A 57,671-nucleotide genomic window follows, 5' to 3' on the forward strand; every position below is an offset into this window, starting at 1 on the left:
CAATTAAGTTCAAGTTTGTTTTCGATACCGACAGGTGTCGGCGGAAGAAAACGTTTATGCTTCCGGCACCGAAGTGCGTTCCGCTTGTTAGTTGACGTTTTGCTGTTCAGTTTTCAAGGTTCATTTGGTGTCGCGTGTTTTGGCGACTTATCTAATTTAGCATCGTGAAGTGTGAGAGTCAAGCACTTTTTTAATCTATTTTTAAATCTTTTTTCAAACTCACTTGCTTAGCGACGTTTACTATTATAAACAGTATATCCTCATTTCGTCAAGAAAAAAATAAGACACTTTGTAAAGTGTCTTATTCGCTGCGCCCCTCTTGATCCATTGGTTCAACTTTATAATATCGATGGAAGATATTATTGCTCTTTGTTTCTACTCGTTCTATATGAATATATCCTTTATCAACAAGGAATTCGATAAAGACTTCTAAGTCAACCGAGTAGTTACGAAGCTCTTCTTGTTCATGTAATTCCTGAATCGTCCAATGTTCTTTTTTACTCATTACTTCTAGTATATGACGGGAACCATCCTTCGTTCTTGAATGGATCATAAATTCACTTGCTAAAAACAGAAGTTCTAATCTTTTATCAATGGATTCATCACTCGAAAGAAGTTCTTCGTAAAGTTTGTAGATAGCAGGTTCCATAATTTTCACTTGCGACCAAACCGTTACTTCTGGATGTAATCCATTTTCAAAAACAGCTAAACGCGCAAGGTGATGTAGTGAATCCACTATATGATTGTAAGCATCCATATAATTTTTTTGTTCAAAGAATACTTTTCCTTCTAAATAACGTCGAATGAGTTTTGCGAACTCTATCCCCATTTTTATTTTACGACCGTAAAATGGAAAATCTTTCAGTTCTGTTTTTAATTCGTGAACAAATTCGTTTCGATCGAACATGACACGTCCATAAAAAATCCAATCAACGATTTTTCGATTTGTCCCTAGAAGTAACCATTTTCGCAATTGTTTCTCCGTAACAATATGCATCGCTGCCTTTTTATCGTTAAACGTATAATGTTTTGTGAAAACAGGTTGATCAGCGTCTTTTGCTAATATTAATAATATGGTATCGAATGTATCTGTGATTTGACTAACTTTTTCTCTCTTCTCGATTAAAATTACACCGAGTGTGTTTGGTTGGCTCGCTCTCTCCTGATAAATAGGACGTAGAATTTGTTCCAACGAAAGTTCCCCCTCTAAAATAATCAAAATGGTATATGTACTTTTTTCGACAAAGATTGTTAGATTCCTTCAAACGATTTACACTACCAATTATGGTATAGTAAACATGATTAAGGAGGAACACAATATGAAACCTTATAAAAATAAAATAAATCGAATTCGTTCGTTTGCTTTATCATTAATTTTCATCGGATTTGTCATTATGTATATCGGTATATTCTTCCGAGACCATGAAATCATTATGACATTATTTATGTTCTTAGGGCTACTTGCAATTTTAGGTAGCACAGGTGTGTATGCATGGATTGGGATGTTGTCTACTAAGGCTGTTCAAGTCGTTTGCCCAAACTGTGGTAAGCATACGAAAGTATTAGGTCGCGTTGATATGTGTATGTATTGCCGAGAACCGCTTACACTTGATCCTACTTTAGAAGGTCAAGAATTTGATGAAAAATTAAATAGAAAAAATTCATAATGGTTAAGGCTAACATTCAATATAGAATGTTAGCTATTTTTTTGCAAAAAAAAAAGAGCATGTTTATGCTCTTTTATATTATTGAACTTTGCTAGCTTGTGAAATACATGTTGGGCAGGTACCGTAAATTTCCATACGATGCGAGTTAACTTGAAAACCAGTTACATGAGAAGCCAAATGTTCAACTTCGTCAAGTCCTGGATAATGAAAATCAACTATCTTGCCGCATGAATCACAAATAATATGGTAATGATCATTTGTCACAAAATCAAAACGACTTGAAGAATCACCGTATGTCAATTCTTTAACTAATCCCGATTCTCTAAAGACTCGAAGATTGTTATAGACAGTCGCAACACTCATATTAGGAAATTTAGCTTCAAGCGCTTTATATATATCGTCTGCTGTTGGATGGATCATGGATTGAATGAGAAATTCTAAAATCGCATGACGCTGTGGTGTAATTCGAACTCCAGTAGATTTCAGAGTTTCCAATGCGTCGCGTAAATGCATTTCAGTCATCGCCATTCACCTCACTTCATAAATATTCTTATTTTGTAATCGTTATAATTAGTATAAGGATGAAGTAAGGTGAAAGTCAACAATAACCCTTTGTAGCAAGGATTATTAAGCATGCAACCCTTTTTCTTTTTGTCCTAGTCGTAAATTAATAAATCGAGCAGCAACAAATAAGAAATCCGATAAACGATTCAAATAGGCTAACACGAGTGGAGAAACACCTTCACCAATACTTACAGCTGAACGTTCGCCACGTCGAACAATTGTACGTGCAACATGAAGAGCTGCACCAGCAGGATGACCACTCGGTAGTATGAAGTTAGTCAATTGAGGTAACTGTGCATCCCATTGATCAATCCACGATTCCAACTTCGTGATTTCACTTTCTTCTAACTTCCACTTCACTTCCTTACCTGCTGGTGTTGCAAGTTCTGCTCCAACATGGAAAAGTGTAGTTTGTATTTGATGAAATGCTTGTTGAACTTCTTCTTTTTCTTCGAAAAATTCAGTTTGAATATAACTCATAGCAAGTCCGATCATCGAGTTTGCTTCGTCACACGTCCCATAAGCTTCAACAAGTGCATCATTTTTAGCTACACGTGAGCCATAAATTAATGAAGTTGTTCCTTTGTCGCCGGTCTTTGTATATATCTTCATATTAATACCCCTTTTCCACATCTATAACATTTTGAAAATCTGTTCCTTCTTTCATCCATTCCTGAAGGTTCTGTATGAAAATTTCTATAGCTCGTGGTACATACTCAGAAGAATGACTTGATACATGGGGTGAAACGATAACTCCATTCATGTCCCAAAAAGGATGATTTTCTTCTAGTGGTTCATTTTCAAATACATCCAATACGCAAAATGCAATTTGATGCTCGGCCATTGCTTTTATTAACTGCTCTTCTTTTATTAAATCCCCACGTCCAAAATTCATGAAAATAGCATCCTCTTTCATTAAGACGAAATGCTCATATGTAAGAAGTCCACGTGTTTCTGGTGTACTCGGTAATACAGATATAACGATATTCACTTGGGGTAACGTGTCATTTAATTGTTCAAAAGCAATCATATCATCCATGTGTGGAGCTTGTTTTCCCGAACGATTGCAACCAATTGTTTTGACACCAAAAGCTTGCAGTAAACGTCCAATTTCACTGCCAATTGCACCAGGACCTATGATTAGAGCTGTACTTCCAAAAAGCTCACTTGATCCAGAGCGTTTACTCCATTCATTCTTACGTTGTTGAGAATAAATCCATGGCACTGCCCGCTTTATTGCTAATAAATGCGCCATGACCGACTCTGTCATGGGTGTTTTATGAATTCCTTTGACATTTGTAATTAAAATATTTCGTTCACCAATTTCACGTAATGGCATTTTTTCTAAACCTGCTGAAGCAACCATTAGCCATTTCAATGCTAGGGCTTGGCCTAGTGTTTCTTTATTGACATCTTCTCCATAAGTCAAAATAACTTCTGCTGTTTCTAGTGCATTTTGGTCTTTAATTGTAGAAATAGTGAAATCCACTTGAGGAAATTCACTTCGTAGTCGTTGCATTAATTCTTCTTTAACAGTGAAAGTAATTAAAACATTTGTCATTTGGCCATCAACTCACGTAATAACCCAAGTGCCTCTTCAACGTGTCCTTTTACTTTTACTTTTCTCCACTCTTTTACCACTGTTCCGGTCGGATCAATTAAAAATGTTGACCGTTCAATCCCCATATATTCTTTACCATACATTTTCTTGAGCAACCAAACTCCATAAGCTTCGGAAACTGCATGGTCTTCATCTATTAATAATGAAAATGGTAGTCCATGTTTTTCTATGAACTTCGTATGCGCTTTTTCTCCATCTGGGCTAACGCCTAATATAACAGCATTTAAATCACTGAAGGATTCATGAGCGTCTCTAAAGTCGCAAGCCTCCGTTGTACATCCTGGTGTTGCATCTTTCGGATAAAAATAAAGCAGTACATATTGTTTTCCTGCGAAACTATGTAGCGATACATCCTCACCTTTTTCGTTTTTCAAAGTGAAATTAGGTGCTTGCAAACCTTCAAGTGTTGTCATGTTTTATCCCTCCACTTTACTATTTGTTTAATCGTACCGAATAATGGTCACAGTTTCAATTTTCTTGGCGTTCTCCATCCTTTTTGTCTATTATTAAGAATGGTAGAAAACGAACGGAGGATTTATATATGAAAAGAACAAATTCTGAAGCTTTACATCAAGAAGCTTTAAAACATATCGTTGGTGGGGTTAATAGCCCATCACGTTCATACAAAGCAGTAGGTGGCGGTTCACCAACTGTCATGGAAAGAGCACAAGGCGCATACTTTTGGGATGTAGATGGTAACAAATATATTGATTTCCTGGCAGCTTATGGGCCGATTATTACTGGTCACGCACATCCACATATCACAAAGGCTATAACAAAAGCTGCTGAAAATGGTTTATTATACGGAACTCCTACTCCACATGAAGTTAAATTCGCAAAAATGTTGAAAGAAGCAATGCCAGGAATGGATAAAGTACGTTTTGTAAATTCAGGAACTGAGGCTGTCATGACGACGATTCGTGTATCCCGTGCTTACACAGGTCGCACGAAAATCATGAAATTCGCAGGATGTTATCATGGCCACTCTGATTTAGTACTCGTTGCTGCTGGTTCTGGTCCTGCAACTCTGGGTATTCCTGATTCAGCAGGTGTTCCTAAATCAATCGCTAAAGAAGTGATTACAATTCCATTCAATGATCCACAGGCTTTCCAAGAAGCAATGGAGCAATGGGGAGAAGAGATTGCATGTATTTTAGTTGAACCAATTGTTGGGAACTTCGGAATTGTTGAGCCGAATGAAGGCTTCTTGCCTCTTGTTCATGATATCGCGAAACAAAAAGGAGCTCTTATTGTCTATGACGAAGTCATTACAGCATTCCGTTTCCACTATGGTGGTGCTCAAGATATGCTAGGGTTAACTCCTGACTTAACAGCACTTGGGAAAATCATTGGTGGCGGATTACCAATCGGAGCATATGGTGGACGTAAGGAAATAATGGAACAAGTAGCTCCACTTGGCCCTGCCTATCAAGCTGGAACAATGGCAGGAAATCCTGCGTCTATATTATCTGGAATTGCTTGTTTAGAAGTATTAAAACAACCGGGTATTTATGAGGAGTTGGATCGCTTAGGTGCTATTTTAGAAGAAGGTATTTTAAAAGCAGCAGCTAAACATAACGTGACCATTACAATAAATCGTCTAATGGGTGCTTTAACGATTTACTTTACAGATGTGAAGGTTGAAAATTACAATCAAGCTGAAGCAACGGATGGCGAGATTTTTGGTCGATTCTTTAAACTCATGCTAGAACAAGGTATCAATTTAGCTCCTTCCAAGTACGAAGCTTGGTTCTTAACAACTGCTCACACTGAAGAAGATGTTATGCAATCGCTGGTCGCTGTTGACCACGCCTTTTCCAAACTTAAGTAATTTCAGGTTGACCGACTAGCATTGCTACTGTAAGTTAGTAAAAAGCTTGGTAACGAGAAAGGAAATACAACTTTTATGAAACTTGGTGCACGAATCGTTAAAACGGGTGTCGCAATCGTATTTGCGCTGTTCTTGGCTGATTTACTGCATTTACCGTCTCCTGTCTTTGCAGGAATTGCGGCTATATTTGCTCTTCAACCTTCTATTTACCGCTCTTATCTATCGGTAATTGAGCAAATTCAATCAAATCTAATTGGCGCTGGAATTGCCATTCTTTTCGCCCTTATATTTGGTCATCATTTTGTTGCAGTTGGCTTAGCAGCTGTGATCACAATTGCCATTATGTTGAAATTGAAATTAGAAAAATCGATTTCACTGGCCCTAGTTACCATCATTGCCATTATGGAAGTGCAAAGTGATGATTTTATTACGTTTGCACTCATACGGTTTACTACCATTGTGGTCGGTGTCCTCGCGGCATTTATCGTTAATCTAGTATTTATGCCACCTAAATATGAAACGAAGTTATTTCATTCCATTCATATGACAACGGATGAATTAATTCGCTGGACGAGATTAGCTAAACGTCAAGCTTCTGAACATACTGCAACAAAACAAGCGCTTGAAAAAATACGAGAACGATTAATTAAAATCGATCAGTTTTATTTGTTCTATAAAGAAGACCGTAGCTACTTCCGTAACGAAAAACGTGCAAAAGCCCGTAAACTTGTCGTCTATCGCCAAATGATTTCCGTAGCAAATAAGAGTTGGGAAGTTTTAAAACGCCTTCATTTATATGAAAATGAATTAGCAAATTTACCAGATCATTTCCGTTTGATGATTCAAGAAAGACTAGACTTTTTATTGACGTATCATGAACAACTTCATTTGAAATATACTGGGAAGTTAAAGCCCGAGCATTCCCTATGGACGGAAAATGAAGCAATACTTAAACGACATGAAGTTATGGAGATTTTCGCGAGAGAAATCGCACTTTCAAAGGAAGAAGAAATATTCTCTTCTTACCATTTACTACATGTATTATCCGCCGTTCTAGATTATGAAGAACATTTGGAGCATTTAGATACGCTCATTATTTCTCATCAAAATTATCACGGTGAAGAAATTAATGTTGAACTAGAAGACGGATTCTAAACAAAAAGCAGTCATCTCTTTATTGGGATGACTGCTTTTTTGCGTTCGGTTATTTACCATCTTTTACCTTTTCCAACTTAGATGACTATTTTTCCAACTTGGACTCTATTTTTTCCAACTTGGGTCGCTAATTTTCCAACTTGGCGGCCATATTTTCCAACTGAGCCAATGCTCACCAATGTAACAACGGTATAGTTAACAAAACCGTCTATAAAAAGAAGCTATCCATTAAAACGGATAACTTCTTCTTATTAACTCTTCATTCTTGGATCCAATGCATCACGCATACCGTCACCCATTAAGTTAAACCCTAATACAGTTAACATAATAGCTAGACCAGGGAAAAACATCGTCCATGGGGCATTGATGAAATTCACGCGTGCATCTGCCAACATTTTGCCCCATTCTGGTGTTGGTGCTTGAGCTCCTAGACCAAGGAACCCTAGTGCAGCTGCTTCAATAATAGCAGTAGCAATGGCTAGAGTACCTTGAACAATTACGGGAGCCATTGAATTTGGCAAAATATGCGAGAATAAGATTCTTATATCTTGCATACCGATAGCTTTTGCTGATGTAATATATTCTTCTTCTTTTATACTCAATACTTTCGATCGAATCAAACGTCCAAAGTTAGGGACATTAATTATCGCGATAGCAATTAATGCATTTTGCAAAGATGGTCCTAATACAGAAACGACTGCGATTGCTAATAAAATACTTGGGAAGGCTAGCATAATATCAAAAATACGAGAAATGATCGTGTCAATCCATTTGCCGTAATATCCGGCTACAATCCCCAAAATACTACCAACTACTACAGAACCGATAACTGAGAAGAAACCAACCCATAATGAAATACGTGCTCCGTGAATAATACGAGATAAAATATCTCGACCAAAGTCATCTGTACCTAGCCAAAATTGACTAGAGGGTTTTAGCAGACGATTGGCTAACGCTTGATCATTAATGCCTTGAGGTGCTATAAAAGGGCCAATCAAAGCCACGATGATAAAGAATAGGACAATCCCAGCGCCTACGACGGCAACTTTACTTTTCTTAAAGCTTCGCCACGCTTCGTACCAAGGGCCAGCTACTTTATCTGATTGAGGTGCTACATTAGTTGATTTAGGCTCCATTTTGGCCATGTTGAGATTCCTCCTTCTTAATCATATTTAATTCGTGGATCAATTAAGCTGTATAGTATATCAATGACTAAGTTAATCATGACGAAAATAAATGCTACAACTAAAATACCAGACTGGATTACAGGGTAATCACGGAAATTAATTGCTTCATAAATATAACGACCGACACCTGGCCATCCAAAGATCGTCTCCGTTAATATCGCGCCTCCTAGAAGCATCCCCATTTGAAGACCAATAATGGTTAACACAGGAATAATCGCATTTTTCAAAGCATGTTTGTAGACAACCCAGAACATTTTTTGGCCTTTAGCTCTAGCAGTTCGAACGTAATCAGAACGCATTACTTCAAGCATGCTTGAACGTGTCATACGTGCGATAATCGCCATCGGAATAGTCGCAAGTGCTAGACCAGGTAACACTAAGTGTTTTAAAACTGTGCCTAACTGATCAAACCTACCTTGCATAATGGTGTCTAGCACGTATATGTTGGTCATTGATTCTACAGGATTTCGAACTTCTTCACGACCAGTAGTTGGCAGGATACCTAGTTCAATACCAAAAATGTATTGAAGCATTAACCCTAACCAGAAAATCGGCATTGATACACCTACTAATGCTAAAATCATAGCCGTATAGTCAAACCATGAATTTTGGAACCACGCAGAAATAATACCTGCATTCACTCCGACAATAACAGCTATTACTATAGCAAATAATGATAATTCAAAAGTAGCTGCTAAGTATGTCCAAATTTCATTTGAAACAGGATTCATCGTACGCATAGATTCCCCAAGATCGCCTGTTAAAAGGCCCTTTAAGTAATCAAAGTATTGTATATACCAAGGATTATCTAATCCAAGTTTTGTGCGAAGTGCAAGAATAGCTGATTCTGATGCTTGTTGCCCCAAAATTACTTGCGCTGGATCACCCGGTATTGCCCGAATAATCATAAAAACAACAAACGTCATGCCTAATAGTACGGGGATTAATTGTAAGAGTCTTCGTCCGATATAGTGAAGCATTGTCTTCACCTCTCCATCTAATGCAGTATGTATTACTATGAAAAGCGAAGCGGGACACCTTATGGTGACTCCCGCAAAGCTAGTCACAAATTGTTTATTCATTAAAAAATGGGAAGAAATCACGAAGACTTCTCCCCATCAATCTGTCTTTTACTTGAAGTCTACTTTATTTAATCTATCAGACCCTGTTGGATGTGGTGTAAAGTTTACTAAATCTGCGTTACCTGCAAGAAGTGGTGTAGAATGTGCAAGCGGTACCCACGGTGCGTCTGCAGAAATTAATTCTTGAGCTTCAGCGTAAAGTTCATTTCGCTTGTCTTCATCAACTTCAGATTGCGCATTAATTAAGATATCGTGTACTTTATCACTGCTGTAGTAAGCGTAGTTATTGCTTCCGATATTGTCTTTATCAAGCAAAGTGTAAAGGAAGTTATCAGCATCACCATTATCGCCAGTCCAACCTAACATGAAGGCATCTGCTTCACCATTTTTAGTTTTCTCAAGATATGTTGCCCATTCATAAGAAACGATTTTAGCTTTGATACCAATGTCAGCAAGGTTCTTTTGAATAACCTCAGCTACTTTTGTACCATCAGGCATATAAGGACGTGGAACAGGCATTGCCCATAATTCCATTTCAAATCCATCTTCAAAGCCAGCTTCTTTAAGAAGTGCTTTTGCTTTTTCAGGATCAAATTCATAACCTACAACATCGTCATTGTAACCACTGATTGATGGTGGCATAGGATTTTTAGCAATTTCTGCTCCACCATTAAAGAATGCATCAATGATAGATTGTTTGTCGATTGCATGATTCATCGCTTGACGAACTTTTACGTTATCAAATGGAGGTCGAGTATTAGTTAAACCTAAGTACCCAACATTCATTGATGGACGTTCAAATAATTGTAAGTCAGCATTATCTGTTACTGTTTTAGTATCAGTTGGGTTAATCCCGTCAGCTAAGTCAATTTCATTTGTAGCTAAAGCATTCAAACGAGCTGAGTTATCAGGAATTGCACGGAAAATAACTTTATCTAATTTTGGTAATTCTTTATCCCAATAATCAGCGTTTTTATCAATAGTTATTGAATCATTTTTCTTCCATTCAACAAATGTAAATGGACCTGTACCTACTGGATTATCTCCAAATTTATCGCCAAACTTCTCAAATGCTGTTGGGCTTGCAATTGCGAACGGGCTCATTGCAATGTTTTTCAAGAAAGGAGATTGTGCACGTTTCAATTTGAAAACGACTGTAGTATCCCCTTCTGCAGTTACAGAATCGATTACATGACCTTCGTCACCTTTAAAACCACCAAACATTGAAGCGTAGTATGGGAACTGATCTTCTGTTCCATTCGCCCAACGCTCGAAGTTTTTCACTACGGCTTCTGCATTAAAGTCAGTTCCATCGTGGAATTTCACACCTTCACGAAGTGTAAATGTATAAGTAAGTCCATCTTCTGAAGGCTCCCATTTAGTTGCTAAACCTTCATTAATAGTTGTATCTTGTTCACCAAAGTTTAATAATGTTTCAAAAACGTTTTGTGTTACTTTAAATGATTCACCATCAGTTGCTCTTGCTGGGTCTAGAGATACAGAATCTCCACCACGACCAAATACTAGGATTTTAGGCTCTGAACTTTCTCCGCCTTTGTCTTCCCCTTTATCGCCATCTGATGAATCAGACGAACATGCTGCTAAAATCGTTGAGAGGACTAGCATTAGTAACACAGCAAGCGACCACAGTTTCTTTTTCTTCAAATTGACCCCTCCAAAATTTCTATTTATCATTGTTGCGCGTGTTCACCATATAGGTGACAGGCAACAGAATGACCTGATTCAAGTTCTTCTAACTTTGGTACGATTTTTGTACACACATCCATTTTAAACGGACAGCGCGTGTGGAATGTACATCCAGAAGGCGGATTTGATGGACTAGGAATATCTCCTTTAATTAGGATTTGCTCCCGCACAAAATTCGGATCTGGAACCGGTACAGCAGACAATAGAGCCTGTGTATAGGGGTGAAGAGGCTTATCATAAAGCTTCTCACTTACTGCAACCTCAACCATTTTGCCAAGGTACATAACCCCTACTCGGTCACTTATATGTCGCACAACACCTAAGTCATGCGCAATAAATATGTAAGTTAGGTTTAATTCTTTTTGCAAATCTTGCATTAAGTTCAAAACTTGTGCCTGAATCGAGACATCAAGTGCAGACACAGGTTCGTCTGCAATGATAAGTTTTGGGTTAGTCATTAAAGCTCTAGCAATCCCAATACGTTGGCGTTGTCCTCCACTGAATTGGTGAGGATAACGTTTTGCATGATAACTACTTAGCCCTACAATTTCTAAAAAATCACGGACTTTCTTTTTGCGCTCTTTTGAATCACCAATTCCGTGAACAATTAAAGGCTCTTCTAAAATCTTTTCAATTGTATGTCTTGGATTTAAAGATGCATATGGATCTTGAAACACCATTTGAATTTCGCGACGTGCTTTACGCATATCGTCATTTGAGATGCTCGTTAATTCTTTTCCATCAAAAAACACTTTACCTTCAGAAGGTTCTAGTAATCTCATAAGCATGCGGCCAGTAGTAGATTTTCCACATCCAGATTCACCAACAATTCCTAACGTTTCGCCTTTATTAACGTAAAAGGAAACATCATCAACTGCTTTCACATGTCCAGATACTCGACTAAGTAATCCTTTGCGAATAGGAAAATATTTTTTAAGTCCTTCAACTCTCAATAAGGGTTCTGTCATGAGTCAATACCTCCTGATCTTGATACAAGAAGCATCTTGTCTTATGCGCAGACGAAGTTTGATATAAGTCTGGATTCTCTGTTAAACACTTATCAAAGGCAAATTCGCAACGCGCTGCAAATCTACATCCCTGGCTAATTGAACCTGGTTTTGGAACATTACCTGGAATAGAATATAGTCTTTGCTTTTTGAATCGTATATCTGGAACAGATTGCAATAATCCTTTTGTATAAGGGTGTTGAGGATCTTTAAAAATCACTGGTACTGGACCTTCTTCTACAATTTGACCAGCATACATAACGACTACTCGTTCACATGTTTCAGCAACTACACCGAGATCATGAGTTATCAAGAGCACAGCTGTGTTCAATCGATCATTTAAGTCTTTCATTAATGCTAAAATTTGGGCTTGGATCGTTACATCCAGTGCTGTAGTAGGTTCGTCCGCAATTAAAACTTTCGGATCACATACCAATGCCATCGCAATCATGACACGTTGTCTCATCCCACCAGAGAGTTGATGAGGATAATCTTTCATCAATTCTTCACTTCGTGGTAGGCCAACTAATTGCAACATTTCAATTGCACGTTCTTTTGCTTGTTTTTTCGACCAATCTTTTTTATGAATAAGAATAGCTTCCATTAACTGGTTGCCTATTGTGAATAAAGGGTTTAAGGAAGTCATTGGCTCTTGGAAAATCATTGCCACATCATTACCTCTTACTTTACGCATCTCTTTATCACTTAACTTCGTTAAATCTTTATCTCCAAATAGAATTTCTCCACCCGTAATTTTCCCTGGAGGGCTTGGTACTAGACCCATTATGGATAAGGATGTAACACTTTTCCCACAACCGGATTCACCTACGATCCCAAGCACTTCTCCTTCGTGAACAGAAAAATCAATATTATCTACTGCGGGGATTACACCGTCATCTGTAAAGAAGGAAGTTTGCAGACCTTTTACTTGAAGAATCGCTTTACGTGCACTCATGATGTCCCTCCTTTTACGAAACTAAATATTATTTCAGAACATTCGATATGTTCCTTATTATACAAAGATTAATTATAATTGCAATAGTTTTTTTATAAGTACTACTTATTTTTCCCATTAAAAAAAGGCTCTCCTTTTAAGGAGAACCCATATTAATCCACATCTAATTGTTGAACTTGAAATAAACTGTAGTAAATACCCTTCGATTCCATCAATTCATTATGCGTTCCTTGCTCTTTTAGTTCACCATGATTGATAACGAAAATTTGATCGGCATGCGTAATTGTCGATAAACGATGCGCCACAATAATCGTGGTTCTGTTATGTGCTAAACGTTCTAAAGAGTCTTGAATCAAGGACTCACTCTCTAAATCAAGAGCAGAAGTTGCTTCATCCAGAACTAAAATAGGAGGATTTTTCAAGAATACTCTAGCAATAGCTACTCGTTGTTTTTGTCCACCTGAAAGTTTAACTCCTCGTTCTCCAACTTTGGTATCGTAACCTTCTGGAAGAGAAATAATAAAGTCGTGTGCATTTGCAGCTTTTGCCGCTTCGATTACTTCGTTTTCCGTAGCATCAGGTCTACCCATTAAAATGTTTTCTTTGACTGAGTCACTAAATAGTATGTTATCTTGCAATACTATTCCGATATTCTCACGTAATGATTTGATTTTTACATCTTTAATGTCAATGTCATCAATTTTAACTGAGCCACTCGTTGCATCATAAAAACGCGGAATCATACTAATAATGGTGGACTTACCCCCACCACTCATTCCGACAAAGGCTGCAGTTTGTCCCGGTTCAACCGTGAAATTCATATTATCCAAGACTAAATTGTTTTCTTCTTCGTACCTAAAAGAAACTCCGTCGAATTGAAGCTTCCCTTTAACAGAAGGTATATCTTTCGCATATGCTTCATCTTTAACATCATATTTTTCATCCATTAGTTCAAACACGCGATCCATAGAAGCATATGCTTGAGTTAAAGTAGTCGAAGAATTGACGAGTCGTCTTAACGGATTATAAAGTCTTTCGATATAGGCGATGAATGCAACCATCGTTCCAACAGATAAGTTTCCATTAATGACTTGATACCCCGCATAAGCAATAACTAGGAGCGGTGCAACATCCGTAATTGTGTTAACAACTGCAAAGGCTTTTGCATTCCATTTTGTATGATCAATTGCCTTTTCTAAAAATTCATCATTTGCTTTATCAAAAATTCGTTGTTCGTGTTTTTCTAATGTGAAGCTTTTAATAATACTCATACCTTGAACACGTTCATGTAAATAACTTTGAACACCTGCAAGAGCTTGTGATCGGTCACGTGTTAAGTCTCTTAATCGTCCAAAGAAATATTTAACACTTACTGCATAGAAGGGGAATGCCAGCAGTGTTACAAGTGTTAAAGGTACATCCATTGTCAGCATAATTGCTACAGCAATAATAATTGTGGCTAGGTCTAGCCATAAATTCATTAAACCAATCATTACAAAGTTCTTAGTTTGCTCTACATCGTTAATCACACGAGAAATTACTTCTCCAACTCGTGTATTGGAATAAAAACGTAGGCTCAGACGTTGCAAATGACCATATAATTCTTGTCGGATATCATACAATATTTTGTTACTGACGAGTTGCGCATAGTATTGTCGATAATATTCAATTGGTGGTCTCACAATAAAGAAGACGAGTGCGGTTCCACCTAACCAGTAAAATAGGTGCCGTGTTTTTTCAGCATCAGTCAATGTGTCAACACTTATGATATCGTCTATGACGATTTTTATTAGTAAAGGAATAAATAAAGGGATGGCAAATTTCACAATACCAATGACAACCGTGAAAACAATTTGCCAAGTATAGGGTTTAACAAACTTCATATATCTTTTTGTACTGCTCATGCATTCACCTTCCTATCAAAATGAAAAACCTGTTGGAATTCAACAGGCATCATTTACTCACTTATTTTTAGTTGTTTGTGAAAAAGATAACGACTTGTCCACACCTCGATAAAGTCTGGTGCAAATGGTCCTTTACGTTGTTTAATCCAACTAATAAGTTTTTCCACGTTGCGATGTAAAATTAAATCGATTGCTTCAGGATAATCCATTTGTTTTTTATGATCTTCAAATTCGTCTTCGTCTAAAATCGTATACGTCATATCCGGAAAGACTTTTACATCCAAGTCATAATCAATGTATTTTAAAGATTGATTATCGTAAATAAATGGTGAACTGATATTACAGTAATAGTACACACCATCTTCACGCAACATACAAATGATATTGAACCAATGTTCTGCATGAAAATAACAAATTGATGGTTCGCGAGTTAACCATGTGCGTCCGTCAGACTCGGTAACGACTGTTCGTTCATTCGCACCGATAACAATATTCCTTGTTCCTTTGAGAACCATTGTTTCTTGCCAGACGCGGTGGATTTTGCCGTTATGTTTGTAGCTGTGAATCTGAATCGTTTCTCCTTCTGCTGGTATTGTCATGAATAAGCCACCTTTTCGTCGAAGCACAAAATATTTATATATTGTATTGTGTATTCATTATAACAACCTCTATGTAAAAACTATAGCAAAAAAATCAGCGAAGGCGTAAAGCCCTCGCTGATTGGAAGTGAAATACTTATTATTTAGTTGAATTGTTGTTACGGTATGAAGCTTTTTGTGCAGATTGTTGATTTTGTTTTTTCACTTCAGTTGGATTTGTTTGAGAAGCAAATTCTGCACCAAATTCAGTACGGTTATTTGTACCGCCTTGTGGTTGTGCAGCTTTTTGTGCAGATTGTTGATTTTGGTTTCTTACTTCAGTTGCATTAGTTTTAGGTGCGAATTCTGAAGCGAATTCAGTATTATAAGCGTTAGCTTGTGGTGCTGCAGTTTTTTGTGTAGATTGTTGATTTTGTTTTCTTACTTCAGCTGCGTTAGTTGGTTGGTTGCTGTTATTTTTATTAGCCATGTGTATTTCACCTCCATGCTCATTAATGTGTGCAGGAAATGAAATTTTATGCTTATTTTTTTTACATGACGATTGAACGTCCACCATCAACAATAATTGTTTGACCACGAATCATATCTGAGCTATCAGAAATTAAGAACATTGCTGTTTTCACCATATCGTCTATTTCAACCATTCGACCAGCTGGTGTATTTTTTCTCGCGTCATCTAATAATTCTTCACGATTCGGGAAATGTTTTAATGCCTCTGTATCAAGCGCTCCGCCCGACACAGTATTGACTGCAATGCCTTTAGCAGCAAGTTCTACAGCTAAATAGCGAGTAATTGACTCAATAGCTGCTTTAGATACACCTACCGTCGTGTAGTTTTCTAGATAACGAATTGAACCTAAAGAACTGACACCAACAATTTTTCCGCCTTGATCCATTAATTTAGCTGCTTCTTGCGCTCCAAATAACATGGCTTTGGCATTAATATTCATCGTCCAGTCCCAATGAGATTCTTCAAGCTCCATTACAGGGCGAAGAACTCCCGATGCCGCATTGCTTACAAAAACGTCTAAACGACCAAATTCTTCGCGAATCGTTTCAAACATCGCTTTTAATTTTTCCATGTCTCCTACATTTGCACGAATAAGAAGCGCTTTTTGACCAAGTGCTTCTATTTCTTTTACAGTTTCAAGTGCTGCACTTTTGCTGCGAGCATAGTTTACGACAATATCGTAACCATTTTTCGCTAGTTCGATTGCAATTGCTTTCCCAAGTCCACGGCTGCTTCCTGTAACTAATGCCACTTTGTTTGCTGTCATCTTAATTTCCCCTCTCAATATATGCCTGCCATATTTTCAACATCGACACGGGCATTGGTACTTCTTTTATTTCTTCTATAGTTAACCATTTACATGTATCTAATAGATTTTCTTCGACTGCATGTCCAACAAAACAATTCATTTCCCATGTTAAATGAGAAAAGACATGTTTGAAAGGACCTAAATCAATTTCTTTTGAAAAATATATACCATAACGGTCTTGCAATAAAGGAATAGTATCAGTTTCTTTTAATGCATGTTCAATCATAGGGAATTGATACATATTCGCTAATAGGCCTGTTTCAGGTCTTTTTTCCATAAGAAATTGTTTTTTATCATTTTGGGTAACATAGACATCATAATGCAATGCTTTTGTTTTTTTATTTTTTGTTTTTATTGGTAAATCATTTTGTTCGCCTGCATAAAAAGCAGAACAATTTTCTCGCATGGGACATAATAAACATTTAGGAGATGTTGGTGTACAAATAACAGCGCCTAACTCCATTAATCCTTGATTGAAAGACGAAGGGTCCTGTGCATCAATGATTTCAGTAACTGCTTGTTCGAAAATTTTTCTCGTTTTAGGTTTTGCAATATCTTCTTTTATAAGAAGAACTCGCGATAACACACGCATGACATTGCCATCAACTGCATGCTCAGGTCTACCGTAAGCAATACTTAAAATAGCCCCAGCTGTGTACGGTCCTACACCTTTTAATGTAGAGATTTTATCTCTTGTCTCAGGTACAACACAATTGTAGGTTTCAACTACTTCACGTACACCCGCTTGTAAATTTCGTGCACGTGAATAGTAGCCCAAGCCTTCCCACTGCTTCAAAAGTTTTTCTTCATCAGCATTTGCTAACTCTTCCATCGTGGGGAAAGCTTCTATAAAGCGATTATAATAAGGGATAACTGTATCTACTCTCGTTTGTTGGAGCATGATTTCAGATACCCAGATTTTATAGGGATCGGATGTTTCCCGCCAAGGTAGATTACGCTTTTCTTCCTTGTACCATTCAATTAATGATTTTCGAAATGTGATTTTATTAAATTCACTCATTTTACACCTACATTCTGTTGATTACTTGCCATACATTTCGGGTATACCAAATTGAAGAGAGTAATCAAACTAGGAAGTCTAACCCGTTGTTATTTTAACAAAAATATCTTATGATGAACAAAATTATTCGGGCATTCTCCGTTAGAAGGAGTTGATACAGTTGGATACAGGTACTCATATTGTGATGGGAATTGCTTTAGGTGGACTTGCTATGATTGATCCAGTCGTTGCAAATCATTCCGTGACAGCAACAGCCGTTATAGCAGGAACCATAATTGGTTCACAAGCTCCAGACGTGGACACCGTTTTAAAATTACGAAATAATGCAGTCTATATTCGCCACCATCGTGGCATTACTCATTCCATTCCTGCTGTACTATTATGGCCATTAGCGATTGCAGGTGCCATTCATTTATTCGTACCAGCAGCAGATTTACTGCATTTGTGGTTATGGACATTCTTAGCAGTATTTTTACACGTTTTTGTCGATATTTTTAATTCATATGGCACTCAAGCTTTGCGACCATTTTCTTCTAAGTGGGTTGCACTTGGTGTAATCAATACATTTGACCCGATTATTTTCGGACTACACATTGTAGCTTTGCTTTTCTGGGCTTTTGGATCAAATCCGGTCTACACCATACTCTTAATGTATGGAATCATTTTTATTTATTATTTACTCAGGTTCGCGGTCCAGCATGCAGTTAGACACGCAGTTAGGAATACCATTCCAAGTGCTGAAGAAATCATTATTGCACCAACGATTAAATTTTTCCAGTGGCGGATTGCCGCTATTTCACAAACTCATCATTATGTAGGTCGAGCATACGGACGCTCAATCAATATTTACGATCGATTTGAGCGTAAAGAAATTCCTGATTCACCACTTGTAAAAGCTGCATTAAAAGATAAAAACTTGCAAGCGTTTATCTCGTTCTCACCTATTTATAGATGGGAAATTACGGAACATGAACATGTATTCGAAGTACGTTTAATTGATTTACGCTACCGTAGTAACGATTACTATCCATTTGTAGCAGTTGTTCATTTAAATGAAGACTTGGAAATTCTTAATTCTTATACTGGTTGGATCTTCAGTGAGGACAAGCTTCATAAGAAATTAGACTTTATACCAAACTAAAAAGGAGCTGTCCTAAAAGTCATAAAATATGACTAAGGGCAGTTCCCTTTTTTTACTAGTGCTTAGATTTCACAATTCTGTTTAAAAACGAAGATTCTAAAAACAGAGATACTGATTTCCGTTACTAGGATTGCTGTTGATTGCAATGGAGGCGGCGACTCCAGCGGAATCAGCACGAACTGAAGACCCTGGACTGAGCATCGCGAGGGAAGCGGCTGAAGTCGTGCCCGCGGAAAGCGTCCGCCGCAATGAAAATCAACATTTTTTCTACACTCTAAAGTAGACTACGCAATATTGGTCTTGTACTTTTTTATGCCTTGGCGAATCCACTGCTATTGAATTAAATCATCATCCATTTTTAGTAAATGAGCATATTTCGGATTATTTCCAGCAAACTCATGAATACAATCGCCATAGCTATTAATCCATTGACGTATTACCTTTTCAGCTACTTCAGCACCTTTGTAATCATACCCCGCTTTTGCATACGATGATTCAAAGTCAGACCATAATAACTCAATCCAAACACGTGCTTTAGCGGCTGACAACGCTTCGTTCTTCGCTGCAAGCTCTTGAATTAAAAGTTCAATTCTTTCTTCTATTTGTTCGGTCATTTTATTTCCCCTCCTTTAAAGATTTCAACATGGAGATGGGTAGTGCCTCAGCAAATTTATCTCCACCCATGCGATAGCCCCAAGCAAATCGACCTTTTAAGTAATCGACTTGAAAGAACACCCCAGGGTCTCCTTCTATGCGATAGACTTCACCAGGCACAAACTGTGAAGGATCCACTAAATAGGCTTGAGCCATTATCGCTTTTCGCTCTAACACGGCATATTCATTTACATAGCCAAGTTGACTAGCTTTTCTTGCTTTTTCAAGCAAATTAGCAATTTCTTGACGCAACTCTGGTTCATCCATTTGGCTGTATTTTTTTTCAATCGCCATCTTCTTCTAACTCCTTTTTTTCAATAAACATTTCGATTTGTTCAGATGGAAACCCTTTTAGATAAAGGGCCTGTTTCACTCTATTTTTACGATCATAACCTGTGAATTTCACAGAAACTTTTCGCCAAATCTTGTCTCCTTGATCGGCAATCATTTCTTCCCATTCATCTTCATCCGTTTTAAATTCAATTCCTTCAATTACTTTGCTTATAATTGCATATGAGTACCCTTTGCGCAACAAGGTATCTTGGATTTTTTGTTTTACTTGTCTTGGGGTTTTAGATGATTGCTGATTGGCAATTTTTTCAGCCAACCCTTGTGCAACTTCAGTTTGGTCATCTTCAGTATACGTTTTGAGCACTTCCTCTTGGAGCGATTTGTCGATACCTTTTTTCTTTAATTCTTGTTGGATAGCTCGTGGTCCCTTTTTACTCGTTTTCTTTTGTGTCTCGAGCAAAGCCTTAGAAAAAGATTCATCATTTAGAAATCCTAAATGGTACAACTTTTGAATTGCTTCTAAAACCACTGCTTCTCCGTATTCTGCATCGAGCAATTTCTTTTTCACTTCATGTTCGCTTCTCATGCGAAAGCTTAAATAATCAAGAGCTTTATTAAACGCTTTGCGGACTTCATCGTCGAAAACAATTTCATCGCGTTCAAAGTCTTCTAAATCCTTATCCTTCGATAATTGGTATTTTACAAGTAGTGATTCATCTACCGCAAACGCATATTTTTCCTCTATATATATATTGTAACGTTCAGGATTATTTTTTTGACGTGTTATTTTCGTGATAATTGCCACTTAACTCACCTCATATTCTCTAATAATAAGTATACACATAATTGTTGGCACATTCATTTGAGTACACTTACATAAGAACGGGTATTATACAAATAACATATACATGAAGGAGGACTAAAGATGAAAGTGGCGATTACTGGAGGTAGCGGTTTTGTAGGGAAAGAAATTACCAAGCAATTAACCAACAACGGACATGAAGTATATATTTTGACACGTTCTTCTAAGCCTTCGAATGACTCAGTACATATGGTGAAATGGCTTGGTGAGAAAGATAAACCTGAGGAACAACTGAATGGCGTTGATGCTTGGATTAATTTAGCCGGAGCCTCGATTAATGAGGGTCGGTGGACGGAAGAACAAAAACAAAAAATTCATGATAGCAGGATGCAAGCTACGGATGAGGTTCTTCGTATTTTAAAGGCAGTTTCAGAGAAACCAACTGTTCTTGTAAATGCAAGTGCAATTGGGATATATCCACCATCTGAAGAAGCATTATATACAGAACAATCTTCTTCCCGTGGATCGGATTTTCTTGCCGAAACAGTTGAAGAATGGGAAAAAAGAGCATATCAGGCTGAGCAATACGGGACGCGAGTGACTTGTGGTCGCTTTGGCATCATTCTAGGGAAAAACGAAGGTGCACTTCCCTTAATGGCTTTGCCCTATAAAATGGGGATTGGCGGCAAAGTAGGTTCAGGAAATCAATGGGTATCTTGGGTTCATGTATCAGACGTTGCGAAAGCCATACTTTTTGCAATAGATAACGATGATTTTAAAGGTCCTTTTAATGTTACCTCTCCAGATCCGAAACAAATGAATGAATTCGGTAAAATTCTAGGACAAATATTAAATCGTCCACACTGGATTCCAGTTCCTTCCTTCGCATTAAAACTGGCACTCGGCGACAAGAGCCAATTAGTTTTAGAAGGTCAGCGAGTAATGCCTGACAAGTTATTAACACATGGATTTAAATTTACTTATTCAGATTTACAACAAGCTCTCAAAAATATTTATGCATAAGATGTTCTAGAAAACGCAACCTATCGTAAAAGAAAGGTTGCGTTTTTATGTGGGTAAAACATTTAGTAGGCATTGTGGTTTCATGTGTAATTTTAACCATAGGCATTGTATTAAATCCTTTTCAAGTGGAAGCTGAATCACTGAACTGGGGATTTAAGAAAGGTGCCCAGGAAAAACAAGCCCAAGCTGGTAGTGCATTTGACGAACTCTTAAAAAAATACGGTGCCTTTTATAAAGGTTCTCCTGAAGAAAAAACCCTATACTTGACGTTCGATAATGGCTATGAGAATGGCTACACTGAGTCCATCCTAGATACTTTAAAGAAAGAAAATGTATCTGGCACTTTTTTTCTCACGGGTCATTATGTTGAAAGTGCTACAGATATCGTAAACCGCATGATTAAGGAAGGGCACGAAATTGGAAATCATTCGTATGGACATCCGAATATGGCCAATTTATCTGAGGCACGAATGAAAGATGAATGGCAAAAGTTTGATCAGCTATTGGCTGAAAAGACTGACATAGAGAGAACACGTTTTGTGCGACCTCCTGAAGGTGTTTTCAGTGAGAAGTTACTTGCTTACGGGAATGAACTCGGCTATCGTCACATGTTTTGGTCAGTTGCGTTTGTTGATTGGCATAGAGATCGTACACTTGGAAAAGCATATGCTTATAACCATTTAATGAGACAAATTCATCCAGGAGCTATCATCATGATGCACACAGTTTCACCTGATAATGCCGCTGCTTTGCCAGACTTTATTCGAGATGCCAAAGCAAAAGGATATACATTCTCATCCCTAGACTCTTTAGTTAATGGGTCAAGTGATCTCCCGTTGTCTTTCCATTAACTCGTCTGTCCTATATACTATAATCAACAGTAGTAAAGGACGTGGATACATTTGTCACAACAAACAATGATAGAAGTCGGTCAAAAATTCCCATTAACAATTAAACGCCTTGGAATTAACGGAGAAGGCATTGGGTATTTTAAACGCCATGTGGTCTTCGTTAAAGGCGCATTACCTGGAGAAGAAGTAACTGCTCAAGTACAAGTCGTCAAAAGTAATTTTGCAGAAGCTAGCATCCTTCAAATACGAAAAGCATCACCTCACCGTCAAGAAGCACCTTGTCCGGTATACGAAGCTTGCGGCGGTTGCCAATTGCAACATATGACATATCAACAACAGTTAATTGAAAAGCGCGATATGATCGTACAATCTCTTGAGCGTTACGTTAAAGATATCGCACCTAACATTGACGTTCGCCCTACTATAGGTATGGAAAACCCATGGCAGTATCGCAATAAAAGCCAATTCCAAGTTCGTAAAGTTGGAGACAAAGTTCATGCAGGACTTTTTGCGGAAGGTACACACCAGCTGCTAAACATTGATGAATGCATTGTCCAACATCCAAACACTACACTCATTACAAATGCTGTAAAACGTATATTAGAAAAGTTGAAAATCCCAATTTATGATGAAGAAACGCGCAATGGTTTAGTAAAGACAATCGTTGTTCGAACTGGTATTCAAACTGGTGAAATCCAGTTAGTACTCGTTACCACTCTTGCTGAAATGCCAAAACGCCAGCTACTCATTGATAAATTAATTTCCATTGATCCAGCCGTTGTATCAATTGTTCAAAATGTTAATCCGAAGCAAACTTCATTAATTTTCGGAGAACGTACAATAGTGCTCCATGGCAAAAAAACGTTACATGAAGAATTAGGCGAACTTTCATTTGATTTATCAGCACGTGCCTTTTTCCAGTTAAACCCTGCACAAACTGTTCGTTTATATAACGAAATCAAATCTGCAGCTGCTTTAACAGGTCAAGAAACAGTTGTAGATGCATATTGTGGCGTTGGTACGATTGGTCTTTGGCTAGCTAAGGATGCTAAAGAAATTCGCGGAATGGATATCGTTGGTGATAGTATTTATGATGCCAAGAAAAATGCAGCGAATCATGGATTTACACATACAACTTATGAAACAGGAACGGCTGAAGAATGGCTTGCAACATGGAGCCGAGAAGGTTTTGTGCCTGATGTATTAACAGTCGATCCACCCCGAACTGGCTTAGCTGACAGTTTATTAAAAACCATTTTAAATGTCCGTCCAAAACGCTTTGTCTACACATCGTGTAATCCGTCGACACTAGCAAAAGATTTGAGCGAATTGCGTAAAGTGTATGACATTGAATACATTCAACCAGTGGATATGTTCCCTCAAACAGCACAAATTGAAAGCGTGACCCTTTTAGTTCGAAAAAAATTATAAATGTAATCCCCCAAACAAATAATTTCCGAGCATGTTCATTTGAGCATGCTTTTTCTTTTTGTTTCAAATTTAGGATTATTATTTTTATTTCTAGGGAATAACGTCAATAAGTATTAATTTTTAACAAAGGATATTTTGATAGATGGAGGAATAGTCATGAAGTGGAAGGGTCGAGGGCAAAGTACTAACGTAGAAGATCGTCGAGGTAAAGGAATTGGCGCTGGGGGAATCGGGATTGCTGGTGGTGGTATTGGGTTAGTAATCGTCATCATCATGACCTTATTAGGCGGTGGAAATACTGGCGATATACTGAACAATATTCAAGGTACCGATACCAATAATTCTGCTCCATATGAAGAATCAAAAGATGAAAAAGAGCTGTCTCAATTCGTCTCGGTTGTCCTTGCGGATACGGAAGAAGTATGGACTGAGTTATTTAAAGAAAAAGGATCTGAATATCAAGAACCGACAATGGTGTTATACACAGATCAAGTTCAATCTGCTTGTGGAACAGCTGGTTCTGCGGTTGGCCCGTTCTACTGTCCTGGAGATTACAAGCTTTACATTGACCTAAGTTTCTATGATGAACTTACTAAAAAATTTGAAGCACCTGGTGACTTCGCCATGGCATATGTAGTAGCACATGAAGTTGGACACCATGTTCAAACGTTACTGGGCACTAACAAAGAAGTAATGGCACTCCGCAATCAAATGAGTGAGGAAGAATTCAATAAGTACTTAGTCCGATTGGAACTTCAAGCTGATTACTATGCGGGTGTCTTTGCTCATTATGCAGAAGGTCAAGGTTATTTAGAAGTAGGCGATGTGGAAGAAGCCATTACTGCTGCTAGTGCTGTTGGCGATGACAATATCCAAAAGAAAACACAAGGCCATGTCGTTCCAGACAGTTTTACTCATGGTACTTCTGAACAACGTATGCGTTGGTTCAAAAAAGGCTATGAGTCTGGAACCATTGAAGGTGGCGACACCTTTAAAGCTAAAGATTTATGATTTGGTTGCAATAATTCCTAAAAATAAAACAGCAAGTACAAACGATTTTCACATCGATTGTACTTGCTGTTTTTTCGGCTTTATTAAACTCAATAAACTTAATGTCAATAAAAATAATGACACGAGCCATAGAAAACTAAAGCCCTCAGCAAATTGTAAAAAGACTCCGCCCATAAACGGCCCTGTTAAGCTGCCAATACTGAAGAAAATTCCACATAATAAATTGCCTGTTGGTAATAATGCTTTTGGGGTCAGATCAGTCATATACGAAATCCCAAGAGAAAACGTAGAACCGATAAACAATCCCGCGAGAAGAAATGCAAAAACAAGTGTCCATATATTGTTTTCAAGCAATGCTGCAATACCAAAAGAAAACGCTCCACCGAATAGAGCAAACAGCACAACTTTTCTTCTTCCAATTCGATCACTTAAAGCACCTAACGGTAATTGTGACAAAATTCCACCGGTTGAAAATGCCGCTAATACAATTGATACCATCGACAGATTGAAATCATTACGCAGTGCATAAACCGGAAAAATGGCATGTAAACTGGACTCCAAAAAACCGTAACTAAACGGTGGAATGAATGCGACCCACGCAAACCCAATTGTTGCACCAAAACGCGCCCACGTCCCTCGCATCGTCGATGTCTCATGCATATGTCCAGGAAAATCATTATCAATGAAAAATACCAGAGACCAGGCAGCTAAACATAAAAGACCCGATACGATAAAAGGCAGACCTTCATACACAGTTACGAGCGGTAAAAACAACGGTCCTGCTGCAAAGCCAATCCCAAAGGATAAGCCGTACAAGGCAATATTTCGCCCTAACCTCTCTTGTGGTGAAAAACTTGTAATCCAAGTTTGTGTGGAAAAATGAAGTGCATGGTCCCCTATTCCAATAAACAATCGCAAAATAAACCAAAAAACTACGCTTTTCCATAATGGGAATAATAATAACGAAATAAAAACCAACATTCCTCCGACAATGATGATTGGTTTATAACCAAACCTACGGAGAGGTTGTTCCATAAATGGCGATATGAGAAGCGTGCCAATGTATAATCCTGTTGCATTCAAACCATTTAATGATGAAGAGAGTCCATCTTTTTCGAAAATAACAGAGATAAGTGGCAATAACATCCCTTGTGAAAAACCTGAGATGGAAACGATCGCAACTAAAATCCAAAATCTTTTTTTCTCTATAGCTGTAAATTGATTCATGGTGGTCCTCCTACAGACAAGTTGAAATCATGTTCATTCCAACCAAGTTTCGGTACAATTCTATCATAAAGGAGGGATTTACGTTGAAATATGTAATGACTGAAAGCGGTTTTGAAACAAACTTGGAATTTGGCAAGTTAACGATATCAGGTGACGAAACAAAAGGGTTTAGACCATATCAACTATTGGTTTCATCTCTAGTTGGTTGTAGCGGCGGAGTCCTGCGAAAAGTACTAGAGAAAATGCGTATGCCAGTGGAGGAAATGGAAATCGATGTGTTAGAAGTGGTACGAAATCATGAGGAAGCGAGTCGCCTTGAAAAAGTTCATATCCATTTTAAACTTAAAGGCTCAAATCTCGATGCAACGAAAATGGACCGCGCAATGGCTCTTACGAAGAAAAATTGTTCTATGGTTCGTTCTGTTGACCAATCGATGGAAGTCATTGAAACATTTGAAATTCTTTAGACAATGTCAAAGGCTCAGTCGATGATCTGCGAACAGATAATTGGCTGAGCCTTCTAAATATCACTTATATCTAATTGAGTATCCATAAATCGTTTCACGGCTGTTGTGCCGGTGAAATATTCGAACCCCCTCCTTCTAAATGGTTGATTGGTTTCGACTATTCACTACGGCCTCCCCTCTCTTGTTGAAGTAAGTTTACTTTATCACGTAAACTGACTTTTGTAAATATTCAAAATACAATTAATTTTAAAATATTTCTAAAGTCCTACTTAAAGTTGAAAAATGTCGAAAAATGAGCTACGATGGATTGGTAAAGCGAGGTGTCTCACATGGGCAAGTCTATATCGGACAATGACCAACAAGTTACATACTTAAAAGAACGTCTTCACATTTTCTTAGAAGTATTAGATTCAATTGAACCAGAAACGACTGAACTTGAAGATATTGATCGCTTAATCGCGATGATGGATGATTTAGAACTTAAAATGGAACAATTTAAAAAATCTAAATAAGTAATTGAATTAGAGGGTGCCTCCTTGGTGCTCTCTTTTTCTTTGTGGTGAATTTAGTTTCGATGATTCATGCTCGCATAACGCTTTATGACCATTCGCGCATGGTTTCCGCCCACCCGAAGACGTTTACCGACCATTCGAATCAGTTTTCCGCCCAACTTCAGACGACTTCCGACCAACTACAATCCATTTCCGCCCATTCGCCTCAATGTGGAATGAACTCACAATAATTCCCCTCAATCTAAATGCTTTCTTCGTCATTTCGTCCACTCGCATGTGATTTCTGTCCATTCGCAGACAATTGTTGTCCACTCGTAAGTGATTATCGTCCACTCGCAGACCTTTTCCGTCCATTCAACTCAATTACTGTCCATTCGCCTCCAGATGTACATAATTCAGTTTAAGACGTACACAAGTCGTATCCACTTAACTGCTTCGCACGATGATAACCATTTCTTTTTTTCACATCCTGAAAAGAGTATAATAGTGAGTGGAAAGATTAAAGCATTGTATGAAAAGGGGTTTAACTCACATGTATTTAGAGACATTGGAAAAAAGTATATATGATTTAATTACTGAGACATCTACCAACTTACCAAAAGATGTACGTCGAGCAGTTAGTAAAGCAAAAGCTGCTGAAAATGCGGGAACTCGCGCAGCGATGAGTTTAGATACGATTGCGACAAATATTCAAATGGCTGATGATAACGTTTCACCCATTTGCCAAGATACTGGTATGCCAACATTTAAAATCAAAACTCCGATTGGCGTTAATCAATTAGAAATCAAAGCGGCAATTCGACGCGCTATTGTAACGGCTACGAAAAATTCTAAATTACGACCAAACGCTGTTGATTCATTAACGGGTGAAAATAGTGGTGACAATTTAGGTGAAGGTGTTCCAGTTGTGAAGTTTGAACAATGGGAAAAAGATTACATAGAAATGAAACTCATTCTTAAAGGCGGCGGTTGTGAAAACAAAAACATTCAATATAGTCTGCCTGCTGAACTAGAAGGAATCGGTCGTGCTGGCCGTGATTTAGATGGCATTCGTAAATGTATTCTTCACTCTGTTTATCAAGCACAAGGACAAGGCTGTTCTGCTGGTTTCATTGGTGTAGGAATTGGTGGCGATCGTGCCTCTGGTTATGATTTAGCTAAAGAACAATTATTCAGATCCGTTGATGATGTGAATCCACATGCACAACTTGCTGAACTAGAAGAATATATTGTTGAGAAAGCAAACACACTAGGCATTGGCACAATGGGCTTTGGTGGAGAAGCCACTTTACTAGGGTGCAAGATTGGTGTTATGCACCGAATTCCAGCGAGTTTCTTTGTATCAGTTGCCTATAACTGCTGGGCTTACCGTCGTCTAGCAATTAATATTGATCCGACAACCGGCGGCATTAACGAATGGCAATATCAAGAAGGCGAAAAAGTAGAATTTAAAGAAGAGGCCGACAAATCAGCTGAAGAAGCAGCAACTCGAATCGTTGAACTTCGTGCACCAATTAGTGAAGAAGAAATTCGTAAATTACAAGTTGGCGATGTCGTTAAAATCAGCGGAAAGATGTACACTGGCCGTGACGCCATTCATAAATATCTGTCTGATCACGATGCTCCACTAGATTTAAATGGTCAAATCATTTATCACTGTGGACCAGTTGTTTCTAAAGATGATGAAGGCAACTATCACATTAAAGCTGCAGGACCAACTACTTCGATTCGTGAAGAACCTTATCAAGGTGACATCATGAAAAAATTCGGAATTCGTGCGGTTATGGGTAAAGGCGGTATGGGACCGAAAACTCTCGCTGCGCTAAATGAACATGGCGGTGTTTACTTAAATGCAATCGGTGGAGCTGCTCAGTACTATGCTGATTGTATTAAAGGCGTTGAAGGCGTTGATTTGATGCAGTTCGGTATTCCTGAAGCAATGTGGCATTTACGTGTTGAAGACTTCACAGCGGTCGTTACAATGGATTCTCACGGCAACAGTTTGCATGCAGATGTTGACAAATCTTCTCTTGAAAAATTAGCGCAATACAGTGACCGTGTCTTTAAGTAAATCGTTCGATTGTATTCTATAATTCTCCTATGTTATAATGATTCTAAACTAATAACAATTATTGAAATGCTGGTATTCCCTATGGGAGTGCCAGCTTTTCGCACATTTATAGGGTTGTGATATTGAATATCATTATCAGGAGGAATGAAAATGGAAGCAATTAATCAAAATTCACCATCAATTTTCAGTCGATTAAAACCACATGTTGAATTGATTGCAGCCCTCTTCTCTGGCGTGTTAATTCTTTTTGCTTGGTTTTTAGGCAGTAGTGATGAAACGTTCTTATCCATCGCTTTATATTTACTGGCTTTTCTAATTGGAGGATATGCGCAAGCTAAAGAAGGAATTTTGAATACCATTCACCGAAAAGAGTTAAATGTTGAGTTACTGATGATCATTGCAGCTATTGGTTCATCAATAATTGGTTATTGGGCTGAAGGCGCTATTCTTATTTTTATATTTTCTTTAAGTGGCGCCCTTGAAACTTACACAATGAACAAAAGCAAAAAAGAATTATCCAGTTTGATGAATTTACAACCCGAAGAGGCATGGCTACTTGATGAAAATGGACAATCAAGTCGCGTCCTGGTAAAAAGCCTAGAGGTTGGAAATCATTTACTTGTCAAACCAGGCGATCGAATACCAGTTGATGGTGTCATTATTACAGGAAGTACTTCAGTCGATGAAGCTGCTATAAGTGGTGAATCTATTCCCGTTTCAAAACACGCAGGAGATGAATTATTTGCGGGGACTGTAAATTTAAACGGTGTTTTATCGATTGAAATGACGAAATCAAGTAGTGAATCACTAGTTCAAAAAATCATTGAACTTGTTCAAGCTGCTCAAAGTGAAAAATCCCCTACACAACAATTTATTGAACGATTTGAAGGGAAATATGTAAAAATTGTTCTAATTTCTGTTGGATTGATGATGTTTCTCCCCCACTATCTATTTGATTGGGATTGGACGACAACATTCTATCGAGCGATGGTTTTACTTGTCGTGGCATCGCCTTGTGCACTAGTTGCCTCAATTATGCCTGCGACGCTTGCTGCCATTTCAAACAGTGCAAAAAACGGCTTGTTATTTAAAGGCGGGGTCCACTTAGAGAATATCGGGAATATGAAAGCGATAGCTCTGGATAAGACGGGGACGCTGACAAAAGGAAAGCCTATCGTAACGGATTTCATTGTTCGGGATGGGTTGAATGAGCAATCTGTATTAACGAGTTTGGCGAGTATTGAATCACAATCCACACATCCTCTCGCTCAAGCCATAACATCATTTGCTGTCATGAAGGGTGTTACTACCTTCCCAATTACAAAAATGGAAGATGTTCCTGGCTGGGGCATTAAAGCGGATATTGATTCACAGGAATGGAAAGTTGGGAAGCCGCGCTTTGTAGGGTATGACGAGGCAATGTCTTTTAATAATAATGCAGCCCTTCGTTTAGAGAACCAAGGAAAAACCGTTATTTTCGCTGCTGATCAAGACGGTATTATCGCTGTCTTAGCACTTAAAGATACGGTGCGACCAGAATCAAAAGAAGCTATTACGTTATTGCGAAAAGCTGGTATTTATACAATTATGTTAACTGGTGATAATGAGCGGACAGCTAAGGTCATCGCTGAAGAAGCAGGCGTGGATGACTATATTGCGGAATGTTTAGCAGAAACAAAAGTAACTCATATGAAAGAGCTTCTAGCGAAATACGGAAACGTTGGAATGGTCGGAGATGGTATAAATGATGCACCAGCTCTAGCTACCGCCACTCTTGGTATAGCAATGGGTCAAGGAACAGACGTTGCTCTTGAGACCGCAGATGTTGTACTAATGAAAGATGATTTGTCACGCATTACCTACGCGATTCAATTGTCTCGAAAAATGAATCAGGTTGTAAAGCAAAATATCTACTTCTCCATATCAATAATTGTCCTATTGATCTTCAGTAATTTCTTTCAAATTATTAACTTGCCACTTGGCGTCATTGGGCACGAAGGCAGTACGATTCTCGTCATTTTAAACGGCTTACGCCTACTGAAAATCAAATAAAAAAGCAGGAGCTGTCATATAGACGCTCCTGCTTTTTTCATCGCTAATTTTTCTTTACGTTCTTGCATGACGGCATTAATTTGCCCTCCAACCATTAAAATGGTTCCCGAGAAGTATAACCACATCATTAATACGATAATTCCACCGATACTACCATAAGTTGCAGAGTAATTAGCAAAACTACTAACATATAACGAAAATCCGAGTGATACTAGAATCCATCCTAATGTAGCAAATATTGCCCCTGGAATCACACTTTTTAAATATAATTTACGGTTTGGTGCAATCCAATACAACAACATAAAGACCACAAAAATCATAACCGGGGGTATCGTCCATCTAACGTTATTCCAAACAGTCAAGAACCCTTGTTCATAACCTAAATAAGAGAATAAGAATGTACCTATCTGTTCTCCAAATACTGGTAATACTAAGGCTACAACAAATAAAGTAATAAGTAACAAAGTGAAAATAACGGAAATGCCTCTAGCAATAAAAAAAGGTCTAGTTTCTTCAAGGCTATAAGAACGATTTAATGACTTAATTAGAGCATTCATCCCATTCGATGCTGACCAAATAGTTGCAAGAATTCCGACAGATAACAATCCACCGTTTCGATCGTTAAGCACTTCATCTAATGTCCCATCGATAAGTGTATAAACTTCTCCAGGTGCATATGTACGTAAAATATTAAATAGCTGATCTTCTTGTAAATTCAAATAGGGTAAAAGTGTCACCATGAATATTAATAAGGGAAAAAGCGATAGTAAGAAAAAGAATGCTAGTTGTGCTCCCAAAGCCGTAACATCTACATATTGAATACGTGCTAATAATTCCTGAAAGAATCCTTTTGATGTAGTAACATCAAAAGGATAATCTGGACCTTTACTTTTCTTTTTCTTAAATTGCATTAATTTCAATTTACTTAAGAAATTAGTTGAGGAACGGGTTTTTTGGCTACCTTTAGGTTGAATAGGTGTATTTTCGTTTGCCATTTAATCAGTTCCCTTCTTATGAGAATTTTTTCTCATCATAAACATGTTCTGGTAGTACTGGCATCTCAAAATTTTCTTCTTCATTTTTTACAATTGTTTTATATTCTTCTTTAGAATGCACAAAGGCATCCTTAGTTTCGGAAACAAGCGTTTTGACTTGTGGAGACAACTCTTTTATTTCTTCAACTTTGCCAGTAATATACTGTGCATCTTGTGAAAATTGATTATATACAGTTTGAAGCTTATCTGCTTTTTCTTGTAATTTCAGTTTAAAGTCTTCACGATTTTTCGAATAATATTTCACATCATAAGAAACGTTTTTCAATCGATATTTAACATCTTCACGTGTTGCACGATCCAACAAACTTAGTCCTGCACCTGCAATTGCCCCAACAAACATACCTTTTATAAATTTACTTTCACTCATCAATAAAACCTCCCAAGATTAAAATTCAATGTGCTTTAATATACCCTTCTATTTGCATATTAAAACAATTCATCTCTTTGATTTGACAATTTTTCTGTACCATGAAATGATTAACCATAATGTTTGAAAGGTAGGAATCTTAAAATGAACTTAACTCAACCATCTCAAGAAAATGTTGAATACATGATTGACCAAATTAAGGAAAAACTTCGTATGGTTAATGTAGATGCTATGAAATCCGATAATTTTGATGACTCTCAATATGAAGAATTACATGATTTATACTCGATGGTTAAAAAACGTTCTACTTTTAGCCCGAGCGAAATGCAAGCCATCGCTTCAGAACTGGGATCATTACGTAAATAAATATAAAAATCTTCTAGCTCTTGGTGGTCACTGAAAAACTTGCTTTAAAGAGTGTCGTAAGTGAATCCGATTATAAAGGAGAGATTTCGTTTAATTTTTGAACAAAATCTCTCCTTTTTCCTTTGATAAAAATTAGGTGTATTTATTAGACACAAGCTATCACCTAACTTAAATTTTCTTTAAATTAAGTAGGAGATTGTAGTGAAAGGCGGCGACTCCAGCGGGAAAAGCATGATCTGAAGACCCCGCAGACAACAAGTTGTGCGCAACTTGTTTGCGACGAGTAACCGCAGGAGCAGACTATTTTTGCTCGTCGAGGAGGCTGAGGCCATGCCCGCGGAAAGCGTCCGCCTATAACGGAAATCCCCTGTACTTGTCAATAAATAACAAATTGTTTTTTTCAGAGGACCTAGCTCTTGCTAGAGGATTTTTTATATTGTACAACGTACCAACTACCTTCTCGAATTACGGTATGGATGCCTAAAAACTCTAAACTTGCAGCATCTCCCCATTGTTCCAATTGCTCTTTTTGAGGCAATGGATGCAAATTTTCAAAGGAATGAAAGAAACTATTAAATGCCGCAACAAATGGCGGACTATCTTGACCACCAGAAATAGGTGTAACAACCGATAATACCCCATCTTCACTCAACCACTCACTTAATCTATCAAATAATTCTTGTCTTTTTTCTGGAGGAATATAGTGAATGATATTATTCATCAATATTAAGTCATATGATTGTTTTGGTTCATAATCCCATAAATCACTTTGTTCAATAGACACATTTTCGAGTGATGCCGTTAATTTGTCAGCCGTCTTTGCAACTGAGTCACTAACCTCAATCCCTTCGAATTGAGATTCAGGGAATCGTTCGGCAAGTCGTTTGATATATCCGCCTTCTCCACACCCAATGTCCAGCACAAGTTGCTTATCATTTCCTTTTAATAATTTTGCGATTTTTGGTAAAGCTATGACTTCTAATAAGCGACTCGTTTGAGCCACAGTATCTGCATGTTTTTCCGAATCAAAATGATTACGTGTCTTGTTACGCATCATGTCAGGATATGCGAGTAGACTTGGTATATGTAATTCCATCATTTCTTTTAGTATAACGCCTGAAGACGATTCTTCTTTAGGTCGTGGTAACTTCCACATGGATCCAGTTTTGTATCGCTGTCGACTCATTGATTTTAAATGCCCGATTGACACACCCACACTTGTCCATTGATTAAGCAGAATTTCATCTATTTGGTAAGCATCCGCTACGTCGGCAACTGTTACACCGCGTTCAAACGCTTTAAATAAATCGAGTTCATACCCTACATATGCATGCCAGGAATATAAAAAGGGGACATTTCGTTTCATCCACATACGCGCTTTAAACATTTTCATCACATCAATCATTGCCTATCCCTCCCATTTATATTCTCTTATTTACATACACGTTAGATTTGAGTTGTAAACCTTTCGATGTGCTACATAAGTCCCTTCCATTTCCAAGGGTAATCGTCCTCGGCCGAGAAGAGTTTCATTTCTTTCTTTTCAAGAGACAAATCCTTCTTTCTCGTTGGCATCATCCCACCTTGAATAAATCGATCTCGCACTGATTCTTTCCACATTCCAAGTCCCGATACATTTAGCATTTGCTTGAAATGCAGCACAGGATCTTCCTCCATTCTTTCAAAGGTTTTGCTTCGAATCCAACTGACTGGTTGAAATGGGAATGAGTAGGCTAGTGCAGATAAATGACTTAATTGAATTAAGTAATCAGCACGTTCTTTTCGCACGTTTTCAAACTGCTTTAAATTCCCCACATTTAAACAAGACAACTTGTACATATCCACCAATAATTCACCCAAAATATCAGCGTCTTGAATTGCCATATTCATCCCTTCTCCAGCCATCGGATGAACGGCATGTGCAGCATCTCCTATTATGGCTTTATTCCCTTTTACATAGGTATTTGCATGATACATAATCGGTATCATTAATTGGATTTTGGACCAATCCTCTAACTTCTGAACATACCCATCGATAGCAGGAGCAAGATCAGTGTACAATTTATGGAAATGGTCGATTGGCTTTTCTTTAATTTTTTTATACTCCCCCGCAGGAATTAAATAGACTGAACGTACCTGGTTATCAGGGAGGGGAAATAATCCTAAAAACCGATTGTAACTGGAGAAAATTTGTCCCCCTACAAAGTTTGAAGGACGAGGAAACGTAACAGTCAGGAAGTGGTGATTATATTTAATCGGTTCAACTTTTATTCCCATAGCTTGTCGCGTAACAGAAGCCCTTCCTTCTGCACCAATAAAGAAGTCCGCTTCAACAATTAGCTGTTCTTTCCCTTTTTGAACGATGGCTTTATTAATTTCTATTTCCTTACACGAAGCACCATTAAAATAATGAAAGTTGGAATAGCGTTCTGCTTCTTTACGAATAATATTTTTTAATATTTCATGGTGAATCATATAAGCAGCATTATATTTCCCTGGAATGACGGTGTAATCCATAAAAGATTGATCTTTTACATTCAACGTTTTGGACAGTTCAATCAAATCAAGAATCTCTATAATTTGGGCATTCGATGTGACTTCATCGTAAACTAGCAGTCCATCAAATATTTGCATGCTCTTTGGTTGCAATAATTCACCTTTATAAACTGGTTGTTTCCCTTGCAACTTTTCAACCATCACAACATCAATGCCAGCTCGTACTAGTTTTAAAGCAAGCGTTAATCCACCGATTCCTCCTCCGGTGATGAATACATCTGTCTTCATACGAATCGCCTCCTTCTATATAAGTTCCTCTTAAAGTCATTTGTAAAACGTTTGAATGTATAAGAAAAACACCGTTTAAAAAACTCAACGGTGTTTGTTATTTACATTTGGTATTGAATCTGTGGAAACTGCTTGACAATGGCTGTTGAAATTTCGTCAGCCATGTGGAGAGCCTGCATTTCAACTTCGTCAAACTTATTGACTGCCGATGCATAATCTTTCTGAAGAATGAAAACTGTTTCTTCTTTAAATAAGTCTAAATGTTCATGCATCATTTCTCTCATGACTTGTTGTGAGATATAAGGGTTGATAGAACTTAAAAAAGCAGCAATTTCATCTGCATTGGCATACCACCTTTTATCGATAGCCTCAAAACTTTGAGTATCTCCTTCTTTTGCAGCGGTTACAAGTTCAGCAGCAATTGTTAAATGTTCATTGATTAAAACGCTGTATCGTTCCCCTACTTGCTCACCATAAAATGGTTTAAGTGAATCCCCCATATCAGGGGCATTCCTTAAGAGTCGAGCTAACACGGCATCTAAATCTGGTGAATCAGTTATTATTCCATTAATAGCTGCTCTGGTCCAGTGGACATGTTGTTCCCAAAGTAACCTATTCATATTTCGAATATCAAGCTCAGCTCGACTAATACAAGGCGTATAATACATTCCTGATGGACAGACGTAATACATTAATTACCCTCCTATTCGTATCCATATATACTATTCAGGCTAAGTAATCGTGTTACCAAATTTATTTCTAAAGAGTTTGTTCAGCCAGAAATTCCTTTTCCATCAATCGGATGAAACTTGAATAAAGCTTTATGTGCCGCAAAACTTTCGTTTAAAATATTTGAAAAAATATATACACCACATTAAATAACTCAACTATTAATATTCATTAATTCTAAAAATCCTTCGTTACACGAACTTTGTAATTGATTTACTCCTTAGAATATTGCTACTATAGAAGTAGCTTGTATTAAAAAGGAGATAACCAAATGACATCTTTTAATGAAAATTTAACTAAATATGCGGAGTTAGCTGTTAAAGTAGGCGTAAATATTCAAGAGGGACAAAGTTTATACATAACGGCATCTATTGATAATCCAGAGTTCGTTCGTTTATTAACGAAAACGGCATATGAAGTTGGCGCAAAACAAGTATATGTTGATTGGACTGATGACGTCATCACACGTACACGTTTTGAGTTAGCTCCGAGTGAATCATTTACTGAGTACCCTGCTTGGAAAATACAAGAACGTGAACAGCTAGCTGAACAAGGAGCGGCATTTATGAGCGTTCTGTCTTCTAGTCCTGATTTATTAAAAGGCATTGATTCATCTCGAATTGCGGCATTCCAAAAAGCGGCAGGAACGGCATTATCGAAATATCGTCAATACGTTCAATCTGATAAAATCAGTTGGACAGTTGTTGCAGCTCCTTCTAAGGCTTGGGCAGCTAAGGTTTTCCCAGAGCTGGCTGAAGATCAACAAGTATCAGCGTTATGGGATGCAATCTTTAAAGCAGTGCGGGCAGATGTCGAGTCACCTATCGAAGCTTGGTTAAAACACGATGACACGCTTCACAAAAAAGTAGATTACTTAAATGACAAAAACTATAAAAAATTACATTACACTGCTCCAGGAACGGACCTAACAATTGAGCTTCCTAAAGGTCACTTATGGTGTGGGGCTGGAAGTGTTAATGAAAAAGGCGAAACATTCATGGCAAACATGCCTACTGAAGAAGTCTTTACAGTTCCTTTGAAAACGGGTGTAGATGGAGTTGTTTCTAGTACAAAACCATTAAGCTATGGTGGAAACATTATTGACGATTTCAAAATCACATTCGAAAAAGGCCGCATCGTAAAAGTGGAAGCGGCTGAAGGACAAGAAGTACTGCAACAATTAGTGGATACAGATGAAGGCGCGAAATATTTAGGAGAAGTTGCTCTAGTTCCTCATCAATCTCCTATTTCAGAGTCAGGATTACTTTTCTATAACACTTTATATGATGAAAATGCGTCAAATCATTTAGCGATTGGTAGTGCCTATGCATTCTGTCTTGAAGGCGGCAAAAAAATGTCTCAAGAAGAGTTACAAGAACACGGTCTAAACCAAAGTATTACACACGTTGACTTCATGATTGGTTCAGACAAAATGGACATTGATGGTATTTTAGAGGACGGTTCTAAAGAAGCAATCTTCCGTGGTGGAAACTGGGCGTTTTAATTAGACAATATATACTTCCCCATTAAAGCAGTCGTCTTCGGACGATTGCTTTTTGTTATGACTTAACAATTTGTTTACATTTTAACAACAGCGAGATAACAAAGAAATGACAGAGTCCTTCAAATTACTTATTTCTGACTACATCATCATATCTAATTACCCATTATTCTTTGCAACAATTGATAACTACCATTAAGTACCATATGGAATATAGACTAATTTCCTCTATACTAATGAAGCAAACCGTTTTAAGGAGGAATCTGCATGTTTTCAGGTATAGATTTAGGGATTGATTTAGGAACAGCTAATATCCTTGTATATACAAAAAATAAAGGCATTATATTAAATGAACCATCGGTAGTAGCGGTGGATACAAAAACTAGACAAGTAATCGCATTTGGTGAAGAAGCGAAGAGTATGATTGGTAAAACACCAGGGTCTATTACAGTTATTCGCCCATTGAAAGATGGCGTAATTGCTGATTTTGATGTTACAACCGACATGTTACGTATGGTCATGAAAAAAGTTGGGAAAAAAATGGGAAGTTCCATTCGCAAACCTAACGTTATGGTATGTACACCATCTGGTGCAACATCAGTAGAGCGACGTGCCATTCATGATGCAGTCAAAAATAGTGGTGCTAAAGAAGTTCATCTTATTGAAGAGCCTGTAGCGGCTGCAATAGGTGCAGATCTTCCTGTCAGCGAGCCAATTGCTAGTGTCATAGTCGATATTGGCGGTGGTACAACTGAAGTAGGAATCATTTCTTTTGGTGGCGTTGTTTCTTCAAATACCGTAAAAGTAGCTGGAGATCGCATGGATGAAGACATTATTCATTTTGTTCGCAAACAATTTAACGTGTTAATCGGTGAACGAACTGCGGAAAGAATCAAAATGGAAGTTGGTTATGCTCTAATTCCACATACTTTGGAAACAATGGAAGTACGTGGACGTGATGTAATGACAGGTCTTCCGAAGACCATAACAATCAGCTCTGTTGAAGTACAAGAAACATTAAAAGAATCATTATTGTCGATTTTAGAAGCAATCCGCGTAACGCTTGAAAGCTGTCCTCCAGAACTTTCTGGAGATATTGTTGACCAAGGTGTAGTTCTAACAGGTGGCGGTGCTTTATTAAAAGGCATGCAAGAATGGTTATCTAACGAGATTTCTGTCCCTGTTCACATCGCTCCACAACCTCTTGAGTCTGTAGCAATTGGTACAGGACGTTCACTTGTTATGATGGATAAAATACAAAAAATTGCCCGTTAATCACGAATGAAACGGACAACCTGTCGGGCGAGATGACTCTGTCATCTCGCTTATTTTTTTGAAAAGTTTTGGACGTTTTTGCTTAACGAAATTGGGCGACAATTCCTCATTGCTGATGCCTTGATGAAAAATGGGTGTCAAAGCAGGTGAGACTGGCGGAATAAGCCATGTCCAATCCCCTTTCACTTCTCTTTGTTGTTTTTCTTCTTTCTCACGAAATGTCTGAAATTGTTGTGCAGCTGTATAATGGTCAACCATTTGAACACCCGCTTTTTTAAACGATGCATATACCGCATACTGCAATTCTACTAACGCTCGGTCTCTCCAAAAGGTTGTCGTGCTCGATGTATCAAGCTTTAATTGGTTCGCCACGTCCCTTAAACGATTGTAGCGATAAGAATCCACTAAATTCCGTGCCGCAATTTCTGTCTCCATATACCAACCGTTAAAAGGTGCTGGATACAACAATCCTCCAATTTCAAGATATCTATCTGAAATTATTGGTACAGCATACCATCTTAAATCCAGAGATTTCCAATCTAAATTAACTGGATGATCGATTTGGACTTCAAGAACTTCTTCATTTGAAATTGCCACCATACATGGAGGCTCTTCATTCCATTGAAAAATAACCGGCAAGATATCGTAAGGAGTCCCTTCACCTTGCCAGCCTAAACTTTTCGCAACTCGTGTTAATTCTATACTCGCTGGATCTCCTAAAATCTCACCAGACTGATCCTGGTAACCTGCGTAGCGAATTAATTGATGACTCCATAATTGTACTTTTTGAGGCGAACTAATTGCAGGGAAAATAGTAATGGTCGATCGAATTTTTCCGTCATTCGTGGCATGTTGGATATGATGATGAATATGTCGTGCTACATCTTCTTGTGATTTAACATCCCTAGCATCAAAGACATCGAGTGTTTCCCAAAATAAACGTCCAATACACTTTGCACTATTACGCCAAGCTAGCTTTGCTCCAAACGTAATCTCTTCAATGGTGTGTGTATAAGTTCCCGTTGACTCTATTTCTTTTTTAATGGCGCATTGACGTGTATATATAGTTTCTTTAGAGAGTCCGTTTTCTTTTCCATATTGCCAAAGAAAGGATTGGGCTTGATTTAGAAGCAATGAGTCGTTCAATTTTATTCATCCTTTGTGTTTCTACATAATTTGATTTTAATCAACATTTCCTTTCCTCTCAATAAATAAACTGCCTTGACTTAAATGTTTCTCTTGGAATGTGACATTAAAGTGGCGAAATTTCATCATAATCATTTACAATAAGAATGTGATATACATAGGAGGGACTGCACATGTCGTTATTAAATGAAATTCTTTCTTTCAATCAAACATTTGTATCCGAGAAACAATATGAAGAATTTAAGACAACAAAATTTCCTGACAAAAAAGTTGTTATTTTAACATGTATGGACGCTCGTTTATTTGAACTCCTACCAAAAGCCATGAATTTTAAAAATGGTGATGTGAAAATCGTAAAAAGTGCTGGCGCTGTTATTAATCACCCTTTTGGCGGGATTATGCGAAGTTTACTTGTAGCTGTTTACGAATTAAAAGCTGAAGAAATTTACATCATAGGTCATTATGATTGTGGTATGAGTGCCATCCAACCAGAAAAGATGCTGCAAAAAATGGTGAATCGTGGGATTTCTCAAGACACCATTAATATGCTGAATTATTCAGGTGTAGAGTTAGATGAGTGGTTGCGCGGATTTGAAGATGTTCATGAAAGCGTAAGACATAGTGTTGACATGGTTAAAAATCACCCACTGATGGTGAAAGATTTCCCTGTCCACGGTTTAGTAATTGATCCTGCTACAGGCAGATTGGATATGGTAAAAGAAAAGTAAATAAGAAAAGAGCCCAATAAAAGGGCTCTTTTCTCATTATACAGCTGATTTTTTTCGTCTATATGTCCACTGTTGATATTGGAAACGAATGAAACAACCAATACAAAAACCTAATATGGCAACTAGGGCTGCTATACCCACCATGATCGTTGCGATGTTAAATAAAACGGTCCAATTCATTAAAAAACTTATACAAGCAATAACTAAAAATCCTACCGCTAACCACTGGTTAAACTGTAGTTGCTCATAATCTTCTTGCTCATATTGATTAGCTGGTTTAGTTAAAAATTTCTTAACAATAGCCAACACTGGATTGAATCCTGCTAATAACCCCAAAAGGCAAGACAATAAAGGAATCAGCAAAACCCAAGCTGTTTGAGTTATAAGTGAAAGGACAACTGACAATACAATGGTCCATTGATTAGCTAATACGAGAGGCTTCGGAATTGTTTTCATATTAATACCTACTATTCTTATCGGATTTATAACTATAGTATATGATGATTTTATTTAGTTGTAAATATATACGCCTATATGTCGTGATATTTCCCGGGAAATCGACAAAAAAGGTTGGCTTCTCATGTGAGAAACCAACCTTTCATCATAATACGCCATTTCCGCCAAGCGGCCTTGCCTTTTCAATAGTCATCTTCGAGAATTGCATACATATAGTGATCTTCCCACTGTCCATTAATGAACAGTAGTTGTCGAAGTAATCCCTCTTGTTGTAAATTCGCTTTTTCTAAGACACGAATCGACCCAATATTGCGTGGAGATACATAAGCTTCTATTCGATGTAAGCCAATAACTTCCATTCCATATTTCACAACAAGTTGAACTGCTTCAGTAGCCATCCCTTTACCCACATTCATTTCATCAATAGAATAACCGATAAACGAACTAGAAAATGGAAGTCGTTTAATACCATACATTGAAATATGACCAACCAAGTAATTTGTTTTTATATCATAGATACCAAAACTAAATTCACGTTGGTTTTTCATATGATGTAATGATTCTAATATCTTTTCACGTTGAACAGCTGCGGTAAAATATGAATCTTGATGTCTTGGCTCAAAAACAGACCAGTAAAATCGGTTTTTGGTCACAAGATGAGCTAATTCAGTGGCATCATGTTCACGTAATGTTCGTAAAAAGCAGGTTTGGCCTTCAAGTAGAATCATAAAGTCACCCTTTAGATGAAGTTAATGTAAGAAACTCTTCCACGTCTTTAACACAAAGAGCAATTCCCTTTTCCCAGAAAGCGTGTTGCGTGATATCTTCCCCTAAATGTTTCATAGCTAAATCTTCAACTGACATGATAGCCGTATCACGAAGTAAAGAGATGTACTTCTCTTCAAAACTGCTTCCTTCTTCAATCGCTTTTGCGTATATGCTTAGGCTGAATAAGTAGCCAAAAGTGTATGGGAAATTATAGAATGGTACACGTGAGATATAGAAATGTAGTTTAGATGCCCAGAAATGAGGATGCACATCCCCTAGTCCATCGCCGAATGCCTCACGTTGCGCTTCTTCCATTAACGTATTTAAACGACTAGCTGAAACAATTCCTTTTTTTCGTTCTTCATAGAAACGTGTTTCAAACAAGAAACGTGCATGGATATTCATGAAGAATGCCACACTTCGTTGAATTTTATCTTCTAATAAAGCTAATTTTTCATCAGCTGTTGTCGCTTCTTTAACTGCAGCATCCGCAACAATCATTTCTGCAAATGTTGACGCAGTTTCGGCTACACCCATTGCATATTGACGATTCATCCAGTGAACGGGTCTTAATGCGTACGAATGGAAAGCGTGACCAAGTTCATGAGCGAGTGTTGCAACATTGGACATCGTTCCGCTATACGTCATGAAAATACGTGACTGCTCAGACAATGGCATACCTGTACAGAATCCACCAGGACGTTTATTCGGACGATCTTCAGCTTCAATCCATTCATCTTCAAATGCTTTCCGTGAGAATTTCTCTAGTTCAGGACCGAATTTACCGAATTGTTTTAAAATAAATTCGGCTCCTTCTTGATACGAAACTTTTTGAGTCGATTCTGTAACCGGCGCATCTAAATCATACCAATGCATAGCATCAGCACCTACTAACTCTGACTTGCGCTTTAAATATTTTACAAATGGTGCTTTATGAGCACTAATGGCTCCCCACATTGCATCTAATGTTTCTTGTTTCATTCGATTCATATCTAACGGTTCTTTTAATACAGAGTCCCAACCGCGTTTTTTATAAACTGCTAATCGGAACCCAGCCATATGATTTAATGTTTTAGCAAAGAACTCTTCTTTGTCAGTCCATGCTTGTTCAAGTGCTTCGAACGATTCTTTTCGAACTGATCCATCCGAATGAGAACTTAAGTTACTCGCTTGACCCACAGAAAACTCTTTTTCTTCTCCATCAACTGTAACTCGTACTTTAACGTCTCCAACTAACAAATCATACAGTTGGCTCCACCCATGATATCCATCAACGCCAAGAGCAGTAATCATGTCTTCTTCTTTTTCTGAAAGCAATTCTTTTGCTTCATCGCGCCATTCATTTAAGACAAAAGAAAACTCCTTTAAACGTTTATCTTTCATCAAAGCAGCCCAAACACTGTCTTCAGTTCTAGACAATTGTTGTTGAACTACTAGCATAGATGAAGAAAAACGAGCTCCTAATGAGCCTATTTCACCTTGTAATAAGTTTGCTTGTTTATCTGTCGTATCTTGCGCTAAATAACAACCCACGACAGCTCCAGCTTGTGATAAATTCTCTGCTACTTGTTTCGTTTCTTCTATTATTGATGCAATTTTATCAGCGTCTGATTCATTTTTTGGTACATCAAATGTAGATAATGTTTGTTCAAATGAATCTAATTTTACAGTTAAAGCATTCAAGTGTTCGCGAAGTTCAGGAGACGAACTTCCCCCTTTAAAAAATACGTCTAAATCCCATACTTCTGCATATGTTTTGGTAGTCAAACTCATTTCCCCCATGTCTTTCTAAATTTTCCGAAAATACTACATAATTATATCATGCTTCTTCGGCTTGCGAAACATCGTTATGAGGATTTGTAACCGGTATGCCTTTTTCTACGCACACTTGCATAATATGTTCTAGAATGCTTTTTAAAACATTAATACGTGCATTTTTCTTATCCGTTGCTTCAATAATTATCCAAGGTGCATGTTCAGTATGAGTTTTATCAAACATATCTTCTGCTGCACTTACATAGCTTGACCATTTTTCCCGATTTCGCCAATCGTCATCGGTTAATTTCCATTGCTTGTAGGGGTCTTCACGACGCTCTTCAAAACGATTTAATTGCTCCTCTTTTGTAATTTGTAACCAGCATTTCACCACAATATAGGATTCATCCGTTAACACTTTTTCAAAATCATTGATTTCTTTATAAGCCCGTTTCCACTGTGGCTTCGCTGCAAATCCTTCGATTCTTTCTACTAATACTCGTCCATACCAAGATCGATCGAAGATTCCAATTTGTCCGTGTTGTGGAAGCTTTCGCCAAAAGCGTTGTAAGTAATGGTATCTTAACTCATGTGGTTGTGGCGCAGATATTGGGTGAACAACAAGACCACGGGGATCCAACCTCTCCGTTATTCTTTTAATTGCTCCTCCTTTCCCTGCTGCATCCATGCCTTCAAAAACGATGACAAGTCCTACTTTTTGATTGTATAAATGTTGCTGAACGTTTAACATGTCGTATTGGAGCTGTTTTAATTCTTTTTGGTATAGTTTCTTATTTTCATAGGGTTTTTCTTTAGGTAATTCATTTAATTGAATAATCATCGTAACCCCCTCCAAATTATTTTAAATTTAATCTACAAAAAGTTTTGGTAAATTGGAATTTGTTGTTACTGTAGCATGACGTTATACTAAAGTATAGGAGGTGAACGCTATGGGTCGTTTCGCAATTATGGTTATCGCACTGATTAGTGTAATTACTGTTAATGCATTAGCTAATATTTTGCCTTTAAATAATCAAACAACTGGTGAGATATCAAATCGGCTTCCTGTATTATTTACACCAGCTGGCTATGTATTTTCGATTTGGTCAGTCATTTATGTGCTCTTAATCGTATGGCTTGTGGGCATGTGGAAAAAAAGGCAACAAGGTGATGTTAACTATACAAACCGCTCCACCTTATTTATCATTAGTTGTGTGCTAAATATAGCGTGGATTTATTTATGGCATTATGAGAAATTTTTATTTACAGTCATCGTAATGATTGGACTTCTTATCACACTTGTCTTGCTATACAGAACTTTTCCAGATTCAGATAATAGCATCAAGAGCCGTCTCCCTATTTCCGTATATTTAGGATGGATAAGTGTCGCTACGATTGCTAATATTAGTTATGTTTTAACCTACTTTGAATGGAATGGCTGGGGCTTGAGCGATCCGTTATGGGCAGTCATCATGATGACGATAGGTACAGCACTTGCCTTACATATTCGTTACCACCATTTTGATATCGCTTATGTGTTCGTCTTTATTTGGGCTTTCATAGGTATAGCTGTTCGCAATGGCTTTGAAGAATTGCTAGTTTCTACAGCTGCTCTTTTTTTAAGTGCTGTTATGCTTGCGGGTATTATTTTCATGAAGAAATCAAAGTCCCATTCTAAATCCACATAATTAATGTAGTAGATTAATATAAACAAATTCATAAAATAAAAAACACCAACTGCGCAATCGCTCAGTTGGTGTTTTTGTTAGTTGATTTTTGTTATTAAGATTGGTTCGCCTTTAGTGACAATGACTGTATGTTCAATTTGTGCAACAAGCGATTTGTCTGGCGTTAAAAATGTCCAACCATCTCCAGATTCAACGATATGTTCCGCTTTTTCAGAAATAAACGGCTCAACAGCTAAAACCATTCCTTCTTTCAAGATGGTAGGTTCCCATGCATCATAGTAATTTAAAATATGTTGTGGCGCTTCATGAAGAGATTTCCCAATCCCATGACCGGTTAAGTTCATGATGACCGTATAGCCATTAAGTTTTGCTTCTCGTTCTACAGCTTTGCCTATTTGGTTTAAACGGGAACCTGCTTTTACTTTTAACATTGCACGATCAAAAGCACTTTCAGCCACTTCACAAAGTTTTTCTATTTTCTTATAGCCTGCACCAACCACGAATGAAATACCTGTATCCGCAAAATAGCCATTTAGTGATCCAGAAACATCAATGTTTACTAGGTCGCCATCTTTTATAACACGTGAACCTGGAATTCCGTGCGCAACTTCCTCGTTTACACTAATACAAGTGAAACCAGGGAAATCGTACTCCCCTTTAGGACCTGAAATCGCGCCTGCTTTTTCAAACATTCGTCCACCAAGATCATCAATTTCCTTTGTTGTAACACCTGGTTTTGTAGCTGCACGCATCGCGTCGCGAATCTCGGCAACAATACGTCCTATAGTTTTTAACGCTTCGAAGTCTTCAGTTGTTTTTGCAATCATATTCTTAAAATCCTTCTTTCTCAAAATATATATCCCATACTATACCATAAGGAAAGATGCTTTCCCATATGACAGGACCATTCTGAACATTCAGGAAACCAAATTCTTGATTTGAATTACCGAATTCTACATGGACTTCTACTTACAGCAGATAGTGGAAAGGATTTTCTACCACATGAAGATGTTTCGGATCTTTCTACGGCGGCTTCTGCCCATCTAGAGGCGGTTTCAGACCATTCCAATCAGTTTATGTCTACGTGTGACCAAATGTACATGATGGTCTTTAAACAAAGAGTTAAACCGCCCTATTTGGTTCAAGCAATCGCGGGGCTGCTATGAATAATAAGGAACACACGAAAGCACTCAATAAAAATACTGGAATCATATAAGTTGCATTATAAATGCTTGAGTACATAAATAAATTAGCACCCTCTTCAGCATACATTCCGAAGAAGAAAATACCAGTTATTACATGCGTAATATAACGCAATAATGAACCTATTAATACAGCTGATACAATCGTGAATATTAATTTCCCACGGTTATTCTGTTGTGCATATTTAAAGTATTGTGATCTCAACAATCCTGCGAATCCAACCACACCATAAGCAATTAAATAATCTAGAATGACTTGCATAACAACAAAATTAAATGACAACGGGGTGACAGATATTAATCCTGAAACAATTTGTAACAGGCCAACTAGCAACCCAGTCATAACACCAGCTAATGCCCCTCTTCGGAACGCCATTAATACAATAGGAATCATTACTAAACTGACTGATCCCCCTTGCGGCATTTTAAACGCCACAAAATCTAATACAAACCCTAACGCGGCAAAGATTGCAATCTCGACTAGCAACAAAACTTTTTTATTTCTCATCTTTCTTCCTCCTTTTGCGATGTACTGCAATTCGCATGTCAGGGTGAAAAAAACCACAAAAAAACGACCTAAGGACAGAGCCTGACGTCGTTGGAGTCGGTTTCTATCCACATCCCTGCGCAAGCATTAACTTACAGGTTCTAAGGGTTAGAACTTTTTTCGTTCACTCTCAGCCATTTCAGGCTCCCCTTGTGGTAATTACATCTAATTTTGATATTACGGATTAATTGTACAGAAAGAGGGAAAGAGAAGCAAGAGGGTATAGTCGTTCTGTGACTTTTATATTGTCTATCGATATACTGAACATACAAATAATTAACTAAGGATGTGAAGGATCATGATCGAGATGTTGAAAAATCTAGTGGCAATCAAAAGTGATACCGAGGAAGGTGCAAATGATGCACTACGGTATTGTTCCAAGTGGTTGGACAGTCATGAAATTACACATGAAATTATTGAGAACGAAGGACGATTAATGATTCATGCTGAGATAGGACAAGGCCCAACTACTATAGTATGGAATGGCCATGTTGATGTAGTTCCTGCCAAAATCGAACAATTTAATCCTGTTATTGACGGTGATCGTCTATATGGTCGTGGCTCTGCGGATATGAAGGCCGGTGTTGCTGCTATGATGGAAGCTTTCCGTCGAATTTATTCAGCACGAGAGGAATTAAAGCAACGCATTGTTTTACACATCGTCACAGATGAAGAAACGGGTGGTCGAAAAACATCTGGTCATTTAGTTGAGATTGGACGAACGGGTGATTTCGTCATATGTGGAGAACCTACACACTTGAAACTCAGCGTTCAATCAAAAGGGATTTTGCATGCAAATGTAACACTTTTCGGAAAAGCAGCACATGGTTCCCGTCCATGGGAAGGCACGAATGCTGTTGAAGCTTCCTACTTGTTCCACGAAAAGCTAAAAACGTTACCTTTCACGAAGGCAAGCAATGAGTATTATGAATATCCTTCAATTAATTTGGCTAAAATTCAAGCAGGTGATCGCTATAATGTAGTACCTGATCAATGTGATGTGAATTATGACATTCGTTTTGTTCCTGGTCAAAACTGGGAAGATATTATCCAAGAAATGACGGAACTTGCACAATCAATCAATCCGAAAAACATCGTGAAAGCTGGAGGAAAAACACCAGCAATCACAACAACTGAAGATAATCCATTCGTTCAATCCCTAGCAGTTGTAACAGCGGAAGTAACACAAAAAGATGCTGTATTATTCGGTCAGCACGGAGCAGCAGATACTCGCTATTATGCGAAAACTGGTGCTGGTGCTATTGAATTCGGTCCTAGTGGTGACGATTGGCACGGCCCGGATGAGTACGTGTTAATTTCATCTGTAGAACAATATGCAGATATTTTAACAAAGCATGCATTAAGTTGAAACCATTTGCATGATACTCCGTATTAATGAGTACTATCTTTTAGAGGAGGAGTAAGATTGGATAATCGACGTGTATTATCCGCTTTAAGCTATTTTAGTGTTCTGTTTGCTCCATTTTTATTACCACTAATTGTCTACTTCATTTCTCCAGATACGGAGGTAAAGTACCATGCAAAACGGTCGTTTATATCTCACTTGATTCCTGTTGCTCTAGGTATTATTGGATTCATTGTATTAATGTTTAGTTCCTTTACGATGTATAATACGATGGATTATTCAATAGCGCCTAATGCCACTTCTTCTTTTGATTTCATGGCGGCAGGTGTGCCTATCTTGTTTATGTTGTTGTATGGCGTTTTATCAATTGCGGTATTGATATGGAACATAGTCCAAGGAATTAAAGTAATACAAAAGGTTTAATTAATACTTAATCCGGGAAATACATCACTATACAATAGTGATAGGAGCGATATAAATGAGACTAGGTAACTTAGTTAAAACTGCTATAAAATTTGCACCAATCATTATTCCAATCGTGAAAAAGGCAATGGATAAAAAGAAAACTACGAACACCACATATCCACGTAAATAAAAAAGTTGGAACTCATTTTAATGAGTTCCAACTTTTTTTATATGAGTGGCTTTAGTTCAGCTAACGCTAAGAATTCATTTTCTCGCAAAGACGAAGGTAAAACTGCAGATTCCTCAGTGTCTTTTTCTATACTTTGTTGTTGCATGATTTGCTCGAACGTACGAGGATTTGCAGGAGGAATCTCATTTTTCGTTACCTGCATAGCATCTTTTGCATAAACATTAAAAAAGCTGTTTGCCATCGCTCTGTATCCTTCTACATTAGGATGCACATCTGCTGGATTTGGTACTTTTCCAGTCGCACTATCCCCAAATGCAGCGTCTACTGACACAAATTGCACATCTGCTTCTTTTGCCACTTTTCCTAAAATTTCATTAAGTCGATTCAATTGTTGCGCTGTACCAGTCTTCTGTGAGTCACGTGCATGTGGATATGCAAAATAATAACCCATTACATACACTTGTGCTTTGGGTGCTATTTTTTTCAATTCACTAAGAATCGTCACCATATTTTTGCGAACACCGTTTAATGAATAATCGGCTGGGATTTGTTGAAAGGTTAATGAACCTGATTTCGCGTCTGCTTTAATTAAGCGTAAAAGATCATTCGCTCCCGCTGAAATTGTGATGACGTTTGCATTTTGAAGTAATGGTTTCGCTTCATTAGATTGTACCCGCTCCAACACATCGCTGGTTGTAAAGCCTGGAAATGCTAAATCTTTCGAATAAAAAGCAAGCGGTTGATTACGTCCAATTTCTTGGGCAATTAAATCACTATATCCCGTATCAATTTCACGTTTCGGAGTTTGGCCAGCGGCGAGAGAATCTCCGAGCGCTACATAAGAAATTGGTCCAAATACTTGAGCACTTGTTTGAAGAGGAACAAGAAATAAACCCATGACAACAATAAGAATCGATAATTGTTTTTTCATTAGTGTCACCTTCTAAAATGCCCAATTCCCTTTACGGAATATAGCTTCGATTGTTCCATCTTGACGTTCACCATCTATATCCATCTTTTCGCTACCAATCATGAAATCTTCATGTGTCATGGATGTGTTTAATCCTAGCGCCTGAAGTTGTGACTCTTCTAAATCACGTGCGCCTTCAACACATGTAGGATACGCTTCACCAATGGCTAAATGGTTCGATGCATTTTCATCAAACAAAGTATTGTAGAACAAAATTCCAGAAGAAGAAATAGGTGATTCATGAGGGACTAAAGCTAACTCTCCGAGATAAGCTGAACCCTCGTCATTTTGAATCAATTGTTGTAGTAAATCATTTCCTTTTTCTGCAAGTGCCTTAACGATTTTACCGTTTTCAAATGTTAAGGTAAAGTCATCAATAATATTTCCTTGATAGACAAATGGCTTTGTGTTTCGAACATGCCCATTAACACCTAATTTCAGAGGTGCAGTGTACACTTCTTCAGTTGGCATGTTGGCAATAAACGCAGTTCTATTAGGTGTTCTGCTAGCACCAGTCATCCATAAATGTTTTTCTGGTAATTCAATTGTTAACTCAGTACCAGGTGCTTTATAAATAATTTTTTTGAACCTCTTGTCATTTAAGGCACTAGCACGCTTTTCTAATTCACGAATATGTTTCTTCCACTGTTCGACAGCGTCGCCTTCACCAATTCGCACTGTTTTAAAAATAGCGTTCCATAAAGCGGGTACTTGCTTTTCTTTCGGTAGGTCAGGAAATACTTTTTTTGCCCACATTTCTGAAGGAATTGCGACAATTGACCAAGAAATTTTGTCTGACATGACAGAAGCGCGATATTTTTCTAAAGCACGTCCTGCTACTTTTTGTTGATCAGATATACGTTTGGCAGGAACACCCGCTAATAAATCAGGATCTTCAGCATCAATCCATAATAATGATCCTTGTTGATCAATTAATTCATCTCTTTGAGTGACTACCCATGCGGGAAACTCATGCATTTCAGAATCAGGTGCTAAGTCATAAAAAGCGCGATTTGTTGGTCCATCTGCAAAATTAACGTGGACACGTTTCGCTCCAGCTTCGTAAGCTTTTTTTACAACTAAACGTGTAAAATCAAGAGTATCTGTCGTCGTGTTTATTAACACGTATTGGCCAGGTTGAACGTTTATTCCTACACGTACAGCTAAATCAGCGTATTCTGCTAATTTTTCTTCAAACGTCATTTCTTTTTCCCCCTTTGTAGCAAGGTTTTAGAAGACCCTTCAATTAACGTACCTTGGTCCCATACTTTTTGAACAGGCTTTGAAGGTAACTCTTTTGTCCATTTTTTATAATTTTTTTCATCTGTATATGTTAATAATGACAAGACTTCCCCATCAGCACCGGCGCGACCTGTTCGGCCTGAACGATGCAAATATGGTTCAATCATGTGTGGCACATCGACATGAATAACATGCGTCAAGCCTTCAATGTCTAGTCCACGAGCAGCAATATCCGTCGCAATTAAAATGCTTACTTCACCTTTACGGAAAGAGGCTAAAGCTTGCTTACGTTCTTCTTTTTTCATATCTGAATGTAAGGCGACAATTTTTGCATCACGGAATTTCAATTTCGATTCTTTCATTAGCAATTGATCTAAATTGTTAACAAAAGCTAAGCCTCGTAAGCCATCCATATGCGCTAAACGTCGTAATAAATCGGTCTTGTCGCGCTCTTCTACTTTTACAAAGGAATGAACTACCTTCCCTTGTGCAGGTAACTCTTCATGAGTCACATGAATGCGAATAGGATCTTTCATCAAGCGACTCGCTACTAGCTCGATTTCTTCAGTAATCGTTGCAGACACGACTACAATTTGTCGGTCATGATTAGATCCTTCGATAATTGCTTTTGCCACATTCCGATGTTCTCTAGCTAATAACTGATCGCCTTCATCTAATACAATATGTCGTAAATCATGAAGCTTAAGTTTCTTAGCTTTCATTAATTCATGCAAGCGGCCTGGTGTCCCTACTACAATTGTTGGTTTTTTCTTTAGTTTCTCAAGTTGACGAGCCATATTGGCTCCTCCAATTAATTGAGCAACTGTTATATCGGTGCCAGCTGTCCATTCACGTAGCACTTCCACAATTTGCATCGATAGCTCTTGTGAAGGAGCAACGATAATCGCTTGCGTTTTTGTTATTGAGCCGTCTACTTGATTGAGGATTGGTAAAACGTAGGCTAATGTTTTTCCTGATCCAGTAGGAGATTGTGCCACAACGTCTTTCCCATCAAGCATGTGTGGGATTAATTGAGTTTGTACAGGCATTTCATAACTGAATTTCCATTTATTTTGAAGTTCGGGTTTTAAGTTTTCGATAAATGACATTGATATTCCACCTTTATATATACATGCACTTATTGTACCATAAATCGCTATTTTAAGCCTTTTTCTGCTAGGAAATGTAGTTATCTTCATAATAAAAACTCTGCCCCCAATAGGGACAGAGTTCTGTTAATCCTTTAATTCATAGCCGCATGAAAGAATCGCACTTTCAGCTAAAACCATCAATGAGTCGATGTACATATCATCAAGGTTCAACTCTTTTTTTACAATTGATAATTCCGTGCACCCTAAAATAATTCGGTCGCAACCAAGCTCGTCAAACTTATTAATGATTTGTTGCCATTTTAAAAAGTCAACAGGCTGTCCAGCTTTTACATCATCATAAATTACAGACATGACCATTTCCTGTGTTTCTTCGTCTGGGACAATGGGTTTAACCCCTGCATCTTGGCAGGCCAGCTGATAAACAGAAGTAGTTAATGTCCCTGTTGTTGCCATGATACCGACTTTTTTCGCACCTATTTGTGCAGCTCTTTTTGCTGTTTCATTAATCATATGCAAAACCTGTAAGTCCGCAGCTCCCAACTGAATATCTTGATAAAAAGAGTGAGCAGTATTGCACGGAATAGCTAGTACTTCTGCACCTATCGATTTTAGCTTAACTGCATCTGAAATCATTACAGGAACTGGGTTGGCTTTTGAGCGATCTAATATATAGGTTGTGCGGTCAGGAATGCTTGTATTATTGGTAATCACCATATTGACATGTTGTTGATCCGTTTGAGCTTTCGTGCGTTTAACAATCATTTCACCAAGCAACATCGTTGCAAGCGGACCTACCCCACCAATGATGCCTAAAACTTTCTTTTCCATAACTTATGACAAACCTTTATTATTAAAGTATTTTTTATATTTGCGATAGTAATTTAAGTTATTCAACGTTAATTTCGCCCAACGTTTCGGATTGAAATCTTCTTTATAGAATAAGTGATTAGTTACTTTCCCTTCAGCAATTAACTCTTTTGCTTGTTGTTTTAACTGTTCATTTTGAGCATATTTAAACAATACGCCTTTAGGAATAATCATCCAAAGATGCTTATCTTTTGCATATGTTAACATTTGAGGAATATTAAGCATATGATCATCAGCCACATATTTCATTAAGTTATGACCACTTGCTGTAACGTAGTAACTACTACGTCCATTTCTTAAGTTAATCTCAAATAATTTATACTCACCATCGCGTAAATCCAATTTCATATCAAAATTCGCGAAACCGTTATAACCGATATCTTCTAAGAAAACACGTACTTTATCAAGCAATGCTTCATCGAATGTATTAATGATTGCTGCATAGCTACCAATACCTTCTGGAGAATGCTCTTCTAAAATCGGGTTTCCTAATGACATGAGTTTAACTTTCCCATCTTTCCCTACATACGCATTTAACACTCGCATATAAGAGTCGTCGCCTGGAATAAATTCTTGAATCGTTAAGTTGTCTTTGTAAGATGATTTATATATAGCTTCGATGATCGCATTTTTTTCTGCTTCATCATGCGCTACAAATACTTTTTTCTTCCCTGGGAACGAACAATTCCAGTATGCTACTGAATTTGATGCTTTTATGATGATTGGATACATAAAATCTATCGTAAAAGAGTCTTTTGTTTCAAAAGTACAGAGAGATGTTTTTGGATATGCAAAACCGTATTGCTCACAAATATTATAGAAATTCTCTTTTAGGACAATGCGATCCATTAATTTTTCATCAATGTATGGTACAGCAAAATGTTTTGATAATTGGTCTTTATTTTTGATAATTAATTTTGCGTAATCGTCTCCGCAGGCTAAAAGCAATAACTTTTTATCTGCATGTTCACTCGCCACTTTTATAAGCGCTGGAACGAAGACATCTTGTTCGTTTAAATGAGGGATAACTTGAAAATCCAAAATTTTGCTATCTTGGGTTGCTGATAAATTCATACGCCCTAAAACAAGCGGCTTTAATCCGTAAGCTTCATGAAAAGCTCTTGCCATTCCGTATGCATTCATATCAGAACCAAGCAATATAGGTAAAAACGAATGATTAATTGTCATTGTGATATCAACTCTCTTTTCCAAAAACATAATGTGTATTTTTATTTTAATGAGAATAACAAACTTCTACGTATATTTACACTGATAGTAGAAATATATATTTAAAACAGCTTTTATTTATATTTCCGCTTACTTCTTTAGGAACGGATTACTAAATGAGTCATTTGAATGACCTAAGGTGAAATTATATCATTCTTGGACCAAAAGTTTAAGAGGACTTTGAATCTGTTTTGAATCTACTCAATTGGTACACTTAAAAAAAGAGCCAGAATAACAGGACTACTCCTGCCATTCTGACGCATCGTTACTTGGCTTTTTCCATATGTTCTTTGATTAATTCATATAATGATAGTTCATATAATTGTTTTCCTTCAACTTTAAAAACACCTTGTTCTACTAATTCATCAATCACATTCATTTTTTTTCCATCCATTTTTGTTTCTACTAGTGGGATCATGTTGATTAACTCCTTAAAATTTATCATTCACACAATGTTTACCCAGCTTGTTTCTTGTTAAAACTTTTCTTAAAATTCTTTGGGAATTTTTTATATAGCACATACCCGACATATGTCCCTAGTGTGTTAAGCCACAAGTCATCCACATCACTACTGCGCATTTGCGGTAACTGTAAGAGTTCAATACAGAGTGATAAAAGAAAACCTATTCCAACAGTTCGCCAACCACGATCAAACTTTTTCCATAACAAAGGTACTAGAAAGCCAATAGGAATAAACATCACAATATTACCAACGAAATTAATAAAAAAAGGTTGCCACAAATCCAAGAATCTAATGGCATTATAAGTTTCAATTAATACCCGAAATGGCTCAAGATTAATGGCCTGGTGATCTCCATTCGTAAGCTCTATTGCTCCTTGTTGAACACTAACAGCAGGCAATACTGTTTGTGATAACAATCCTGTGAGAAACATAAAAAACATGATTATGGCTAATTCGCGAAGAACTCTCGTTTTCTTTTTAGCTTTAATTATATGAACAATACGAACAACTATTATAATAGGCAAAATTAATACCATATATAGTCCCATATCTTGTATATATCGAAGAATCAAATCCATAAGACACCCTAACTTTCATGTAATATCCTTATTCTATTCCCTATTCATTTATATTTATAACTTATTTTATAACTAACCCAATCTTTGCGTATTCATGTTCAAAAAAATGGATATTCTGATATTAGACAAGTCTTACCATAAAGAAATTCAGGCTATCTATTCTATAATAAAGGTACTGCTACAAGCTGAGAAAAAGATGCGCTGCATATTGGAGACCGAAAGGAGTGGCATCACATGCGTTACCTTAGTTCAATACTTACTTTACTTTTTCTAGCTTATTTAACAAGCCCACTCTGGGAAAAGCCGGCTAGTCATTATGTTGACGTTTCTTTTTTGGAGACGATTGACGCTCAAGTAATAAAAGGCTATGAATTCTTGAAAGACCAACCATACATTGACAATACAATTGAAGATCTTTCCCGTTCAATTACAACTTTACCGGAAAAGCTGACCTTGGAAGAAAATGAAACTAGTTATGCCCCTGTTACTCAAGTTGAGAAACCTACTTTAGCGACCCCAACTGACGGATTGTTTTCGGTGCATAATATCCAGATTGGGGACAAAATGGATAGCGTCACACAAGAACTTGGGAAAGCAAAAAGAATTACAACAAATGAATATGGGTCACAGTGGCACACATTTCATAAAGACTTTCAAAACTTTATGATGGTTTCATTTGATGATTCTTCTCGAGTTAATGGTTTATTTACCAATAACGATTTAATCGCTTCTTCCTTTGGAGTTCAGTTAAACAGTCCAAAATCCGTTGTTCAAAAAGCATTAGGGAAACCGATTAAACAAATCCAAAAAGGAAATATCAATTACATTTTGAATGATGATGGTGAGATGGATACATTCTTAATTGAAAATGTATATGTAACTATATTTTATGACGTTCATGAAAATGATACAGTAACTGCCATTCAAATCATTTCTGATGGCCTAGAAAAACAAAAACCTGCCTTATATGGCAACACAAGCGAGGATTTAAGAGAGGGCTTCGAGTTCCAATTATTTGACTTAACGAATGCTGCGCGTGTCCATCACAAAATTCCTCCTGTAACATGGGAATCAACAATACGAGGAACAGCCTACAAACATAGTCTAGATATGGCGGATAAAAATTATTTTAGTCACACTAATTTAGCTGGAAAATCTCCTTTTGATCGCATGACTATGGATGATATTAACTATTCAGTAGCTGGGGAAAACTTAGCCTACGGTCAGTCTAGTAGCATTTTTGCACATGAGGGATTAATGAATTCTATCGGTCATCGGAAAAATTTATTGAAACGAGACTTTACATTTTTGGGTGTAGGTGTCGCCTTTAACGATGAAAACCAACCATATTATACCGAGAATTTTTTCACCCCATAAATGTTGTTCGATAAGAAAAAGGCAGTTCCCTTAAAAATGGAACTGCCTTTTTCTATTAATCGACTGTAGAATTGTTAGAAACTTGATTTGATAGATTTAATTCATTTTGGGAAAACAATTGAAAAGTAAAGGCAAACTCCGTACCAACTCCGACCTTACTTTTAACGTTAACTGTTCCGTTCATCGCTCTTACAATGCTATGCGCAACCATTACACCGAGACCCGTTCCATTGTCTCCTTTTGTTGAATAATAGGGTTCACCTAATCGTTCTATTTGTTCTTTCGTCATTCCAACACCGGTATCTTGAACCTTAATGATTACTTGAGAAGAATTTGATAGCGTCGATATCGATAA

The 57,671-nt window shown here is 37.5% G+C and carries 60 protein-coding genes and 1 riboswitch (1 of these 61 running past the window's edge); of the genes, 20 read left to right on the forward strand and 40 right to left on the reverse strand.

Translation table 11 applies throughout. The features are described 5' to 3' along the window. Positions 1-301 precede the first annotated feature (301 nt). Entirely contained in the window at positions 302-1,192 is an 891-nt protein-coding gene (locus tag WBG45_RS02950; RefSeq protein WP_424412306.1) for a nucleotidyltransferase-like protein, read from the reverse strand. A 127-nt stretch (positions 1,193-1,319) separates the two neighbouring features. On the opposite strand from WBG45_RS02950, the gene WBG45_RS02955 reads away from it, so the two are divergent. Beyond that, entirely contained in the window at positions 1,320-1,667 is a 348-nt protein-coding gene (locus WBG45_RS02955; protein ID WP_424412307.1) for a YgzB family protein, read from the forward strand. A 78-nt stretch (positions 1,668-1,745) separates the two neighbouring features. Here the strand turns inward: WBG45_RS02955 and perR are convergent, their stop codons facing one another. The 4 genes from perR to bcp all read right to left on the reverse strand — a co-directional run bounded on the left by perR (position 1,746) and on the right by bcp (position 4,265). Further along, entirely contained in the window at positions 1,746-2,189 is a 444-nt protein-coding gene (gene perR, locus WBG45_RS02960; RefSeq protein ID WP_424412308.1) for a peroxide-responsive transcriptional repressor PerR, read from the reverse strand. 105 nt (positions 2,190-2,294) lie between these two features. After that, entirely contained in the window at positions 2,295-2,843 is a 549-nt protein-coding gene (locus WBG45_RS02965; protein ID WP_424412309.1) for a cob(I)yrinic acid a,c-diamide adenosyltransferase, read from the reverse strand. Position 2,844: 1 nt separating this feature from the next. Further along, positions 2,845-3,792, reverse strand: a complete 948-nt coding sequence (locus WBG45_RS02970) for a D-2-hydroxyacid dehydrogenase (RefSeq protein ID WP_424412310.1) — start codon at positions 3,790-3,792, stop codon at positions 2,845-2,847. Further along, entirely contained in the window at positions 3,789-4,265 is a 477-nt protein-coding gene (gene bcp, locus WBG45_RS02975) for a thioredoxin-dependent thiol peroxidase (RefSeq protein ID WP_424412311.1), read from the reverse strand. The genes WBG45_RS02970 and bcp overlap by 4 nt, the downstream gene beginning before the upstream one ends. Before the next feature lie 128 nt (positions 4,266-4,393). Between bcp and WBG45_RS02980 the strand changes: the two genes are divergently transcribed. Further along, complete coding sequence (locus WBG45_RS02980) at positions 4,394-5,683, forward strand: glutamate-1-semialdehyde 2,1-aminomutase (protein WP_424412312.1); 1,290 nt, start codon at positions 4,394-4,396, stop codon at positions 5,681-5,683. A gap of 75 nt (positions 5,684-5,758) precedes the next feature. Then, entirely contained in the window at positions 5,759-6,838 is a 1,080-nt protein-coding gene (locus WBG45_RS02985; RefSeq protein WP_424412313.1) for an FUSC family protein, read from the forward strand. A 251-nt stretch (positions 6,839-7,089) separates the two neighbouring features. Here the strand turns inward: WBG45_RS02985 and WBG45_RS02990 are convergent, their stop codons facing one another. The 10 genes from WBG45_RS02990 to mutY all read right to left on the reverse strand — a co-directional run bounded on the left by WBG45_RS02990 (position 7,090) and on the right by mutY (position 17,619). Continuing rightward, the gene (locus WBG45_RS02990) at positions 7,090-7,983 is read right to left on the reverse strand and encodes an ABC transporter permease (protein WP_424412314.1); all 894 of its coding nucleotides are present in this window, start codon (positions 7,981-7,983) and stop codon (positions 7,090-7,092) included. Between the two features lie 17 nt (positions 7,984-8,000). After that, positions 8,001-9,005: an ABC transporter permease gene (locus WBG45_RS02995; protein ID WP_424412315.1), complete on the reverse strand. Its 1,005-nt coding sequence runs from the start codon at positions 9,003-9,005 to the stop codon at positions 8,001-8,003. A 150-nt stretch (positions 9,006-9,155) separates the two neighbouring features. After that, positions 9,156-10,772, reverse strand: a complete 1,617-nt coding sequence (locus tag WBG45_RS03000; RefSeq protein WP_424412316.1) for an ABC transporter substrate-binding protein — start codon at positions 10,770-10,772, stop codon at positions 9,156-9,158. Positions 10,773-10,798: 26 nt separating this feature from the next. Continuing rightward, the gene (locus tag WBG45_RS03005) at positions 10,799-11,782 is read right to left on the reverse strand and encodes a dipeptide ABC transporter ATP-binding protein (protein WP_024533885.1); all 984 of its coding nucleotides are present in this window, start codon (positions 11,780-11,782) and stop codon (positions 10,799-10,801) included. Beyond that, positions 11,757-12,776 (reverse strand): ABC transporter ATP-binding protein, encoded by a 1,020-nt coding sequence (locus WBG45_RS03010; protein ID WP_424412317.1) that lies wholly within the window; start codon positions 12,774-12,776, stop codon positions 11,757-11,759. The genes WBG45_RS03005 and WBG45_RS03010 overlap by 26 nt, the downstream gene beginning before the upstream one ends. 152 nt (positions 12,777-12,928) lie before the next feature. Next, positions 12,929-14,680: an ABC transporter ATP-binding protein gene (locus WBG45_RS03015; protein WP_424412318.1), complete on the reverse strand. Its 1,752-nt coding sequence runs from the start codon at positions 14,678-14,680 to the stop codon at positions 12,929-12,931. Positions 14,681-14,733: 53 nt separating this feature from the next. Continuing rightward, the gene (ntdP, locus tag WBG45_RS03020) at positions 14,734-15,279 is read right to left on the reverse strand and encodes a nucleoside tri-diphosphate phosphatase (protein ID WP_024533882.1); all 546 of its coding nucleotides are present in this window, start codon (positions 15,277-15,279) and stop codon (positions 14,734-14,736) included. A gap of 139 nt (positions 15,280-15,418) precedes the next feature. After that, positions 15,419-15,748, reverse strand: a complete 330-nt coding sequence (locus WBG45_RS03025) for a gamma-type small acid-soluble spore protein (RefSeq protein WP_424412319.1) — start codon at positions 15,746-15,748, stop codon at positions 15,419-15,421. Between the two features lie 61 nt (positions 15,749-15,809). Beyond that, a complete protein-coding gene (gene fabL / locus WBG45_RS03030; RefSeq protein WP_424412320.1) occupies positions 15,810-16,556 on the reverse strand; it encodes an enoyl-[acyl-carrier-protein] reductase FabL in 747 nt (248 codons plus the stop codon). A 1-nt stretch (position 16,557) separates the two neighbouring features. Beyond that, positions 16,558-17,619: an A/G-specific adenine glycosylase gene (gene mutY / locus WBG45_RS03035; protein WP_424412321.1), complete on the reverse strand. Its 1,062-nt coding sequence runs from the start codon at positions 17,617-17,619 to the stop codon at positions 16,558-16,560. A gap of 160 nt (positions 17,620-17,779) precedes the next feature. Between mutY and WBG45_RS03040 the strand changes: the two genes are divergently transcribed. Next, positions 17,780-18,760 (forward strand): metal-dependent hydrolase, encoded by a 981-nt coding sequence (locus tag WBG45_RS03040; protein ID WP_424412322.1) that lies wholly within the window; start codon positions 17,780-17,782, stop codon positions 18,758-18,760. Between the two features lie 332 nt (positions 18,761-19,092). Here WBG45_RS03040 and WBG45_RS03045 read toward each other — a convergent pair whose 3' ends face one another. The 3 genes from WBG45_RS03045 to recX are packed head-to-tail and all read right to left on the reverse strand — an operon-like array spanning position 19,093 to position 20,510. Continuing rightward, the gene (locus tag WBG45_RS03045; protein ID WP_424412371.1) at positions 19,093-19,362 is read right to left on the reverse strand and encodes a YfhJ family protein; all 270 of its coding nucleotides are present in this window, start codon (positions 19,360-19,362) and stop codon (positions 19,093-19,095) included. Positions 19,363-19,375: 13 nt separating this feature from the next. Next, positions 19,376-19,708, reverse strand: a complete 333-nt coding sequence (locus WBG45_RS03050) for a YfhH family protein (RefSeq protein WP_024533875.1) — start codon at positions 19,706-19,708, stop codon at positions 19,376-19,378. Continuing rightward, the gene (gene recX / locus WBG45_RS03055; RefSeq protein WP_424412323.1) at positions 19,698-20,510 is read right to left on the reverse strand and encodes a recombination regulator RecX; all 813 of its coding nucleotides are present in this window, start codon (positions 20,508-20,510) and stop codon (positions 19,698-19,700) included. Before recX ends, WBG45_RS03050 begins: the two co-directional genes overlap by 11 nt. 120 nt (positions 20,511-20,630) lie before the next feature. Here recX and WBG45_RS03060 point away from each other — a divergent pair, with 120 nt between their 5' ends. From WBG45_RS03060 to ypfJ, 4 genes are all read left to right on the forward strand, one after another. Beyond that, complete coding sequence (locus tag WBG45_RS03060; RefSeq protein WP_424412324.1) at positions 20,631-21,530, forward strand: TIGR01777 family oxidoreductase; 900 nt, start codon at positions 20,631-20,633, stop codon at positions 21,528-21,530. Between the two features lie 47 nt (positions 21,531-21,577). After that, positions 21,578-22,381: a polysaccharide deacetylase family protein gene (locus WBG45_RS03065; RefSeq protein ID WP_424412325.1), complete on the forward strand. Its 804-nt coding sequence runs from the start codon at positions 21,578-21,580 to the stop codon at positions 22,379-22,381. Between the two features lie 51 nt (positions 22,382-22,432). After that, a complete protein-coding gene (gene rlmD / locus WBG45_RS03070) occupies positions 22,433-23,812 on the forward strand; it encodes a 23S rRNA (uracil(1939)-C(5))-methyltransferase RlmD (protein ID WP_424412326.1) in 1,380 nt (459 codons plus the stop codon). Positions 23,813-23,968: 156 nt separating this feature from the next. Further along, positions 23,969-24,823, forward strand: a complete 855-nt coding sequence (gene ypfJ, locus WBG45_RS03075) for a KPN_02809 family neutral zinc metallopeptidase (RefSeq protein ID WP_424412327.1) — start codon at positions 23,969-23,971, stop codon at positions 24,821-24,823. A gap of 48 nt (positions 24,824-24,871) precedes the next feature. On the opposite strand, the gene WBG45_RS03080 is transcribed toward ypfJ, so the two are convergent. Next, positions 24,872-26,050 (reverse strand): MFS transporter, encoded by a 1,179-nt coding sequence (locus WBG45_RS03080; protein WP_424412328.1) that lies wholly within the window; start codon positions 26,048-26,050, stop codon positions 24,872-24,874. Positions 26,051-26,133: 83 nt separating this feature from the next. Between WBG45_RS03080 and WBG45_RS03085 the strand changes: the two genes are divergently transcribed. Beyond that, positions 26,134-26,517 carry an OsmC family protein gene (locus WBG45_RS03085; protein ID WP_424412329.1) on the forward strand — a complete coding sequence of 128 codons (384 nt, stop codon included), beginning with the start codon at positions 26,134-26,136 and terminating at the stop codon, positions 26,515-26,517. Positions 26,518-26,846: 329 nt separating this feature from the next. Further along, the gene (locus tag WBG45_RS03090) at positions 26,847-27,029 is read left to right on the forward strand and encodes an SE1561 family protein (protein WP_024533867.1); all 183 of its coding nucleotides are present in this window, start codon (positions 26,847-26,849) and stop codon (positions 27,027-27,029) included. Positions 27,030-27,155: 126 nt separating this feature from the next. On the opposite strand, the gene WBG45_RS03095 is transcribed toward WBG45_RS03090, so the two are convergent. Continuing rightward, positions 27,156-27,383, reverse strand: coding sequence for a hypothetical protein (locus tag WBG45_RS03095; protein ID WP_424412330.1), 228 nt, complete (start codon positions 27,381-27,383; stop codon positions 27,156-27,158). A gap of 178 nt (positions 27,384-27,561) precedes the next feature. Here WBG45_RS03095 and WBG45_RS03100 point away from each other — a divergent pair, with 178 nt between their 5' ends. Both WBG45_RS03100 and WBG45_RS03105 read left to right on the forward strand, forming a co-directional pair. Then, positions 27,562-29,100, forward strand: a complete 1,539-nt coding sequence (locus tag WBG45_RS03100) for a fumarate hydratase (protein ID WP_424412331.1) — start codon at positions 27,562-27,564, stop codon at positions 29,098-29,100. 150 nt (positions 29,101-29,250) lie between these two features. Continuing rightward, a complete protein-coding gene (locus WBG45_RS03105; RefSeq protein ID WP_424412332.1) occupies positions 29,251-31,152 on the forward strand; it encodes a heavy metal translocating P-type ATPase in 1,902 nt (633 codons plus the stop codon). Between the two features lie 14 nt (positions 31,153-31,166). Here the strand turns inward: WBG45_RS03105 and WBG45_RS03110 are convergent, their stop codons facing one another. Together WBG45_RS03110 and WBG45_RS03115 are read right to left on the reverse strand one after the other, a co-directional pair. Then, positions 31,167-32,147: a YihY/virulence factor BrkB family protein gene (locus WBG45_RS03110; RefSeq protein WP_424412333.1), complete on the reverse strand. Its 981-nt coding sequence runs from the start codon at positions 32,145-32,147 to the stop codon at positions 31,167-31,169. A gap of 16 nt (positions 32,148-32,163) precedes the next feature. Further along, on the reverse strand, positions 32,164-32,574 hold the full coding sequence (locus WBG45_RS03115; protein ID WP_024533863.1) for a YtxH domain-containing protein: 411 nt from the start codon (positions 32,572-32,574) through the stop codon (positions 32,164-32,166). 144 nt (positions 32,575-32,718) lie between these two features. Here WBG45_RS03115 and WBG45_RS03120 point away from each other — a divergent pair, with 144 nt between their 5' ends. Next, on the forward strand, positions 32,719-32,940 hold the full coding sequence (locus WBG45_RS03120) for a DUF1128 domain-containing protein (protein WP_024533862.1): 222 nt from the start codon (positions 32,719-32,721) through the stop codon (positions 32,938-32,940). 409 nt (positions 32,941-33,349) lie between these two features. On the opposite strand, the gene WBG45_RS03125 is transcribed toward WBG45_RS03120, so the two are convergent. From WBG45_RS03125 to WBG45_RS03135, 3 genes are all read right to left on the reverse strand, one after another. Continuing rightward, complete coding sequence (locus WBG45_RS03125) at positions 33,350-34,345, reverse strand: class I SAM-dependent methyltransferase (protein ID WP_424412334.1); 996 nt, start codon at positions 34,343-34,345, stop codon at positions 33,350-33,352. Positions 34,346-34,416: 71 nt separating this feature from the next. After that, entirely contained in the window at positions 34,417-35,724 is a 1,308-nt protein-coding gene (locus tag WBG45_RS03130; RefSeq protein WP_424412335.1) for an FAD-dependent oxidoreductase, read from the reverse strand. A gap of 101 nt (positions 35,725-35,825) precedes the next feature. Beyond that, entirely contained in the window at positions 35,826-36,416 is a 591-nt protein-coding gene (locus WBG45_RS03135) for an acetylglutamate kinase (protein WP_424412336.1), read from the reverse strand. 308 nt (positions 36,417-36,724) lie between these two features. On the opposite strand from WBG45_RS03135, the gene WBG45_RS03140 reads away from it, so the two are divergent. Together WBG45_RS03140 and mreBH are read left to right on the forward strand one after the other, a co-directional pair. Beyond that, the gene (locus WBG45_RS03140) at positions 36,725-37,957 is read left to right on the forward strand and encodes an aminopeptidase (protein ID WP_424412337.1); all 1,233 of its coding nucleotides are present in this window, start codon (positions 36,725-36,727) and stop codon (positions 37,955-37,957) included. Positions 37,958-38,221: 264 nt separating this feature from the next. Then, on the forward strand, positions 38,222-39,229 hold the full coding sequence (gene mreBH / locus WBG45_RS03145; RefSeq protein ID WP_024533857.1) for a rod-share determining protein MreBH: 1,008 nt from the start codon (positions 38,222-38,224) through the stop codon (positions 39,227-39,229). On the opposite strand, the gene WBG45_RS03150 is transcribed toward mreBH, so the two are convergent. Further along, entirely contained in the window at positions 39,230-40,375 is a 1,146-nt protein-coding gene (locus WBG45_RS03150) for a nitric oxide synthase oxygenase (RefSeq protein WP_424412338.1), read from the reverse strand. Between the two features lie 173 nt (positions 40,376-40,548). On the opposite strand from WBG45_RS03150, the gene WBG45_RS03155 reads away from it, so the two are divergent. Continuing rightward, entirely contained in the window at positions 40,549-41,103 is a 555-nt protein-coding gene (locus tag WBG45_RS03155) for a beta-class carbonic anhydrase (protein WP_424412339.1), read from the forward strand. A gap of 36 nt (positions 41,104-41,139) precedes the next feature. On the opposite strand, the gene WBG45_RS03160 is transcribed toward WBG45_RS03155, so the two are convergent. From WBG45_RS03160 to WBG45_RS03175, 4 genes are all read right to left on the reverse strand, one after another. Then, positions 41,140-41,559 carry a DUF4395 domain-containing protein gene (locus WBG45_RS03160; protein ID WP_424412340.1) on the reverse strand — a complete coding sequence of 140 codons (420 nt, stop codon included), beginning with the start codon at positions 41,557-41,559 and terminating at the stop codon, positions 41,140-41,142. A gap of 182 nt (positions 41,560-41,741) precedes the next feature. Further along, a complete protein-coding gene (locus tag WBG45_RS03165; protein ID WP_424412341.1) occupies positions 41,742-42,287 on the reverse strand; it encodes a GNAT family N-acetyltransferase in 546 nt (181 codons plus the stop codon). Positions 42,288-42,291: 4 nt separating this feature from the next. Next, complete coding sequence (locus WBG45_RS03170; RefSeq protein ID WP_424412342.1) at positions 42,292-44,094, reverse strand: M3 family oligoendopeptidase; 1,803 nt, start codon at positions 44,092-44,094, stop codon at positions 42,292-42,294. Between the two features lie 52 nt (positions 44,095-44,146). After that, positions 44,147-44,923 carry a polyphosphate kinase 2 family protein gene (locus WBG45_RS03175; protein WP_424412343.1) on the reverse strand — a complete coding sequence of 259 codons (777 nt, stop codon included), beginning with the start codon at positions 44,921-44,923 and terminating at the stop codon, positions 44,147-44,149. Positions 44,924-45,032: 109 nt separating this feature from the next. On the opposite strand from WBG45_RS03175, the gene WBG45_RS03180 reads away from it, so the two are divergent. Beyond that, on the forward strand, positions 45,033-45,770 hold the full coding sequence (locus WBG45_RS03180) for a TspO/MBR family protein (protein WP_424412344.1): 738 nt from the start codon (positions 45,033-45,035) through the stop codon (positions 45,768-45,770). Positions 45,771-45,847: 77 nt separating this feature from the next. On the opposite strand, the gene map is transcribed toward WBG45_RS03180, so the two are convergent. Further along, positions 45,848-46,597, reverse strand: a complete 750-nt coding sequence (map, locus tag WBG45_RS03185; RefSeq protein ID WP_424412345.1) for a type I methionyl aminopeptidase — start codon at positions 46,595-46,597, stop codon at positions 45,848-45,850. A 295-nt stretch (positions 46,598-46,892) separates the two neighbouring features. Then, complete coding sequence (gene thiT / locus WBG45_RS03190; RefSeq protein WP_424412346.1) at positions 46,893-47,480, reverse strand: energy-coupled thiamine transporter ThiT; 588 nt, start codon at positions 47,478-47,480, stop codon at positions 46,893-46,895. 95 nt (positions 47,481-47,575) lie between these two features. Continuing rightward, positions 47,576-47,680, reverse strand: a riboswitch (TPP riboswitch). 137 nt (positions 47,681-47,817) lie between these two features. On the opposite strand from thiT, the gene WBG45_RS03195 reads away from it, so the two are divergent. Both WBG45_RS03195 and WBG45_RS03200 read left to right on the forward strand, forming a co-directional pair. Then, positions 47,818-48,888 carry a M20 family metallopeptidase gene (locus tag WBG45_RS03195; protein ID WP_424412347.1) on the forward strand — a complete coding sequence of 357 codons (1,071 nt, stop codon included), beginning with the start codon at positions 47,818-47,820 and terminating at the stop codon, positions 48,886-48,888. Positions 48,889-48,945: 57 nt separating this feature from the next. Next, positions 48,946-49,308 (forward strand): DUF4870 domain-containing protein, encoded by a 363-nt coding sequence (locus tag WBG45_RS03200; RefSeq protein WP_424412348.1) that lies wholly within the window; start codon positions 48,946-48,948, stop codon positions 49,306-49,308. Positions 49,309-49,517: 209 nt separating this feature from the next. Here WBG45_RS03200 and WBG45_RS03205 read toward each other — a convergent pair whose 3' ends face one another. The 7 genes from WBG45_RS03205 to WBG45_RS03235 all read right to left on the reverse strand — a co-directional run bounded on the left by WBG45_RS03205 (position 49,518) and on the right by WBG45_RS03235 (position 55,909). Then, entirely contained in the window at positions 49,518-50,411 is an 894-nt protein-coding gene (locus WBG45_RS03205; protein WP_424412349.1) for an SGNH/GDSL hydrolase family protein, read from the reverse strand. Between the two features lie 12 nt (positions 50,412-50,423). Next, positions 50,424-51,653, reverse strand: a complete 1,230-nt coding sequence (locus tag WBG45_RS03210) for an aminopeptidase (RefSeq protein WP_424412350.1) — start codon at positions 51,651-51,653, stop codon at positions 50,424-50,426. Next, a complete protein-coding gene (locus tag WBG45_RS03215) occupies positions 51,650-52,801 on the reverse strand; it encodes a DEAD/DEAH box helicase (protein WP_424412351.1) in 1,152 nt (383 codons plus the stop codon). The genes WBG45_RS03210 and WBG45_RS03215 overlap by 4 nt, the downstream gene beginning before the upstream one ends. Before the next feature lie 126 nt (positions 52,802-52,927). Further along, positions 52,928-53,632, reverse strand: coding sequence for an aspartate/glutamate racemase family protein (locus WBG45_RS03220; protein ID WP_424412352.1), 705 nt, complete (start codon positions 53,630-53,632; stop codon positions 52,928-52,930). 3 nt (positions 53,633-53,635) lie between these two features. Beyond that, the gene (locus WBG45_RS03225; protein WP_424412353.1) at positions 53,636-54,859 is read right to left on the reverse strand and encodes an ATP-grasp domain-containing protein; all 1,224 of its coding nucleotides are present in this window, start codon (positions 54,857-54,859) and stop codon (positions 53,636-53,638) included. Between the two features lie 304 nt (positions 54,860-55,163). Next, positions 55,164-55,316 (reverse strand): Fur-regulated basic protein FbpA, encoded by a 153-nt coding sequence (locus WBG45_RS03230; protein WP_424412354.1) that lies wholly within the window; start codon positions 55,314-55,316, stop codon positions 55,164-55,166. Positions 55,317-55,354: 38 nt separating this feature from the next. Further along, on the reverse strand, positions 55,355-55,909 hold the full coding sequence (locus WBG45_RS03235) for a VanZ family protein (RefSeq protein ID WP_424412355.1): 555 nt from the start codon (positions 55,907-55,909) through the stop codon (positions 55,355-55,357). A gap of 264 nt (positions 55,910-56,173) precedes the next feature. Between WBG45_RS03235 and WBG45_RS03240 the strand changes: the two genes are divergently transcribed. Next, positions 56,174-57,316: a CAP domain-containing protein gene (locus tag WBG45_RS03240; RefSeq protein WP_424412356.1), complete on the forward strand. Its 1,143-nt coding sequence runs from the start codon at positions 56,174-56,176 to the stop codon at positions 57,314-57,316. A gap of 55 nt (positions 57,317-57,371) precedes the next feature. On the opposite strand, the gene WBG45_RS03245 is transcribed toward WBG45_RS03240, so the two are convergent. Beyond that, on the reverse strand, positions 57,372-57,671 hold the end of the coding sequence (locus WBG45_RS03245; protein ID WP_424412357.1) for an ATP-binding protein. It continues 996 nt past the right edge of the window; only the last 300 of its 1,296 coding nucleotides appear in the window; its start codon lies off the right edge, out of view; its stop codon occupies positions 57,372-57,374.

This window comes from Paenisporosarcina sp. (assembly GCF_049671445.1).
GTDB lineage: Bacteria > Bacillota > Bacilli > Bacillales_A > Planococcaceae > Paenisporosarcina.

Excerpts from the sequence above, each read along its gene's own strand:
- WBG45_RS02955 (WP_424412307.1), top strand. The coding sequence starts at position 1,320 with ATGAAACCTTATAAAAATAAAATAAATCGAATTCGTTCGTTTGCTTTA.
- perR (WP_424412308.1), bottom strand. The coding sequence starts at position 2,189 with ATGACTGAAATGCATTTACGCGACGCATTGGAAACTCTGAAATCTACT.
- WBG45_RS02965 (WP_424412309.1), bottom strand. The coding sequence starts at position 2,843 with ATGAAGATATATACAAAGACCGGCGACAAAGGAACAACTTCATTAATT.
- WBG45_RS02970 (WP_424412310.1), bottom strand. The coding sequence starts at position 3,792 with ATGACAAATGTTTTAATTACTTTCACTGTTAAAGAAGAATTAATGCAA.
- bcp (WP_424412311.1), bottom strand. The coding sequence starts at position 4,265 with ATGACAACACTTGAAGGTTTGCAAGCACCTAATTTCACTTTGAAAAAC.
- WBG45_RS02980 (WP_424412312.1), top strand. The coding sequence starts at position 4,394 with ATGAAAAGAACAAATTCTGAAGCTTTACATCAAGAAGCTTTAAAACAT.
- WBG45_RS02985 (WP_424412313.1), top strand. The coding sequence starts at position 5,759 with ATGAAACTTGGTGCACGAATCGTTAAAACGGGTGTCGCAATCGTATTT.
- WBG45_RS02990 (WP_424412314.1), bottom strand. The coding sequence starts at position 7,983 with ATGGCCAAAATGGAGCCTAAATCAACTAATGTAGCACCTCAATCAGAT.
- WBG45_RS02995 (WP_424412315.1), bottom strand. The coding sequence starts at position 9,005 with ATGCTTCACTATATCGGACGAAGACTCTTACAATTAATCCCCGTACTA.
- WBG45_RS03005 (WP_024533885.1), bottom strand. The coding sequence starts at position 11,782 with ATGACAGAACCCTTATTGAGAGTTGAAGGACTTAAAAAATATTTTCCT.
- WBG45_RS03010 (WP_424412317.1), bottom strand. The coding sequence starts at position 12,776 with ATGAGTGCACGTAAAGCGATTCTTCAAGTAAAAGGTCTGCAAACTTCC.
- WBG45_RS03015 (WP_424412318.1), bottom strand. The coding sequence starts at position 14,680 with ATGAGCAGTACAAAAAGATATATGAAGTTTGTTAAACCCTATACTTGG.
- ntdP (WP_024533882.1), bottom strand. The coding sequence starts at position 15,279 with ATGACAATACCAGCAGAAGGAGAAACGATTCAGATTCACAGCTACAAA.
- WBG45_RS03025 (WP_424412319.1), bottom strand. The coding sequence starts at position 15,748 with ATGGCTAATAAAAATAACAGCAACCAACCAACTAACGCAGCTGAAGTA.
- fabL (WP_424412320.1), bottom strand. The coding sequence starts at position 16,556 with ATGACAGCAAACAAAGTGGCATTAGTTACAGGAAGCAGCCGTGGACTT.
- mutY (WP_424412321.1), bottom strand. The coding sequence starts at position 17,619 with ATGAGTGAATTTAATAAAATCACATTTCGAAAATCATTAATTGAATGG.
- WBG45_RS03050 (WP_024533875.1), bottom strand. The coding sequence starts at position 19,708 with ATGGCGATTGAAAAAAAATACAGCCAAATGGATGAACCAGAGTTGCGT.
- WBG45_RS03060 (WP_424412324.1), top strand. The coding sequence starts at position 20,631 with ATGAAAGTGGCGATTACTGGAGGTAGCGGTTTTGTAGGGAAAGAAATT.
- WBG45_RS03065 (WP_424412325.1), top strand. The coding sequence starts at position 21,578 with ATGTGGGTAAAACATTTAGTAGGCATTGTGGTTTCATGTGTAATTTTA.
- ypfJ (WP_424412327.1), top strand. The coding sequence starts at position 23,969 with ATGAAGTGGAAGGGTCGAGGGCAAAGTACTAACGTAGAAGATCGTCGA.
- WBG45_RS03080 (WP_424412328.1), bottom strand. The coding sequence starts at position 26,050 with ATGAATCAATTTACAGCTATAGAGAAAAAAAGATTTTGGATTTTAGTT.
- WBG45_RS03090 (WP_024533867.1), top strand. The coding sequence starts at position 26,847 with ATGGGCAAGTCTATATCGGACAATGACCAACAAGTTACATACTTAAAA.
- WBG45_RS03095 (WP_424412330.1), bottom strand. The coding sequence starts at position 27,383 with ATGGACGGAAAAGGTCTGCGAGTGGACGATAATCACTTACGAGTGGAC.
- WBG45_RS03100 (WP_424412331.1), top strand. The coding sequence starts at position 27,562 with ATGTATTTAGAGACATTGGAAAAAAGTATATATGATTTAATTACTGAG.
- WBG45_RS03105 (WP_424412332.1), top strand. The coding sequence starts at position 29,251 with ATGGAAGCAATTAATCAAAATTCACCATCAATTTTCAGTCGATTAAAA.
- WBG45_RS03110 (WP_424412333.1), bottom strand. The coding sequence starts at position 32,147 with ATGGCAAACGAAAATACACCTATTCAACCTAAAGGTAGCCAAAAAACC.
- WBG45_RS03115 (WP_024533863.1), bottom strand. The coding sequence starts at position 32,574 with ATGAGTGAAAGTAAATTTATAAAAGGTATGTTTGTTGGGGCAATTGCA.
- WBG45_RS03120 (WP_024533862.1), top strand. The coding sequence starts at position 32,719 with ATGAACTTAACTCAACCATCTCAAGAAAATGTTGAATACATGATTGAC.
- WBG45_RS03125 (WP_424412334.1), bottom strand. The coding sequence starts at position 34,345 with ATGATTGATGTGATGAAAATGTTTAAAGCGCGTATGTGGATGAAACGA.
- WBG45_RS03130 (WP_424412335.1), bottom strand. The coding sequence starts at position 35,724 with ATGAAGACAGATGTATTCATCACCGGAGGAGGAATCGGTGGATTAACG.
- WBG45_RS03135 (WP_424412336.1), bottom strand. The coding sequence starts at position 36,416 with ATGTATTACGTCTGTCCATCAGGAATGTATTATACGCCTTGTATTAGT.
- WBG45_RS03140 (WP_424412337.1), top strand. The coding sequence starts at position 36,725 with ATGACATCTTTTAATGAAAATTTAACTAAATATGCGGAGTTAGCTGTT.
- mreBH (WP_024533857.1), top strand. The coding sequence starts at position 38,222 with ATGTTTTCAGGTATAGATTTAGGGATTGATTTAGGAACAGCTAATATC.
- WBG45_RS03155 (WP_424412339.1), top strand. The coding sequence starts at position 40,549 with ATGTCGTTATTAAATGAAATTCTTTCTTTCAATCAAACATTTGTATCC.
- WBG45_RS03160 (WP_424412340.1), bottom strand. The coding sequence starts at position 41,559 with ATGAAAACAATTCCGAAGCCTCTCGTATTAGCTAATCAATGGACCATT.
- WBG45_RS03165 (WP_424412341.1), bottom strand. The coding sequence starts at position 42,287 with ATGATTCTACTTGAAGGCCAAACCTGCTTTTTACGAACATTACGTGAA.
- WBG45_RS03175 (WP_424412343.1), bottom strand. The coding sequence starts at position 44,923 with ATGATTATTCAATTAAATGAATTACCTAAAGAAAAACCCTATGAAAAT.
- WBG45_RS03180 (WP_424412344.1), top strand. The coding sequence starts at position 45,033 with ATGGGTCGTTTCGCAATTATGGTTATCGCACTGATTAGTGTAATTACT.
- map (WP_424412345.1), bottom strand. The coding sequence starts at position 46,597 with ATGATTGCAAAAACAACTGAAGACTTCGAAGCGTTAAAAACTATAGGA.
- thiT (WP_424412346.1), bottom strand. The coding sequence starts at position 47,480 with ATGAGAAATAAAAAAGTTTTGTTGCTAGTCGAGATTGCAATCTTTGCC.
- WBG45_RS03195 (WP_424412347.1), top strand. The coding sequence starts at position 47,818 with ATGATCGAGATGTTGAAAAATCTAGTGGCAATCAAAAGTGATACCGAG.
- WBG45_RS03205 (WP_424412349.1), bottom strand. The coding sequence starts at position 50,411 with ATGAAAAAACAATTATCGATTCTTATTGTTGTCATGGGTTTATTTCTT.
- WBG45_RS03210 (WP_424412350.1), bottom strand. The coding sequence starts at position 51,653 with ATGACGTTTGAAGAAAAATTAGCAGAATACGCTGATTTAGCTGTACGT.
- WBG45_RS03215 (WP_424412351.1), bottom strand. The coding sequence starts at position 52,801 with ATGTCATTTATCGAAAACTTAAAACCCGAACTTCAAAATAAATGGAAA.
- WBG45_RS03220 (WP_424412352.1), bottom strand. The coding sequence starts at position 53,632 with ATGGAAAAGAAAGTTTTAGGCATCATTGGTGGGGTAGGTCCGCTTGCA.
- WBG45_RS03225 (WP_424412353.1), bottom strand. The coding sequence starts at position 54,859 with ATGACAATTAATCATTCGTTTTTACCTATATTGCTTGGTTCTGATATG.
- WBG45_RS03230 (WP_424412354.1), bottom strand. The coding sequence starts at position 55,316 with ATGATCCCACTAGTAGAAACAAAAATGGATGGAAAAAAAATGAATGTG.
- WBG45_RS03235 (WP_424412355.1), bottom strand. The coding sequence starts at position 55,909 with ATGGGACTATATATGGTATTAATTTTGCCTATTATAATAGTTGTTCGT.
- WBG45_RS03240 (WP_424412356.1), top strand. The coding sequence starts at position 56,174 with ATGCGTTACCTTAGTTCAATACTTACTTTACTTTTTCTAGCTTATTTA.